We start from the raw sequence: 56162 nt of genomic DNA, 5'->3' as shown, positions 1-56162 counted from the left end.
GCAGTGAGGCGCCGTCCGGCGCGACGAGCGACATGATGTCGCGCACGTGGTCCGGGAACCGCTCGACGTCGCTCGTGGTGCCGCTCTGGCGCAGCAGCTGCGTGATGACCGGGTCCGAGCCCGGCGCCCGACCGAGGCCGAGGTCGATGCGCCCTGGCGCGAGGGCCTCGAGCGCCGCGAACTGCTCGGCGACGACGAGCGGGGAGTGGTTCGGCAGCATGACGCCGCCCGACCCGAGCCGGATGCGCGACGTCCGCGCGGCGGCGGCCGCCGCGAGCACCGGGGGAGTGGTCGAGGCGACAGCCGGCATGTTGTGGTGCTCGGCGAACCAGTACCGGCGATAGCCGAGCCGATCCGCCGCATCCACGACGGAGAGGGATGCCGCGACCGCCTGCGCGCTCGTCTGCCCGGTGCGCACCGGAACGAGGTCGAGGACGGACAGGGCCGGGGCGGGGGTCGCAGTGCTCATCGCTGAAGGCAACCCGCGCCCCGGCATCCGCATTCCGGATCACCTATCCCGCTCGTTGAGCGAGCGAGGAACGAGCGAGACGAAACGCGCCGAGCGCGGTCAGAACTCAGGGCAGGCGGTTCGCCTTGGCGAGGTTGTCGCGCAGCTCGCCGGCGGTCTGCGCGACGACGTAGGCCGGGCGGTCGCGCTCGAGGCGCCATGACTCGCTCAGCGGGCCGGCGCTCACGGTGTCGAAACCCAGCGCGTCGTAGACGCCGGTGACGAACTCGATGGCATCGGCGTCGTCGCTCGCGGTGCCGAGGGCACGACGCTGCGGGTCGCCGGCGGCGAGCCCGCCGGCGTTGATGTCTGACGCGTACAGGTGGTTGAACGCCTTCACGACCTTCGAGGTCGGCAGGTGCTGCTGGAGGAGGCCCGAAGTCGTCGCCTCCCCGCGGTCGAGGGCGCCGATGTGGCCGTCGCGCTCGAAGTAGTAGTTGTTCGTGTCGAGCACGATCTTGCCGGCGAGCGGCTCGACCGGGACGTCCTTCAGCGCCTTCAGGGGCACCGTCACCACCGCTATGTCGGCGGCCCCGGCCGCGGCGGCGGCGGTCGCTGCGCTCACCTTCGGCCCCAGTTCGTCGACGAGCCCCGCGAGGCTCTCGGGTCCGCGTGAGTTCGAGATCACGACGTCGTAGCCGAGTCCCGAGAAAGCGCGGGCGAGCGCGCTGCCGATGTGTCCTGCACCGATGATTCCGATCGTGGTCATGTCGACACGCAACCTCGGGGCGCAGCATCCCATTCCAGATCCTTCACGGAAGGAGGATCAGGAAACGATTTCGCGATTCGGCCCGTCACCGCACGAGGCCGTGTGACGATGGCCGCATGGATTACACCCACCTCGGACGAACCGGCACCTCCGTCTCGCGGATCGTGCTCGGGACGATGAACTTCGGCGACCGCACCTCGGAGGAGGACTCGTTCGCCATCCTCGACCGCGCGCTGGAGCTCGGCATCAACTTCATCGACACCGCCAACGGCTACGGCGGCTCGGGTGGCCGTGGCGCCACCGAAGAGATCATCGGGCGCTGGTTCGCCGCCCGGCCCGGCGTCCGCGATGACGTCGTGCTGGCCACCAAGGTGCACTCGCCGATGGTCGATCCGACCGCCGACGGCGACGTGGTCAACGCGCGCGGCGCGTCCGCGTGGCAGGTGCGGCGCGAGGCGATCGGGTCGCTCAAGCGCCTGCAGACCGACCGCATCGACCTGTACCAGTTCCATCACATCGACCGGCACATCCCGTGGCAGGAGCTCTGGCAGTCGATGGAGGTGCTGGTCGCGAAGGGCGAGGTCGTCTACACCGGCAGCTCGAACTTCGCGGCGTGGAACATCGCGCAGGCGAACGAGATCGCGGCTCAGCGTCACTTCCTGGGGCTCGTGAGCGAGCAGTCGCTGTACAACCTCACGCAGCGCGCGATCGAGCTCGAGGTGATCCCGGCGGCGCAGAACTACGGCCTCGGCATCCTGCCCTGGTCGCCGCTCGCGGGCGGACTTCTCAGCGGAGGATCGACGGATGCTGCCGCCCGGTCCGGATCCGAGCGCATCACGTCGCAGCGTGAGCAGCGCCGCGACCAGATCGCCGCGTACGAGGGGTTCGCGAAGGAGCGCGGCTGGACGCCGTCGGCACTCGGCCTCGCGTGGCTTCTGCATCAGCCCGGTGTCACGGGTCCGATCATCGGTCCCCGCACGGTCGCCCAGCTCGAGTCGGCCGTCTCGGCTCTCGACATCCACCTGAGCGCCGAGGATCTCGCGGCCCTCGACGAGCTGTTCCCCGGTCCGGGCGGGCAGGCTCCGGAGGCTTACGCCTGGTGACGCCTCGAGCGGGTCGTGCGCTCAGGAGCGCGCGGCCCGCTTGACGTGCTCGTACGCCGCCAGCGCCGCCTTGCGGGTCTCGCCGAGATCGACGAGGGGCTCGGGCCCGTCGTCGCCCAGCGACTCGGGAGCCCACTCGCGCTGGTAGTGCCCGTCGGCGTCGAACTTCTTCGCCTGCAGCTCCGGGTTGAAGATCCGGAAGTACGGTGCGGCATCGGCGCCCGAGCCGGCGACCCACTGCCAGTTGAAGGGGTTGTTCGCCTCGTCGGCGTCGACGAGCGTGTCCCAGAACCACTCCTCACCGCGCCGCCAGTCGATCAGCAGGTTCTTGACGAGGAACGATGCGGCGACCATCCGCACCCGGTTGTGCATGTAGCCGGTCGCCCAGAGCTCCCTCATGCCCGCGTCGACGAGCGGGACGCCGGTGCGTCCCCGCTGCCACGCCGCGAGGTGCGTGGGCTTGAGCCGGGGCCACGGGAACGCGTCGAACTCGGGCCGCAGGTTCTTCGTCGCGAGCTCCGGGAAGTGGAAGAGCGTGTGCCACGCGAATTCGCGCCAGCCGAGCTCCGAGAGGAAGCGCCCGCCGTGCCCGGCCTCGACCGTCTCGTGCCACACGGTGTACGGGCTCACCTCGCCCCATCGAAGCCGGGGCGACAACAGCGACGTCGCGCCGGCCGCGGGCTCGTCCCGCGCCCGGTCGTACGTGGCGAGGTCGTCGTCGAGGAACTCGCGCAGTCGCCGTCGTGCCGCGGGCTCGCCCGGTTCCCACGTCTCGCGCAGCCCGGCCGCCCAGTCCGGGTGGCGGGGGAGCAGTCCCCAGTCGTCGAGGGAATCGGATGCTGCGCCCCCGCGCCCGCCGTCGACCTCGCGCGGCTCCGGCAGCGGTGCACGCGGCGACGGCAGTGCGAGGCAGGCGCGCCAGAACGGGGTGAACACCGAGAAGTGCGTTCCGGCGCCGGTCTTCACGGTCCAGGGTTCGAAGAGCAGCGAGCCGGCGAAGGAGGCGACCTCGACGCCCTCGTCGCGCAGCCCCGCCTTGAGCGCGGCGTCGACGTCCCGCTCGGGGCCGCCGTAGCGCCGGTTCCAGAAGACGGCGCCGGCCGAGGCATCCGTCACCAGTTCCCGCACGACGCGCTCGGCGGGGCCGCGGCGCAGGACGAGGGTCGCACCGCGCTCGCGCAGCCGCTCGCCGAGCGAGGCGAGCGAGTGGTGCAGCCACCACCGAGCGGCGCCGCCGAGCGGGCGGATTCCGGGAGACTCCTCGTCGAGCACGTAGAGCGCGATGATCGGCTCGCCGCGGTCGATCGCCGCACGCAGCGCGGGGTTGTCGGCGAGGCGGAGGTCATCGCGGAACCACACGATCGACGGTCGGGCCATGGCCCCATCCTGCCGGGGCGGAGGCGCCGGATCGGCGGTCTTGACAACCGCGAGGCGCGGTCAGAGGCCGTCGGTGGTGTGGCCCTTGGGGACCACGACGAGGAGTGCGGAGGCCTCCACCCGGGTCTTGACCGAGAGCGCCTCGCCGAACTCGTCGCCGTCGAGCTGGACCGGGCGCGCCTCGTGCGTCGCGAGCTCGATGCCGGCGCCGCGCGAGTAGACGACGGCGCTGTCCTTCGTGCGCAGCGACAGCACGCGGCGACCGGCGCGGAAGCGGCGCAGGAAGCTGTTGTCCCACGCGACGCGTCGCCAGACGAAGAGCCAGCCGAACAGTCCCTTGGGCTGGAAGATGACGATGTCGAGCGCGCCGTCGGCGATGGATGCCTCGGGGATGAGGTCGAGCCCGGCCGGGAGCTTGCCGCAGTTGGCGAACAGCACGCTCTGCACCTTGGACGAGTGCAGCCGGTGGCCAGGCAGCTCGTACACGACGCGGAAGGGCTTCGCTTTGGGCAGCGAGCGCGCCGCGCCGTCGACGTAGGCGACCCAGCCGACGGTCTTCTTCAGCTGCGGGTTCGTGTTGGCGATCATGGCGGCGTCGAGGCCGATGCCGCCCATCACGACGAAGGCGTGCTCGGCCGTCGTTCCGTCGGGTCGGGCGAGTTCGGTCCAGCCGACGTCCATGGCGAGCGTGTCGCCGTCGAAGACCGCCTGCACCATCGCGGCGGGCTCGGTGAGGGGGAGCTTGAGGTTGCGGGCCAGCAGGTTGCCCGTGCCGCTGGGAACGATCGCGAGCGGCACGCCGCTGCCGCTCATCGCCTCGGACACGGCGCGCACCGTGCCGTCGCCGCCGGCGACGAGCACCGCGTCCACGCCCTCCTCGAGGGCATGGCGCGTGACGTCGTCGCCGAGGTCGTCCACCGTGGTCTCGTAGAAGAGGGGCTCCGACCATCCGGCCTTCGCCGCGAGGCGCGTGACCGTGTCTCGCAGCGTGCCGGCGTCGACCTTGATCGGGTTGTACACCAGCGCCGCCTTCGGCGAGGGTCGCTCGCCGTCCTCCGAGATCGGGCGGGTGGCGCCGTCCGGGCCGACGCGACGCGCGTGGCCCCTCTCGTTGTGGGCCGTGTCGGGCTCGACGTCATCGGGCTGACGGATGACGTCGTCGGGCTCGGCGGCCTTTGCAGGGCTGGGCGCGGCGGGACCGGACGCGGGCGCGGCGGCGGAGGGCGCAGCATCCGATATCTTCTGCTGCACCTCGGCGAGGTCGAGCTCGGAGGTGCCGGGTCCGTCGGCGTAGATCTTGTCGGCGGGGTGGGGAGCGAGGTCGGCGGGGATCTCGCCGGTCCGCACGTCTTCTGCGGGGACGCCGTCGGCGGGGACGCCGTCGGCGGGAACCTCGTCGCCCGATCCGGATGCCGTCGCCATGAGGTACAGATTAGGACCCGAATCTCCCCGTGAGCGCATCCGACGTGGGCCCGGCCCCTCGGGTCTGCGCTTGCGGTCGCCGACTAAGCTTGCAGGGTGATCGATCCCGTGCTGCTTCGCGACAATCCCGAGCTGGTCAAGCGCTCGCAGGAAGCGCGGGGAGAGTCACCCGACACCGTCGACGCCGCAGTCGAGGCCGACCGGGCGCGACGCGCCGCGATCACCGCCTTCGAGGAGCTCCGTGCCGCTCAGAACGCGCACGGCAAGAAGGTGGCGCAGGCTCCCAAGGAGGAGAAGGCCGCGCTCGTCGCCGAGGCGAAGGACCTCAGCGAACGCGTGAAGCAGGCTCATCACGCGGTCGCCGCGGCGGAGGAGGCATCCGCCGAAGCCTTCGGAGCGCTCGAGAACATCGTCATCGAGGGTGTGCCGGCGGGCGGCGAAGACGACTTCGTCACGCTGCGCACGCACGGCGAGGTCCCGGCGTTCGGCTTCGAGCCGCGCGACCACCTCGAGCTGGGCGAGAAGCTCGGCGCGATCGACATGGAGCGCGGCACCAAGGTGTCGGGGAGCCGCTTCTACTTCCTCACCGGCATCGGCGCGCGGCTCGAGATCGCGCTCATGAACCTCGCGCTCGACCGGGCGCTGCAGGCCGGCTTCACGCCGATCATCCCGCCGACGCTGGTGCGTCCCGAGGTCATGCGCGGCACCGGCTTCCTCGGCAAGCACGCCGCCGAGGTCTACCACCTCGAAGACGACGACCTGTACCTCGTCGGCACGAGCGAGGTGCCGCTGGCCGGCTACCACATGGACGAGATCCTCGACCTGTCGCGCGGCGCGAAGCGCTACGCCGGGTGGTCGACCTGCTACCGCAGCGAGGCCGGCTCGTACGGCAAGGACACCCGCGGCATCATCCGCGTGCACCAGTTCAACAAGCTCGAGATGTTCGTCTACACGACGCCCGAGCAGGCGGAGGAGGAGCACCTGCGCCTCGTCGCGCTGCAGGAGGGCATGCTGCAGGATCTCGGCCTGTCGTACCGCGTGATCGACGTCGCCGCCGGCGACCTCGGCTCGAGCGCCGCCCGCAAGTACGACGTCGAGGCCTGGGTGCCCACGCAGAACGCGTACCGCGAGCTCACCTCGACGTCGAACTGCACGACCTATCAGGCGCGTCGGCTCGACATCCGCTACCGGCCCGAAGGCGGCAAGACGCAGCCCGTCGCGACGCTCAACGGCACGCTCGCCACCACCCGATGGATCGTCGCACTGCTCGAGACCCACCAGCGCGAGGACGGCTCCGTCACGGTGCCGGAGGTGCTGCGGCCCTTCCTCGGCGGGCTCGAGGTGATGGAGCCCATCGAGTGAGCGAAGCGCACCTGCCGAAGACCGGCTCCATCAAGGTCGTCGCGCCGAAGAAGGCCGCGAAGCTCGTCGAGCAGGTCGCGCGCGACACCGAGAACCCCGCCGTCGCCACCGAGCAGCTTCTCATCGCCCTCGACATCGACGGCACCGTCCTCCTCGAGGACGAATCGCTCAGCCCCGGCGTCGTCGACGCCGTCGAGCATGCGCACCGCGCCGGCCACGAGGTGATGGTCGCGACAGGGCGCAGCTGGGAGGGCACCCGCGGCATCGTGCGCGTGCTGGGCATCGCGCCCGAGTTCGTGGTGTGCTCCAACGGCGCCGTCGTGCTCAAGCGCGTCGAGGCCGACGAGCTGCGCTACGAGCGCTGGCACGTCGAGACGTTCGACCCGCGCGAGGTGCTCGAGCAGCTGCGGGTGCACCTGCCCGACGCCCGATACCTCGTCGAACTCGCCGACGGGCACCGTCTGTACACCGAGTACCTCGAGGACTGGAACCTCGTCCACGCGCGCCGCGTGCCGTTCGAGGAGCTGGGCGCTCAGCCGGTCTGCCGTGTGGTCGTCGTCTCTCCCGACAAGGGCGAGCAGGACTTCGTCGACCTCGTGAAGCGCATCGGCCTCAACCACGTCTCCTACGCGGTCGGCTGGACCGCCTGGCTCGACATCGCGCCGAAGGGCGTCGACAAGAGCACCGGACTCGAGCTGGTGCGCACCGAGCTCGGCATCGATCCCGCGCACGTCCTCGTCATGGGCGACGGTCGCAACGACGTCGGCATGTTCCGCTGGGCTCTCGACAACGGCGGCCGTGCGGTCGCGATGGCGCAGGGGCCCCAGGAAGTGCGCGACGCCGCGGGCGAGATCACCGACTCGGTGCACGAGGGCGGCGTGGCCGCCGTGCTCCGCCGCCTCTGACGCCGTCGGCTAGACTCGACGCTTGTTCGACGGATGCCTCCGCTTGCGGTCGCATCGGTCGGGAGGGTTGTCCGAGCGGCCGATGGACCTGGTCTTGAAAACCAGTGGGCAGCAATGTCCCGTGGGTTCGAATCCCACACCCTCCGCAGAGCGCCTCTGACGCGGCATCCCGCGGCGTCGAGGCTCAGCCGATCTTCGACAGCATCACGTTGCGGGAGCCCTCCGGGCTCGCGAAGAGCGCGCCGCAGTTCGCGTCGACCGTGACCTCGGTGTGGTTGGGTCCGGGCGAGTGCCGCAGCTCCAGCGGGCCCAGGTCACCGTCGGGAAGCTCGACCTCGTACGAGATCGTCCGCTTCTCGCCCATCTCGAGGAGAAGGGTGCGGCTGACCGCGGTGTTGTCGTGGTCGACGCCGGAACGGTCGCGGAAACGATTGCCCTGCCAGTTCGCGGAGTCCTGCCAGTCGCCCCGCTGAGGGTCGGTCCACAGGATCTCCGCGCCGGGAGGGGCGAAGAACAGCACGTCCAGCATCATCGTGCGCGGATCGATCCCGCGGAACTGGTTGCGCAGCCCCAGTGTGTACTCGCTCTTGATGTCCTCGCTCATGCGACTGTGCAGATCCATCGTGACCGTGATCGTGCGCTCCTCCACGTCGCAGCTCGCACGCTGCGTGTAGTCGAGCCAGTAGTTGAGCTTGCCGACGGTGTAGTCGTTGAAGTAGATGCCGAGCTGCGTGGCCTCCGTCGTGTCCTCCCGGAGGACTCCGTCCAGGCCGTACTCGTGCGCGAGCGACTGCAGCCCGTCATCCTCGAACCACGCGAACACGCGGCCCTCTGCGGCGCTTCGCACGAGCTGATCCCACATCGCGCCGATCTCCCAGCCTCCGCCGGTGAGCGCGTCGAACATGACGGACGTCACCTCGCTGAAGTACGCGTCCATCGCGGCGTTGTCGGTCCCGAACCGCTCGTACGGCTCGCTCATCAGCAAGGAGGCGGTGTTCTCGGAGCTCACCGTCTCGCCGGAGGCGAGGGTCAGCGGCCCCGTCGCCTCGAGCATGTGGGCCAGCACGATCGGGTCGATGGAGATCACCCCGTCGAACTCCTGCTTCCCGGTCAACTCGCGCGTCGCCTGGAACAGCTCCACGGCACGGGGGAAGTGCGGGGTCATCGTGAAGTTCGACGACCAGTTCGCCAGCTCGAAGGGGTACAGCGAGCGGGTTTGCGCCGGCAGCTTGATGAGCGACCCGTTGACAGTGTCGAAGCCCAGCGAGGGAAGTTCGCTGTACATCAGGTCCACGCCGTTCTCCTGGCCGAGCAGCTCCATCCGGCCGTTGTCGACCTTCAGCACCAGCCAATGGGCGGGCCCGCCGCCCGTCGCACGGATCTCCGCCGGCGTCTGGATCATCAGCTGGTACAGCATGGGCTCGTCCGCGCCCGCGGCATGCAGGATCGCCGGCAGGTGCTCCTGCACGATGTTCAGGGCCGGAACGGCCACAGCGATCAGCTCCACCATCCCGTCGAGGGGTTCGTACACGGCCGGGAGCACACCCGTCCGATCCATACCCGCAGCGATCGCCGATGCGTCCTCGAGGGACGAGATGATCGTCGGCAGAACCGGTCCGGCCCCGAGGAAGGGCCGCAGGTCGATCCCGAGGCTGTCCTCGCTGCGCTCATCCGTGCCGGCGGCGGCGATCATGGCGACCAGGGGCGGCAGCGACTGCGACGTGATCGTGTTCACCGCTTCTGCCACGGTGCGCACCGCGAGCACGTTGTTGCCCACCTGGGGGAGTTCCGCGGCGAGATCCCACAGGACGCCGTTCGCCGTGGCTCGCGCCCGTTCCGTCCGGATGACGACGTCGTCGCTCGCCTGCTGCAGCCCGGCGACGTCCATGGAGACGGCGGCGGCGGCGAGCACCGTCAGCTGCTCCTTCGCGGCTTCCATGTCTTCACGAACCTGCAGTACCTGCTGCACGAACGCCCCGACGGTGAACAGCCCGACGAGAAGCACCGTCGCGACCGGGCCCACCACCATGCACAGCAGGAGGTACCTGCGCCTGCGGCGGAGCTGCGCCTTCGTCTCCCGCGCGGCGTGGCGGGCAAGCGGGGTCGCTGCCGACCGTCTGCGGGCAGGACGACGCGTCGTGGCTGGATGCGGTGCCGGCGAGGGCCCAGAGGCGGTCACGGCCAGGATGCTACCGGGTGACGGTGACGGGAATCTGACGCGCGGGGGTCGGTCGTCGCCGCCGCGCGCGCCCTCAGCGCACCCACAGGGCGGTGTGGGAGGATACCCCGGTGCTTCGGCAGCGCTCTGACGTTGTGCGAGCGAATGATGGAACGACTGTGGAATTCTTGTCTGCGGTGACGTCGCGCGGGTTGCCCCATCGCGTCCTCCGCGGCGTGACGATCCTGATGGGGAGAGGAACCGAGTGAGCTCGACGCACAAGCCCACGAGGCGCGGCCGCCGCACGGTGGCCCGTCACGGTGAGCTGTCGTCTCCGAGCCCGTTCGGTTTCGTCCTGAAGCTCGTCGGCATCGTCGCCGCCGTTGTGCTGGTGTCGGGCGCCGGCGTCGCCGCGTACGCTGCGACCGACTTCACGACGAGCTTCACCGAAAGCGCAGTCGAGCTCGAGGGCCAGGGCTCGGTCCCGCCCGACATCGGTGCGATCGAGGGCGGCGTCGATGTTCTCCTCGTCGGCACCGACGAGTGCGAAGAGGAGTTCGCCTCCATCTTCGGCGACCGCTGCACGGGAGCGGACGCCGCGGGGCAGCTCAACGACGTCAACATGCTCGTGCACATCTCCGACAATCCGCGTCGCGTCACCGTGGTCTCGTTCCCGCGTGACCTCATGGTGCCGATCCCGTCGTGCACGCGCGAGGACGGCTCGACGACGTCGGGTACGAGCAAGACGCAGATCAACGAAGCGTGGGGATACGGCGGACTCTCCTGCGTCGCCAAGACGATCAAGGAACTCAGTGGCCAGAACATCCCGTTCGCCGCGAAGGTGAGCTTCGGCAACGTCATCAACATCACCGATTCGATCGGCGGCGTCGAGGTCTGCATCGGCAACGGCGGCATCAAGGACAGGTACACCGGCATCAACTGGCCGGCGGGTTCCCGCACGATCCAGGGCGTCGAGGCCCTGCAGTTCCTGCGCACCCGCCACGGTCTGCAGAACGGCAGCGATCTGGCGCGTATCAGCAACCAGCAGCAGTACATGTCGAGCCTCGCACGCAAGCTCGTGAGCGACGAGGTGCTGTCGAACCCGGCGACGCTGTACAAGCTCGCGGCGACGGCGGTCGACAACATCACGCCGAGCAAGTCGCTGACCAACCCGATGACGCTGGTGCAGATCGCGCTGGCCGTCAAGAACGTGCCGTTCGAAGACATCGTGTTCGTTCAGTACCCGGTGCTGACCGACCCCGCCGACGTCAACCGCGTCGTGCCCGACTACGACTCGGCCGAACAGCTGTGGGCGGCGCTCGCGGCGAACGAGCCGATCGAAGTCACGCACGACCAGGAACTCACCGGAGGAGTGATCGTGGCCGACCCGCAGCCGACCGAGGCGCCCGCCGACCCCGCACCCACGGCGACCGCCGACCCCTCGGCGACGCCCGCACCGAGCGAGACCGCCGTCGCTCTCCCGAACAACATCCCGGGCCAGAACGCCGCTCAGCAGACCTGCTCCGCCGGAAACGTCAGGTCCAACGGCTGATGGCATCGGACAAGCGGCCCTCGAGAGGGGGCCAGGTGCCCCTTGCGCGCCACGGAGTGCTGAAGTCGCGGCATCCGTTCATGACCCTCTTCGCGATGTTCGGAGTCGTCCTCGCCGTCTTCGGCGTGAGTGCGGCCGGCATCGCCGCGTACAACTTGTTCGACGCGACGCAGACGATCACCGCGAACGCCGTCGTGCTCGACGAGGAGGAGCCGCTGCCGCCGTCGCTGGGTGCGATCGAGGGCGGCGTGAACATCCTCATGGTCGGCACCGACTCGTGCGAGGGCGCGAACGCCTCGCTGTCGGGGGCGTGCCAGGCCAAGGCGACCGAGGGTGAGCGCAACGACGTCACGATGCTCGTGCACATCTCGGACGAGCCGCGCCGCGTCACCGTGGTGTCGTTCCCGCGCGACATGCTCGTGCCGATTCCGTCGTGCCCGAAGGAGGACGGCAGCGGCAGCTACTCGGCGATGTCGTCGCAGATGCTCAATGCCTCCTACCAGGAGGGCGGGCTCGCGTGCACGGTGCTCACGATCGAGTCCCTCATCGAGGATCAGATCGACTTCGCCGCGGCGATCCGCTGGACCGGTGTCATCAACATGTCCGACGCCATCGGCGGCGTCGACGTGTGTGTGGCCGGTGACATCAGCGATTCGCACACCGGACTGAAACTGACCGCAGGCACCCATACGCTGCAGGGCGTGCAGGCGCTGCAGTTCCTGCGGATCCGCCACGGCATCGGCGACGGGTCCGACCTCGGCCGCATCTCGAACCAGCAGCAGTTCATGTCGTCGATGGTGCGCAAGCTCCAGTCCGATTCGGTGCTCGCGAACCCGGCGACGCTGCTGAACCTCGCGACGACGGCGATCAGCCAGGTGCAGCAGGAGCAGCTCGTGCTGAGCTCCGGCCTCACGAACCCGACCCTCATGGTGCAGATCGCGATGGCCGTCAAGGACGTGCCCTACGAGGACATCGTCTTCGTGCAGTACCCGACGCGCTACGCCTCGGGCGACGGCGCCAGCCGTGTGATGCCGGTGAAGGATGCCGCGACGGTGCTCTTCGACGCGCTCAAGGCCAACCAGCCGCTGACGCTGACGGGCGACGCGAGCCAGGGCTACGGCGTCGAGGTCACCGGCGAGGCCGTCAAGCCCGAGGCGGCTCCGGCGCCTACCGCAACAGCGGAGGCTGCGGAGACGCCCGCGGCTGAGGCTCCGGCGACCGAGACTCCGGCGGCGGAGACGCGTGTCGAGCTCCCCTCGGACATCGCGGGCCAGACCGCGGCGCAGACCACCTGCACCGTTCCCGAGGACTGAGCCGCGGCTTCCGCTGCCCACGGCGCAGGCCTCTAGGCCGGGTGGCCCTGGCTGTCGGTGCGATCGCTCTGCGTCGAGAACTTCGAGATGAACACGACCCACCTGCCGTCGGGCTGCTGCGTCGCGACACCGCCGTCCTGCCAGATTCCGTTCTCGGGGAACCATTGCGACCCGGCGGGGTCGCCCTGGTTCTGATGGACGTTATGGATGCCTTGCACCGACGCCGGTGCCGCGCCCTCGGGGAACGGCTCGCCCCAGACGAGCGTGAGCGCACCGACGCGCAGCGTCGCCTCCAGCGCCTGCGACGCCTGGAGCTGGTCGCCGGAGCGCCACGGCCGGAGGAACGGCGCCCAGAAGGGCGAACGGTCGGCGGCCACGGCACCCCGTTCGCGGAACAGCCACTGCAGGAACCAGCGGATGCCGGCGACCCGCAGCTCGCGATGGCGGATGACGTCGAGCGCGCCCGAGGCGGGGGAGGAGAGGAGCTTCGTGAAGGCCGGCGCCGGCGGCGTCGGCCAGCCGAGCCTCGCGCCCGTGGTGCGGATCGTCTTCCACTGCACCCCTGCCGCGGAGTTCTTGCTGTCGACGTCGACCGCCACGCGGTAGTCTCGTGCCCCGCTGCGCAGCTTCAGGTTGACGTGCCACCACCGCCCGAACTCGTCCGGGTCGTCCCTCTCGTGCGACACGAGGGTTCCGCTGAGCACTCCGTACTGTGTGAACGGCATACCGGGATGAGCGCGCCGCAAGCACGGGTGATACCCGGCTGCTGATTCCACTCGTGCAAGAAGCGGTCCCGGTCTCGGTTATGATTACTGGGTGCATCCGCGCCCTCGCGGCAGGATGCCTGGAGACGTCGCATAGTCAGGCCTAGTGCACCACCCTGCTAAGGTGGAGTCCTCGCAAGGGGACCGAGGGTTCAAATCCCTCCGTCTCCGCACTACCTCTCCGCTCGAAACCGTTGATTTTCCGCGCTTTTCTTGGCTGCTCGAAGCTCTTTAGCAGGGGCCGTGCCCACATTCTGCCCACATCCGTTCCGCAGCGGGGGTTCCGCGACGATGCTGTGGCAGGCGGTACAGGCTGGTCAGTCGCTTGAGGTGGGGGGTGTCGTCTGGTCTGGGCGGGTGCCTCTGCGCGCATCGAGTTGCGCTGCCCGCGCCTGATCCAAAGCGGTCGACACAGCATCGAGGTCGTCGTCGAAGAGATCGGCGTATACGTCCAGGGTCATCGCGGCCGAGGCGTGACCCAGCATCCGCTGAATCGCTTTCACGTTCCCGCCGGACTGCACGGCGAGGGACGCCGCGGTATGGCGTAGGTCGTGGATGTGGAGTTGCGGCATGCCGATCGATTCTGCGGCGGTCTTGAACCACGACTTCGACGCCGCGCTGGTGCGCACGCGCCTCATGTAGGTCCCGGCTTTACTCGGAAACACCAGATCGTCGGGGCCGAGTCGTGCAACGCGCCCCGCCAGCTCATCCCGCAGGAAGCGGGGCATGGGCACGCTTCGTATCTTGTGAGACTTCGGGGTGCCGACGTAGATCTCGCCATTGACCTCGACGGCGCTAGTGACGACCCAGATCCGGGAACGAGCGAAGTCGATGTTCTGTGTACTGAGCCCCGATACTTCCGCCCACCGCATCCCGGTGTACGCGAGAGTTCGCACCAGGGTCGCATACTCCCCGCTCGCGCTGGCCAGATCCTCGACCTGCGCATGATTCAAGTAGACGTGCCGCGAGGTTGTCTTCTTCGGTAGGCCGATCTTTCCTCCACGGGCCGGATTGACGGCGATGCGGCGATCGTGGACTGCATCATCGAGAATCGACGCCAGCACGCCGTAGGTGCGGATTACGACCGAAGCGCCGAGGCCTTGGTTGAGCTCCGCGACCCATGATTTGACATCCGAGTGCGCGATGTCCGTGATCGCAATCCGCCCCCATCGCGGCTGTACACGCAGCCGCCATGCCGTCTCGATCGGCGAGTAGGCCGAAGGCTTGAGCGACGCCCGCTTCGAGACGAGCCACGGGATCGCGAGTTCGGCGACCGCCACGCGAGATCTGCTCGGATCCAGAAACGTGCCCTGAGCCTTGCTGACTTCGACACTCGCGAGAAATACCTCTGCGTCCCGCTTCGTCTTGAACCCGCGCTTGTCCGTCTGGGAGCCGTCGGGCCGGCGATATCGCACCCGGTAACGCCTGCCCTGCGTCGTCGCGTAGGGAGCGACACTACCCATGGGCTGGCCTGCCCACGTTTGAGGTGAGGCCCGTGAGCCAACCGGCGGCGCGGGCTTTCTGGATCCAGTCGGAGGCGGTGCGCTCGGGGATGTTGAGCTCGGCGGCGATGAGCTTCACCGGTGGCAGGTCCGCGAGAGCGGCTGTGCCGTAAAGGATCTCGATGACCTGCCACCGTTCGTCCTTGATGCCCCGTTTGACGACGGCTTCTGCCATCCAAGGCGGGATGATGCGGCCGTCGTTGCTGGTGAGGTCTGCGATGGTCGTCCAGCTGGCACCGGGACTGTCGTCGAGTTGCAGGGCGACACAGCGGGGGATGGCGGTCTGCACGATCGCTTGCGGTGCGGTGTGCTTGAGTCGGTCCTCGTTGAACTCGTCGGCGATCGCGCGGTTGATGATCGTGGTAATGACATACCGCCCACGCTGCGGTGCGTAATGCGCCTCGAGCGTGGTCTCCACACCGGCGTCATCGTCGACCGCGGTAGCGACGAACGCGGGCGCGATCCGCAGCGCCGACCCGACGGGCTGGGTGGCGCTCGCCGCCGACATCTTCGTGCCATCGAGAGTCTTCACATCGACCTTCACCTGATCAGTTTGTCTTACTTCTGCAGCGTTCCGCAGATACCTCTTGCGAAGTATACGGTTTAGGAGTGTACTACTGCTGAAGGGAATGAAAGTTCAGCAGAAGGAGTGAGAGATGGCGACAACGGCGCATCCGGCAGAGCCGGTGCTCAACAAGCTACTTCTGACCCCGAATGACGTCGTGGCGTTGATTCCGGGGCTGAAGCTGAAGCTGCTGGCGGAATGGCGGTACAAGAAGACCGGACCGCGGTACTACAAGGTCGGGCGGATCATCCTTTATCCCTTCGATGACCTCGAGGTGTGGTTCGAAGGGCTCGAGCGTGGCGGCGGTCCCGATGACTGACACCGACCCGCGCGGGGAGGCGGCGTCGGTGGTGATCGTCGCGGTCGCCAATCAGAAGGGCGGGGTCGGGAAGACCACCGTCGCGATGCAGGTCGGGGCGGAGTTGTCGCGCCGGCATCGGGTGCTGGTGGTGGATGTCGATCGTCAGCAGTCCACAGCGTGGTGGGCGGAGAACGCCCGGGACCGTCTGCCGTTCGACTTCGCCGGCAGCCAGCACCCGAACATGCTGAGTCGACTCCGCGACCTGCGCGCAGACTACGAGTTCGTCCTCGTCGACACCCCGGGCAGCCTGGAAGACACCGCCGTCCTGGAGACGGTCCTCGACGCCGCCGACTACGCCCTCGTGCCGGTCACCCCCGAGCCGCTCGCGGTCGACCCGACGCTCCGCACGCTCAGCCGGCTGATCGAACCACGCCATCTGCGTCACGGGGTGCTGCTGAACCGGATCGACCCGCGGGTGCCACGCCAGCTCGAGACATGGCAGCGGCTGCTGGACTCGGAACTGGGGGTTCCGCGGCTGGATTCGCATCTGCGGCAGTACAAGGTCCACGCTGATGCGCCGGTGATGGGGGAGCTGGTGACGAGCCTGCGCCGCAACCGCCGCACTGAGGGCACGATCGCGGACATCGCGTGCATCGCGCGGGAACTGGAACAGCTGCTGTCGCCGGCGCTGACGGGAGCGTGGTGACGATGGGCAGGGTCGATCTCGCCGGCAAGCTCAGCGACGCCCGCGCCCGCGTCGCCGCCGAAACCCCATTGAGCGAGCCTGCCGCGCCGATGTTCGCCCAGCTGGCGCGGAAGGACGCCCGCATCCGCGACGACCAGGTCACCGCGCTGGCGGCGCTGGCGGATGCGGTGATGCGCCGTCGACGGTTCAAGGCGGAGCGAATCACGGAGAACACGCTGATCCGGGTCGCGATCGATCTCCTCCTCGTCCACGCCGACCGGTTGCGGGGCTCCACCGAGGCCGAACTGCGGAAGTCCGTGACTTCCGCGGTTCCGCAGTCCGCCACTTCGGCAGTCCCGGACTCCGGACCTTCCGGAGCGACCGTGCGGGGTGTGGCGATGCTCGCGTCCAAGGCTGCTGCGGCAGGGCGCGTGAGCGGCGCCCGGCCACCCGAGGAGTTCGGAACTTCGGACGTTCGTGACTCCGGCAGTCCCGGATCTCGCGCCCTCACTGGATCGGCGGGTTCCGCATGAACGCCCGGTCGGGGCGCGCCGAGGCGGCGGGCGCGGAACGGGAGAGGGAGGCGCGCCGCGCATACCGGGAGGCCAACGCGGATCGGATCAGTGCGGGCAAGCGGGCGTGGCGGGAGCGCAATCAAGAGCACATCCGGGCGTATCGCGACGCGTACAACGCGGAACACCGCGAGGGGGTTCTTGCGAAGAAGCGGGAGCACGCGGCCCGCGACAGCGCCCGGAAGGCCGCCGAGCGGCGCCGGCAGGAATCGAAGCGGGCTTCGTCGAAGAAGTACTACGAGGCACACAAAACCGAGCACCGTGAATACTCCCGGCAGTGGCAGGCGCGCAAGCGTGCGGAGGACCCGGAGGGGTACCGGGCGATGCGCGCCAAGGCGCAACGCCGCTGGTGGGATACCCACAAGGACGAGTACAACGCGAAGCTCCGCGCCCAGCACCGGGAGAACCCGGAGCCGAAACGCGCCCAAGCTCGCGCGTACTATGCCGCGCACGCGGAGGAGGTGAAGGCGAAGAAGCGCGCCCACTACGCCGCGAACCGTGAAAAGGTGCTCGCCGGCAACCGGGCGTGGAAGGAACGCGAGAAACGTCGCATCGCCGCCGGGCTCCCGCCCCGCCGAATCCGCACCACCCCCGCCGCGGAGCGGCGCGCGAACGCGGTCGCGGCCGACGCGTTCTTCACCCGGCAGAGGACACCGGACGAGATCACCGCGCTGCGACGCAAGCCCTCGTCGGTCGACCTATTGCAGGGGACACCGCCGGAGCTGGTCGCGGCGTTCGAACGCGACAGCAAACGGACACGGATCGAGCACGCCCTCGCCACCGACGGCAGCTACGCCAGCCGTCAGCTGCTCGCCGAAGCACGACGCCAGCTCGCCGCACAGCAACGCGCGGCGCTCCGCGAGCAGCGAGACGCCGTCGAGAACGCCCGGCTGGACGCGATCGGCAAACAGGTCAACGACCGGCTGCGTCACCGAGAACGCCCGCGCCGGCGACATCACCTCGACCCCGACCCCGCCGCCCCACACCCGATGCTGAACCCCAACACCACGATGGGAATGAACCGATGACAACAACCTCGAACTGGGAGCCGATCATGATCGACCGCGCCCAAGCAGAAGCCGCCCGCTGGCGCATCGCCGTCAGCGCCTTCGAGTACTACCCCGAAAAGCACCTCGACGAACCCGGCTACACGATCGACGAAGACGTCACCTGGTGCATCGAACCGCTCACGGGCCTCCCTGATACGGAACTCGACGAGCTGCGCGCCAGCATTCGGACGCTCATCACGACCCAAACTGCGGACCGGCAGGCGTTCATCCGCCACCTCGCCACCCTCACCGCTCATCACCCCACGACCGACGGGCCGTGACCAGATCGGCCGCGCCCCGACAGGAAAGGAGAAACACCATGAACATCACCGATCACCTCGAACCATTCATCGCGGTCACCACGATCGCGTCCACCGCGGTCGTGCTGTTGCTCCTGGTGCTCGCGATCCAGCTGCTGCGCGGGCGCCTGCGTAATGCTACGGGCGTCCTCGCCATCGTCGCCGTGCTCGCGCTGGTGGGGTTCGCGGCCTCCGTCCCACTTGCGACCGCGTTTGTCGGGATGCCATCGCCCTGACTCGTCGCGTCCCACCTCTCGCGAGCGGATGGGTCGCGGCTCCAGCGCGAGCGCGGCACCGGGTCTTTCCTGGCCGGTCATCGTAGCTCCAGGCGCTCCGTGCCGCGCTTTCGCGGCATGAACTCGCCCCTCCGCTACCGCTCCGGTGCTGACGGTCCCGGCACTGCACACCCTCCGTTCGCACACGACGCCACTGCCAGGAAAAGCACCCAACAAGTCACGAAACGAGGTAACCGAAATGAACACGACAACGACGTCCCCGAACCCATCCCACTCCATCCCGGGGATCGTCAACACGATCGTCGCGTGGGATCACCTGGAAGAGACGGTCGACCGACTCGCCGACATCGTCGACGACCTCCTCGCCCGGCACGACGAACAGCTGATCTGCAGCCTGCAGTTCCCCGAAGCAGAGGCCCTCGCCGAAGTCCTCGACGCCGGCAGGCACACCCGCACCGCGGCACGCCTGATGCACCACTGGGCACTCACCGAACCCGATTGGGAAGACGACCTGGACCACGAAGCGATCATCCGTCGCTGGCTCACCGTCGACAACCACCGGGAGCTCGACATGCCGAGACCGTAGAACGGGGGCTACGGGGTGCGGGGGAGGTGGTCGAGCGCGCGCTGCACAGAGTTCGGGCTCACCCCGAGCACCCGCGCGATATGGGTCATCGGACGGTCGAGCCGGCGCAGCTCGAGCGCCATCGCCACCTTCTCCGGTGTCATCACCGTGGGCCGACCGGGCCGCTTCCCGGACGCGGCCGCCGACGCCATCCCCGAGCGGGTCCGCACACTCACCAACCGCCGCCGCAGAGCCTCCAACGCCGCGAACACCTCGGCCGGACCCGCACCCGACGGAGCATCGGTGCACAACGCCGGTTCCGACAGCGACCGGAACTGCACGCCGCGGTCGCTCAGGCCGGCGAGCGTGCTCAGGAAATGGGTCACCGCGTGCGACAACTGAGCCGAACTCGACACCACCAAAACATCTCCCGGCTCGAGGAACGCCAAGCACTCGCCCAGCCCCGGACGCTTCCGCGGATCCGTGGTCGCGTCGTCAGTGAACACCCGCACCGCGCCGGCCGCCGTCAGGTCCGCGGCGTCGGCCTCGGTTCCCGCGCCGGGCGTGAGCTCCCGGGTGTACCCAACCAGCCGGGTCACCGGGACGGTCCTTCCACCCCCGGGCCGCCGGGCACGATCAGCGGACCAGCGACGTCGACGGGGCGGGCGGACGACAGCGTCTGGCGCAGCGCGACCAGTCGGGCCACGGTCTTCTGCTCCATCGCGGTCGCGAACTTCCCATTCGCCGGCACCCGCAGCTCCGGGATCACCTCCCGCAACGACGTGTCATGCAAGTCCACCAGCAGCTCCGCGACCTCGTCCGGCAGTCCGCGCCGGGTCGCGGCGAAGTCGGTGGCGTGATGCAGCTCGCTCAACCATTGCGTCGCATCGAACCGGCCCAGCCGCTCCGATTGCGCTTCCACCAGGGCCGCGGTCGCCCCCTCAAAGCCTGCATCCTGCGAGCCGGTCGCGGCGAAGATCACACGCCCTTGGCGGCCGACCACGGTCAGCTCGTCCGCCCAGCCGGATTCCTCAACGGACGCGACCAGATTCCGGGTCGCCGCGAAGCCTTCGTCGTGGGTCGCGCGGGAGGTTGGCGTCGTACGGTGGCCCGCCTGGACATCGCCGAGGAATCCCGACAGGACTGACAGCAGACTCTCTGCCCGCCGGGAACCGACCACCACGACCCGGGTGCGGAAGCCCTCCGCCGCGAACCGCTGGGCCGTGCCAGCAGCCGCTGTCACGTTCCCGAACGTCCCCTCTAGCGCGAGCGACCGCCGGTGCTCTCGCGCGTACCGGATACACCCGGACACCCACCCCGCCACGGACTGCCCGACCTCGCTCAGCGACTCCGGGTCCGTTGCGGATTTCGGATCGAGGAACGCGGGATGGAACGCGCGCAGCTCCTCGCCATTCAGCACCGCGACGCCCAGCTGATCTTCACCCGCGAGGGATGCCGCGGCACGGGAGCGGCCGGCCCCTGGCTGTCCGGCCACGAGCACGAACGTCGGCCGGTCAGACTCGACGTCGTCAGGGAAGTACAGCGGCAGGATGTCGCGGCGCAGGACCTCGTCGCGCTCGCCCTGCTCCAGACGAGCCAGGCTCATGCGTCCGACACCGACAATTCACGAAGCCGACGATCGAGCCGCGCCGTCAGGGCGCTCACCGCGGCGCGGTCGTAGGCGTCGACGGTCAGCACGTCGCGGCGCAGGTTAGCCAGTTCATCTCGCTGCGATGCCGCATGCAGCAAGGCGAAGACCATCGTCGCGGTGTCGCGCATCCGGTCGTACGCGACGACATCGTTGACTCGCCATGGCGAGGTCGTTCCGGGCATCGACCCTCCTTGAGGGCCATCGTACCGATTGCCAAAAAGGTTGTGTCGCCTCTTTTGAAGACCCATCCCTTTCGACGTGCGGCGGTCAAGGAGTGGCGTTGTCGACGGGTCGCAGGTCGATTGGTCAGCCGCGGGCGGCTGGCAGTACTGTCCGCCCGCGTCCGCGGGCGTTGTTTGCCGTGAAGCCTGCGGCAGTCTACGGTCGGCGCCGCTGCGCGCAAGCAGCTGCGCTGCCGGCTCCTCCGAGACTTTCGGCACGCGGTCGCAAGCTCCCTTATTTCGCGCCGAAACTCTCTCCCCCGCCGCCCTCCGGGTTGCACTCCGCGTCGCGCTCCCTGACAGGCACTTCGTGCCTTCACTGGCAAACAACGACAGGGAAAAGGAGAAGGACATGACCATCAACACCACCCCCACCGGGACCGTCGAGCACATCGACCCCAAAACACTCATCGTCGAGACCAACGTGCGCACCACCGCACCCCTCGATCCCGGGTTCGTGGACAGCATCCGGCAGGTCGGGGTGCTCACCCCGGTGTTGGCGTGGCGGGACCAGGACGGGGGAGTGCACGTCCGTGCCGGGCAACGCCGCACCCTCGCCGCCCGCGAAGCCGGCATCGCCGCCGTCCCCGTCTACGTCGTCGACGCAGGGGATGACGACACGGCGCAGCGGATCGTGGAGCAACTGATCGAGAACGACCAGCGGGAAGCCCTCACCGACGCCGACCGCATCGAAGCATGGCGTGCCCTCGAGCTCGAAGGGTTGTCCGCTACCGCGATCGCCAAGCGCACTGGCACCAAGCGCGAGCGGGTCAAGACGGGCCTGGCCGTGGCCCAGAACGCCACCGCCACCGATGCGGTGAGCGAGGCAGGGTTGACGCTGGATCAGGCGGCTGTCCTGTTGGAGTTCGACGGGGACACCGACACCGTGACGGAACTGACGGAGGTCGCGGCCACGGATCCGGGGTACTTGCCGGTGGCGGTCGAGCGGGCCCGGCAGGACCGGGTTGCGCGGGAGGCGAAGGAGAAGGTCGAGCAGGAGGAAGCCGCCAAGGGACACCGGATCCTCGACGAACGCCCCAGCGACTACAACACCGCCCCGTACCGGGTGCGGATGCTCCGCACCGCCGACGACCAACCCGTCGACCCCGACACCATCCAAGGCAAGCCCGGCGTCGCGGTCTACGTCGCCACCTACTACGGGGGAGAGGCACGAGCCGAGTACTACCTCGACGACCCCGCCACGCTCGGGTACACGGTCCGCGAAGAGTCGGGCTACGGGACCGGCGGTGCGCCGTCGGGGCCGATGACCGACGAGCAGAAGGCGGAACGGAAGCAACTGATCGCGAACAACAAGGAATGGGACGCCGCCGAGACCGTGCGCCGCGAATAGCTCACCCAGTTCCTCGCCCGCAAGACCGCCCCGAAGGATGCCCAGACCGTGATCGCCGAAGCCCTCACCACCGCCCGGTGGAAGATCGCCGACGGCCTCACCCGAGGCTCCACCACAGCAAAGACGCTCCTCGGCATCGACACCGCCGACTACGGCGACCAGATCGCCGAGTACCTGACCGCGCACCCGCACCGTGCCGTGCACGTCACCCTCGCCGTGGTGCTCGGCGGGATCGAGCAGAACACCAACCGGAACACCTGGCGGGCACCCAGCCCGGACACCGCTTGGTACCTGCGCACCCTCCAGGGCTGGGGCTACGCGTTGTGCCCCGTCGAACGCATCGCCGCGATGCTCACCCACAACACCACCGAATAGCCGGCAATGGGTGGGCATCCCGGCCGGATGCCCACCCGCGTCCCGACTCCCAGCCCTACCCGAAGGAAGGAAATGTCATGAACACCGTGACCGTCTACACCACCGGACCCGGCTGCCAACGCTGCAAGCTCACCAAAGACATCCTGACCCGCAGAGGCGTGGCCTTCGTCGAGGTCGACATCCGGGAACAGCCCGCCGCCCGCGAGTACGTCGTCGACGAACTCGGCTACACCGAGGCTCCCGTGGTGGTCGTCGACGACCACGACCACTGGAGCGGGTTCCGCCCCGACCAGATCGACCGGATCGCCCGATCATGACCACGCTCATCGACCTTTGGCTTGAAGCCGCACACGAGGCGTATGCGCTGCGCGCGCAGCTCGCCTACCTCGAGGAAGCCTGGCTCCGCGCCGAAGCCGACGCCGACTACTGGTACTTCCAAGCCTGCAACACCCCGCGACCCTTCGACCCAGCTGTAGCCGTCGCCGGCGAGGAAGCAACAGCCCAACCGGGACCGAGTGTGCAGCTGCGGCACACCTCGCCGGCGCCGCAGTGATCCATCGACACCGCGACCGTCGATCAACAAACTGAGAGGACATACTCATGTCGAACATGGAAGACTTCACGGCCGCGATCGGGGGCCTCCCCATCCTGACCCTCGTGGCGATCTGGGACTGTCCGATAAACGGTGTGTGGAGTCCGGCGGTTTTCAATGAGCGGTCTTCTCGAACCGTCCGGCGAAGGTGATCGCGAACGCGTTGAGCGCGGGCTTCCACCTGATCATCCAGCGTGCCCGGCCGCCGCCGGTGGGGTCAAGCGACCGGGTCACGAGGTAGAGGCACTTCAGTGCGGCGGCCTCGTTGGGGAAGTGCCCCCGGGCGCGGACGGCGCGCCGGTAGCGGGCGTTGATCGACTCGATCGCGTTGGTCGTGCAGATCACCTTCCGGATCTCGATGTCGTACTCGAGGAACGGCACGAACTCCGCCCACGCGTTCTCCCACAGCTGCACGATCGCCGGATATCTCCCACCCCATTCCGCGGCGAACTCGACGAACCGGTCCTTCGCCGCCGCCTCTGACGGGGCGGTGTAGACGGGCCGCAGAGACCTCACGATCGCGTCGCGGTGCTGCCGGCCCGCGTATCGGAAGCTGTTGCGGATCAGGTGCACGACGCACTGCTGCACGACCGTCCGCTCCCAGGTGGTGTTGATCGCCTCCGGCAGCCCCTTCAGCCGGTCGCAGACCGCGATGAACACGTCCTCGACCCCGCGGTTCTTCAGCTCGGTGAACACCTGCAACCAGAACCGGGCGCCCTCCGCACCGTCGCCAGCCCAGATGCCGAGGATGTCGCGTTCCCCGTTCACCGTCACCCCCATCACGACATAGAACGGGGTGTTGCGGACCTGACCGTCCCGCACTTTCACCACGATCGCGTCGACGAAGATCACCGGGTAGATCGCGTCCAGGGGACGCGAGGACCACTCCGCGAGCTCGCTGGCGACCTTCTCGGTGATCCGGCTGACGGTGTCTTTGGAGACCTTCGCGCCATACACCTCGTCGAAGTGCGCGACGATCTCTCCGGTCGTCAGGCCGCGAGCGGTCAACGACAGCACGATCTGATCGATCCCGTCCAGCCGGCGCTTGCGCTTCGGGACGATCACCGGCTCGAACGACCCGTCCCGATCCCTCGGGACCTCGATCTCCACGGGACCGATCTCGGTGAGCACGGTCTTCACCCGTGTCCCGTTGCGCATGTTCGACCCTGCCGGCGTCCCGCCACGCTCGTGGCCGAGGTGCTCGGTCAGCTCCGCGTTCAGCGCCGTCTCGAGGACGCTCTTGGTGAGCTCGTTCAGCAGCCCGCCAGGGCCGACCAGGCTCACGCCCTGTTCCTTCGCTTGCGCGAGCAACCGCTCCGCAAGATCCTTCTGATCGATGATCTCCCCAGTCACGGGGTCAATCATCGCGTCGTCCAACAACTCGGTCGTGTCAGCCACGGCCATCTCCATTTCGGATCAGGCCGGACCCCACACACCGTTATTCAGACAGTCCCCTCGATCTCGCTGTTTTCCGTGATGATCGCGGTCGGGATCCTGATGCTCGCGTCGTACGGCGTCCCCGCAGCTTTCTCGAAGGAAGTGCTGCGCACGCGCACACGGCGCCCGCACGGGCACTGCAGCGACCGGGATCAGTGCTGAGCGATGGATCTACTTAGACGATTGGAACGGATGTCCGCGGCTGATGGGACGATGGGGCAATGGCAAGGACACTGAGCCCAGAGCAGACGCGCATCGTCGGCATCATCGCGCAAGCCGTCGCCGTCGCCGCCCTCCTCATCTCCGTCGCCGGCGCCGTCCGTACGTGGGGAACTTCAGGAGCTGTGGCCTGGTCGCTCGCGATCGTCGTCTGCGCGGTCGGCAGCTACGCCATCTTCGCCGTCAATCGAGAGCGGTCGCGGAAGCGGCGCTAGCCCGCTGCTACCGCCGATATCCGGCCGCGCATCAGTGCTGTCAGGGACCGCCACCGCGTACGTTGTCCTTCACGGACGCGACGGCGAACACGGCTGGCGGAACCTCTCGATCTGCACGCTGTTGACGAGTTGCCCGTGAGAGCCGTCTACTCGTACGAAGAGCGCTGGAGCGGGAGTGGTTCCGACGACGATGCCGCTGCGATCTTCGACTGGCTGGCGGGGCCAGTGTTGATGATGTGAACTGGCGGTCGGGACCGCCTGTTCAAATCCCAAATGCTTTGGTGGTTTTCGCCGGCGACCATAGGGTTGATGCGAGTGGAGCCTGCGATTCCGGGGGGAATCGTGTCACACAGGTGTCCCCAGACCGAGCCTGTCCCCAGCAGGCGCGTGGCGCGTACCAGGCGAAGCTCAGGTCGCTCGGACGCCGCAGCCGTTATCTGCGGCGTCCGAGCGACTGTTCGCGCTCGGGGGGATTGCGCGAGGGAAGTCAGTAGCCCCAGGCCCCAGAATTCCCCAGTGGGCACGCCGGCAGCGGATCCCCACAACCTGAGCCAACGCCCGGAACCACTCTATGGTGTCCCCCATTTGGGGGACAAGCACTTTCGGTGTGCTCTTGCTCAAGAGGGTCGGCTGGTTGAGCCACGCATGACCGGTTAGCGAGGCAAGCACCACCCCGAGGTCCGCCGGCGATCGACCTGGGCTGTTCTGCTGCATGCCGCCCTCGGTCAGCCTGCGGATCCGTAACCGGCACTGCGCGCCTGGCGCCCGACGTGGGCAGCGATGAACGCGACCTTGGACACGAGCAGGCGGCACGACTACGTTCGCTTAGTGCTCGCGCTGCCACCGGCGCGCGGCCGGGCCACGCAGACGATGGCGACGTGCGAGTTCATCCTCGTAGGCGGCCAGCCACACGACGGCGCGCTCGCGTCTGACATGGCCCTTCGCCGCGTCCCATACCGCCGGCGACAGCGCCAGAAGCAGCACGCCGACGAGAGCAACTATCAGGATTAGCCTGGCCCACCATGGCGAAGCGAGCGCTGGATCAGGCTGGACCGTGATGAGCGGCGCTGCAATGACGACGAAGATAGCCAGGACCAAGCTCGCAATACTGAGCTGCGTCGCGACGCTGTCGTCGGCACTCTGGGCACGCAGTTTCGCGAGAACGTTGACTTGAGTGGATCGACTAGCGAGGGCAAAGTCGTTCAATCGATCTGCTGTGACGTCCACGTCGTTGTGCATGTGCGCTTCAGCCTTTCTGCGTGCCACTGTTCGTCCTCTGCCGATGGTCCAGGAGAGGGAGCACACTATCGGTCGGTGCCGACATCGCTCGCAGCTTTATCTGCGAGTCAAAGGATCGGCCGAGCGCACACGATGCCTCACTGGGCACCGAACGGCGGTCCAGCCGATGCTGCCGAGCGAAGGGTCGCGCTCCCCCCTCGGCATAGAAGTGTGCTCTCACCGCCGGTCAGTTTGCGCCGCCGCGGGCGATCAGCTGGGACTTGGCGGCGGCAAACTCCTCATCGCTGAGGACGCCCGCGTCCCGAAGAGTGGCAAGCTTCCCAAGCTCATCAGCCAAGCTCGGTGTCGCCTGCACCGCTCTCGGCACGGCAGCGGGCCGCTTGGCGGCTGCGACTCTCGCGCGCAACTCCTGGATGTGCGGGGTGTACTGGATGTACTCGGCCTTCGACATGGGCAAGGTGTTGCTGAGCGTGTACGGGTCGTTGCTGTCCGCATTGCGCGACTTCGTCGTTCCTCGCCAGAAGTCCTTGTTCGCTGTCCCCTGGTAACTGGGCGTCAGGATCTCGAGGACGCCGGTCGTGAACCCAGAGTTGAACTCGATTCCGGTGACGTCGGTGAAGTAGAACGTCGTCGCTCTCTCGCCGCCCAGTGAGCCGGCCATGAAGCTCGTGATGGCGCCGGTCTTCACGATAACCAGCCGGTCCTCGAAAGCTGCGAGCACGCCGCACCCCATGACCCCACAACCAGCCACGGGACCTCGTCCCCGTGGCTGAGGCGGGCGATTGAGCGGTAGGACTTGCCACGTACCGGGCCTAGGACCGTCGTGTTCTCCCATCGGGCAGCCCGGGCCGCTTCTTCCGCGTCCGCCTGGGCTTCCGCTGCGGCTTGCACGGCTGCGCGCCGTTCCAGCTCCGCCAGCGCTTCAGCCGAAGGCGTGCACGCTGCGGCGCGGCGAATGGCAGCTAGAGCCGGCTCTCTGACTTTCGCGTCGACCGCCGACAGCTTGACAGTGTCATCGCCCGACGACGTGACGACGATGCTTGATCCCGCCAGGTCCACGCTGGTGATATCGCTGTTCAGTACCACCCGGCCGAACGTGCCGGCGCGGTAGGTGAAGACGCGCGCGTCGGTTACGACCACCTCGGTTGTGAGTGGCCGCGTGGAGTTGGCCGAAAACTGGAAGGTGATGCTCTCTCCCGGGAGGAGCCACCGCTCGGCCTCTCGGGCGCGCTTCTCCCTCTTGCCTGCCGACCAGCGGACGGGGTACTTCTCGGCGGGAGCGGTCTGACTTGTGGGCGTTAGCGGCTCGGGCTCTGGCTCCGGCTCTGAATCGGCTGGAACTGCAGCCGCCGGTTCTGCGGGAGCCGTCGTTTCGGGGACGGGGTGGATGTGCCCGGTCCAGGTCGCGCCGTCCCACCATCGTTGCTTGGCGATACCGTGCGGGTCCGGATACCATCCGGCGGGCGGCAGCGGTGGCGTGCTCATGCACCAACCGTAGTTATCCGACGGACAGTGGATCCGAATTGCAATGCAGCAACGGCCGTTCGCCGCCTAGGAAGCCGGCATGACTGCACGGCGCGCGGGGAGGCCGGATGGGCTCGTCCGCGCTCAATTCGTTGTCTGCGTGGTTCCCGATCCCCATGCGGGCGACGAACGGAAGCCGCACCGTCGCCGGGCATTCGCCGCAGTGGCGATGCTCGGCGCACGGACTCGGGCGCTGATTCGTCGATGCCAAGTCGGATGACGCAGGGAGAGCTGCGCGAATGGGTAACTTTGCCGGCGGCTCAGGCAGCGGTTGAGCCGACTTCGACCCATCCCGCCGGATGTTCGATCCGGGAGAGCGCGATTGGCGGTGTTCGCGTTAGTAGGGTTCGCAGGCGAGGCCGTCGCCGTCGCGGTCGAGGTCGTAGATGTCGCTGCCGACGACGCGTGCGATGCCGTTGAAGTAGGAGGGACCGTTGCCGCTGCCGCCGGCGCAGTCGACGTCACTGTCGATGGGGACGCACGCGTCGGCGTAGTTGGAGTCGCAGTTCCCTGCCGGCGCTGCGGGGGCCGGGGCGGGCGGGGGTGGTGGTGCGACGTAGGTGCCGTTCGCGATCACCTGGGTGACCGGCTGCGTGGTGACGACCTCCGAGATGAGTTCCCGGTTGACTTCCTGCCCATCGAGCAGGTGCACGCGGTAGGTCAGCGTCTTTTCGCCGTTCTGCCCGGGGGTTCGGACCTGCGCCTGCCCGGCTGCCAGAGCGCCGTCATCGACGCGGGTCTCGGTGAACGGGACCACCTCGGTGACGACCTCGTCTCGGGTACTCGCCACCGGCGTGGGTGTCGGAGTTGGGGTCGGGCGTGACCGGCTCGACTGGTCGGAGTCGTGGGCTTCGCTGGGCGAGGGTGCGGTGGCGAAGCGCGCGGCCTCGTTGCCGCTGCTACCGGTGTTGGGCAGTACCGCAGCGCTCACGCTGCCGGTGACCAGCAGCACCGCGGCGGCCGAGGCCGTTACCACGATTGCGGCTTTCCGGGAGTTGAGGCGCAACCAGGTTCGGCTGCCCTTCGCCAGAGCCACGATGCCGGTGATGAGGATCACCAACGCGATCACGGCCACAACGGGCGAGAGCAGGATGATGGGGATCAGCGCGACTGCGCCGATAAGGATCCACGCCCACACCGGCATCCGACGCGAGACGCGTCCCGTGGTCGGCGGGGTCGGCGGCAGCGGTTCGGACCAGGTGGTGCCGTTGCTGGTGACGTGAGGACCCCATGCGTTACCGTCCCACCAGCGTTGCCGGCTGGCGTTGATCGGATCGGGATACCACCCAGGCGGCTGCATCGACATTGAATCTCCCCAGAAATCCCTCCGACCCTAGCGACCAACGCGTCATCGCCATGACCGAATGTCGCCAATACGAGCCGGCATTGGGTAAAGCTGACGGGACCTTGAGGATTGACCTCGATGGCACCGCGATCCTGCGTCAGGAGGACGGGTTCGGGTGGGGTGTGGCTGGTACGGTCGGCGTCGTGACGCTGGAACTGGGGCCAGACGACAAGCGCATGCGGCTGCGGTATGCCGGCGCCTGCCAGCTGTGCGGGACCACGCTCGATGCGGGGACGGATGCCGTGTACGAGCGCGGCACCCGCACCGTGCGCTGCATCCAGTGCACCAGCACGACGGCGACCGTCGAGCCAGAGACTGGGACTGCGGGCGCCTCCGCTCGCCGCGAATATGAACGCCGCAAACAGAACAGGGAACAGCGGGTCCGCACCGCGCACCCCAAGCTCGGTGGGCTCATCCTGGCGCTCTCGGACGACCCGCAGAGCACCCAGGCGTGGGCGCTGGGTGCCATCGGCGAGGAACTCCTGGCGCAGCGCCTCACCGATCTGCCCGACACGTTCCGGGTGCTGCACGACCGTCGCATTCCTGGTACCCGCGCGAACATCGACCACATCGCCATCGGCCCCACGGGCGTGTGGGTGATCGACGCGAAACGCTACACAAACAAGCGCCCCGCGCTCCACGTCGAGGGTGGCCTCATCCGTCCCCGCACCGAACACCTCCGCGTCGGCGGGCGCGACGGCACCAAACTTATCGCAGGCGTCGAGACCCAGCTTGAGCGCGTCACCGCGGCTCTCGGGGACGAGCCCTCGCCGGTCTTCGGTGTGCTGTGCTTCCTCGAGGCGGACTGGCCGCTCATCGGCGGCTCCTTCACCGTCGACGGCATCCACGTGCTCTGGCCACGGCTCCTCATCAAACGGGTGACCGAAGCCGTGCCGCAGACCATTGATGTCGACACCCTCCACTCGCGTCTCGCGAAGGCATTCCCCGCCGCATGACCGTCCGCGGCACTAATCGAAGACGCGCCGTCCCGCCCTCCTCACTAATGGAGGCACGGTCGACGCGCAGGTCGGTCGATTCGCGACTGCTAGGTTCGATCGGTCCGGGGAGCGAGAAGACGTTGCGTATCGGCGCGCGGAGAAGGAACGGGGAGACCATGCGGGTTGGACAGGTGCTCGTGCCGGTCTGCGCGGTGCTCGCGTCAGCCCTCGTGCTGTCAGGCTGCGCAGCTCTGTCACCGGCAGTCGACCCGGTCGTGGCTGCGCCCACATCGGCATCCAACTCGCAATCGACGGGTGGCGCGCCCGCGTCGGAACAGATCACGTTCGTGTCGGTGGTCGATGGCGACACTATCGAGACCAGCGCCGGGACGGTCCGCATCATTGGCATCGACACGCCCGAACGCGGCGAGTGCGGCGACGATCAAGCCGCTGCCGCGATTGTCAGCCAGCTCGCTCCCGGCGACACGGTGACGCTGGAACTGCCCCGAGGAGAGAATGACCAGGACCAATACGGTCGGCTCATCCGCTACGTCACCACCGCGACGGGTGCCGACCTCGGACTTCTGCAACTCCAAGCCGGCCACGCGGTGGCGCGCTACGACTCAACTGATGGTTATCCGGCCCACCCTCGTGAGACGGACTACCGCGCTGCACAGCTGGCCACCCTCAGCCCAGACGGATCCGTGATCACCGTCGCGTGCAACTCGGCCTCGGCCGTCCCGCCCACGACCGCCGCCGACCGATGGTGGGAGCAGTACTCCTCCTGCACGAAGCTGAAGAAGAACACCGTCGGGCACCCGACCGGGCCCTTCAATCGCGACGACCCAACGCAGGCGGAGCCATACGACTGGTTCGCCAACCGTACCGGCAACGGCGGAGACGGAGATGGTGACGGACTCGCCTGCGAGTAGTCACGACGAGAGGAAGGGCGAAGGCGCTCCCGAGCCTCATACGGGCGACGCCCGTTCGCCGGGGCGCTGCGCCCGACCGTCACGGGCAGTCGTGAAACTGGGAGGGACTGACGTTCCGCCTCGCAGGCGCTAAATCGGATCGGCGTTCACCACTCCGTCGTTGGACACGTGTTCTGTCCAGCGCGTTCCATCCCACCATCGATGCTGGTGACGGCCGTGCGGATCAGCGGCCCACTGGGCGGGAACGGGGGGCGGAGGCGGTGGGGTGGTGGGAGGGGCTGCGGGTTGCGTCGCCGCCGCCGGCACGCCCGTCGTGCTCGTGCCCGATGATGGCTTGCCCTCGCGCGCCCTCGCAGCTTCGTTCGTCAGTTCTGCTTTGGCGCGGTCCATAGCGGCAATCGCTCGGTCCACGGTGGCTTTCGCCGCCACGTAAGGCTGCAACGCTGCAGCCTGCCGCGACGCCAGGCGCCGACCTTCCGCCGCACGTCCTCGTGCCATGGCGGCGCGCGTCTTGCTGCCGACAAACATGCCGACCGTCTGACCCGATGCGCGGTTCTTCAACTTGGCATCCTGGAACTGATCGCGGATTGACCGCTCGGCCTCGGTGAGCTCCCGTTTGTAGTCACGGAGATCCCGGATGCCGTTCGAGATGACGCGCTTGGCTTCGGCTAGATCCCCCGCGTCTGCAGCAAGCTGAGCCTCGGCCTCCGTGGCTGTGGCGATGTCCAGGACGCGCTTGTTCAGGTCGTTCTTCCCCACGGCCACATACTGGCAGAAGTCGCTCAGCGGTCCGCGATCTGACGCCCGCTGAGCTTGAAGTCGAAACCGAGCTCTCCCACCATCCCCAACCGGGCGGTGCTCGGTGAGCGGGCCACTTCGTGCAGAGCCAGGTCAGGATCTCATCTATCCGTGCCGAAGTCCCCTAGTTCACCGGTGACGTTGCTGCGGATGTACGGAGGCGTCGGTACCGCGTCCTCGGCCTCACGCGAGGGGGATGGAAGCATAGCTGCTTTCGAAGATCTTCACGTTGCCGTCGCTCGCCCACAGCTGCAGGCAGTAAAGCCGCCAGTACTTGGTCCACAGCGGGTCGTGCGGCGCGAGATACGCCACATTCAAGCCGAGGCCGGCGGCGTTCTCATGGGAGATCATCTGCCCGTGCGAGTGCCAGCGTTTGGTGTCGCTGAGCTGCTTCGCGATCTCGTCGGCCTGCTCCTCATCCTTGACCATGACCTGCTTGAGCAGGTCCTCCGCGATGGCGCGAGAGCGTTTGGTGATGCGCTCGAGCTTGCGGACGGTGGCCGGCTCCATCTTGCTGAGCATGAGCCGCGCGACAGGGTCCTCCGGATCCTTCTTGAGGTTGTCTGCGTGCGTCTGGAACGCGTCGATGTAGCTCTGCGCGGACAGCGTCGAGACGTGCCCGTTCGAGTCGGGCAGCTCCACCTGCGGGTCGATGGCGCCCAGCTCCGACGAGTCTGACATGACGATGGTGTCCGCGCCCAGAGCGATGAGGGTCGCCGCGCTCTTCGCGTAATCGGGAACGATGACCCGCACCGAGGCGGTCCCCGCTCGCTTGCGTATCAGGGTGATCAACTTCTCGGCCGCGTCGATGTCGCCACCGGGGGAGTGAAGAAGCAGGTCGATGGGGGTGCCGGGTGTCACGTTGTGAAGCAGGTCCACCATGGCGACCACGTCGGTGCGATGGATTTGCATCGGCGTTGGGGAGATGTAGCACAGCAGTGTCGTCCCGGTGAGGGCCTCGATCTCCCTCACCAGCGACTGCCGTGCGTACCGCGCCGCGTTCATGGCCTCGTACAGCGGGGTTTTCGTGGGGATTTTCGGCCCCGGCGTGGGCTGTGGCGTGAGCGTGGGCACGAATCGGAGTGCCTCCGCCGCGGCCGGGTCCGCACGTGCGTCGGGCGGCTCCGGAAGGGAGCGCTCAGTTGTCGGTGTCATCGGGGGTCCGCCTTTTCGATCCAGTGCACGCGCCCCTCGCGTACGACGTAGTGGCAGTGGCCGACGGGGCTGCGCTCGTCGACGCTCGGGTGAAGGGTGAGTGGTATGTCGTTGCTGGTGCGCCACCGTGGCGTGTGGCCGACGTCGAGATTCAGCATGACACGGTGCCCCCGCCGGCACGGGCAGTCGAAGATGAGCCACTTCGGGTGGTCCGATGACCCGACCACGATGGCGTGACGGTGCGGGATGGTTTCAGGGGTGTCTCCGACGGAGGGCGCGGTCAGGTCGGCTTTCCACCGCCGCCAGTAGCGGATGCGGGTCAGGAGATCCAATTCAACCCCAGGAACATGTCGTCGTCGTCGGTGCCCACCGAGTTGGTGTCGGGGTCGCAGTAGTGGTGCGGCCGCGGTGACTCGATGTTGCCGCGGACGGTGCGGTCGTGGATGTACAGGATGAGCTCGGTCGGGGACGGTGTCTCGCCGTATCCGACGAGGCGTTCCAGGAGTTCGCTGACCGCGGTGGCGGCGACAAGGGTCGTGAAGGAGACCACTGCCGGCTCGACTCCGGGCAGGGACGGCGCGTACCCTTCTTTCGCCAGTCGCTCCTGGTCCTCCGGGGTGCGGGTCTCGGCCTCGGCCAGGGCGAGGTCGACGCGGTCCCGGCAGATCAGGCAGGCGGCGCCGGGCTGCAGGGTTGTGACCCGGGCGAAGATGCCGGCGATGACGCCATCGGCCGCGGGGATCTGCACGCCGCAGTCGATGACGGGTGCGAGGTAGAAGTACGGCATCCGGGACAGCCGCAGCCGTCCCGCGTTGTCGTCGGTGCATCCGAAGATGACGTCCGCGCCGCGCAGTGCGCGTGCGATGTCTTCGGTGATGATGCTGCCGTGCAGTCGGACGGTGGTCACGCCGTCGGCGATGCGCTCCAGGTGGTCGCTGAGCACGTCGACCTTGGGGCGGCCGACGTCGGCGAGGGAGGACCCGTACACCCGGGTGGTGTTCGAGGCCGAGAGCGTGTCGGGGTCGATGAGGATGAACGAGCGCACGCCGAGCCGGGCGAGCTGTTCAGCGGTGGCCGAGCCGGTGCCCCCGCAGCCCACGATGCCGACGGTGAGCCTGCCGATGGTCTCCTGGATCTGGTTTCCGAACGCACGGATGCTGCGGTCGAACAGGTCGTAGTCCGAGGCATCGTCGGTGTCGTAGGCCGCACGGTAGGTCCACCGGGATCCGATGGCGGACAGTTGGTGGATAGGACCTTCGAAACCACCGGTGACGGCGCCGCTGAAGGTCAGCGCGTCGCCGCGGCGCCCGACAACCAGGTAGCCGTACACCCCGGTGTCGGTCTGGTCGGCGAACAGATCGGCAAGCTGGTCGTTGACGACCCGGTCGTGGCGGCTGGGCAGCGGGATCGCGCCGTCGCCCGGGTGGCTGTGGACCCAGATCGCCATCAGGCCGCGCTGACGCGCGACCTTCAGTGCATGCACGTACCCGTCCGACGTGACCTGCAGGGACATGTCGGTGCGAACCTCGTACGCGTTGTCCGGAACGGGGATGACCTCGGTTCCCAGAAGCAGAGTGCGGTCTGCGGAGAGTGCGACGGGCTTGGCCAGAAGCACCGCGGCGCTCTCCACGTCGCCGACCGCCATCGTCTTGAGCGCCTCATGCAGGTCGTCGGTCAGTCGCAGGGTGGTGGTCATGCTGCGGCCGCGTCCAGCTCGGTGCGCAGGAGCCGGATGTAGCTTTCCAGCCCGTCGATGCCCGACCGCCAGGTGGCGACGTCGAGGTGGCGTGACCACCGCTGCCAGCTGCGGCCGTCATATGTCTCGATGGATTCGGTGGCGGGGATTGTCGCGCCGGTCACAGGCCGCAGGTGCGGGATCGTCCACCACATGTCCGGCGGGGTGTCCGGGTAGCTGGGGGAGAGCCGGAACAGAATGTTCGCGGTGGTGGCGTTCAGCCCTGGCGGGAGCGGGAAGTCGAGCAGCTCGACGTTCAGCATTCCGTTCTCCTCGAACACCCGGTGCGGGATGCCGGAACGCGCCAGGAACTCCTGGTCCGCGGCGGGGAGCTTCACCGCTGGCTGCCGGGGTTGATGCGACCCGGTGCGGTGAAGAAGCGCATGCCGTCCTTGAGGCGGACGATGTCCTCATCCTGCACCTTCACGTCACGCTTGTCGGGCACGTCGCGCCACAGGTCGCGATCGGCGGCGACGTCGGGGCTAGGCACCGCACGCAGTTCCGTGCCGGTCATCTTCCGCGTGAACACCTCGTAGTCGGTGCGGTCGATGCGGATCGTGATCGGTTCGATCTCGGTGAAGAACCGCATGCCGTCGACGATGTCGATGGTGCTGGCGTCATCCAGGACCTCATCCTGGGCGTCTTCGATGTCGAGCCAGATGTCCTTGCCCGCGGGCACGGGAGGGTCGGTCAGTTGCCGCAGCTGCTCGACAGACGTGGGGCCGGCGGGAAGCTTGTACGGCTTCCCGTCGATGTGGATAGCGACCTTGGTTCCGCGGTTCTCGTGCTGGGTGCTCATGGTGTCCTCCTAGGGCGTCGGGTTGAGCAGGTGATACCAAGATACCACACCACCGCGATGTGTTGACACTTCGGGGACATTGGTGGCAGAATGCATGTATGTCGGGACAGAAAGCAATGACGATCCGCCTCTCGGCTGAACAAGCCGAACAACTGGAGACTGTGGCCAGCGTCGAGAACCAGCCGGTCTCAGATGTCATCAGGGCTGCGATTTCCAGTCACATCGCCACCGTCAGACAGAGCGAAGAGTTTCAAGCAGGATTGCGCGAGCGCATTGAGCGCGCACAAGGTTTGCTCCGCTGACAAGGCACGCATTGATCCACGGGTCCAGCGCTAAGCGCTGGACCCCATTCATAGGCGCGCAGGGCTTACTCGTGCGCAGAGTTAAGGAGGGCTCCCATGGCCAAGGGAGATGTGCACACGTCCTACGACGACGAGTCCCAGAAGTGGGTCAATCGTCGAGAGGGCAACACCCGCGCGTCCAGCACGCACGACACCGCTGCGGAAGCGTCCGAGCGCGGCCGTGAGCTGGCGCGGAACACGGACAGCGAGTGGCTCAAGCACCGCAAGGACAACGGTCAGATCCACGACCGCAACAGTTACGGTGAGGACCCGCACCCTCCCGCCGGCTGACCGTTAGTGGAAAGGCGGCGACGTGCTGCTTCCAAAAGCACTCGTCGTCAGAGCCTCGTGTCGGCGTTCACCCACGCGCTGCAAGGTTCTCCGGCAATGTTGAGGAAGTCGAGTTCGCGACGGCACAATCAGCCTTCTCGCCGACCGCAACGCGCATGACGATATGGCCGCAGGTCCGGGCGAACGGATGACGGTCCTGTTGCGTACAGACGTGGGTCAGCTCGCATCTTCGAGCGTAAGCCGCGCCTGGAGACCGGTGGCGCGCGCGATGGGTGTGCTGACGGCGGTTGTGATGGATTCGATGGATCCGATCACTCGGACGTGGTGTACGGCGCGGGTGACGGCAGTGTACAGCGTCTCGCGGGTTGCGAGGTTCGAGGTGGCCGTGGGGAGGATCAGGGTTACGCGTCCGAACTGGGAGCCCTGGGTGCGGTGTACGGTCATCGCGTACGCGGGCTGTATAGCGCCGAGACGGGCGAGCGGGACGGTGACGGGCTGGCCACCATGGTCGAACCATGCCTGTGTGGCGCCAGATCGGAGATCGGGTGGTGCGGCGACGATGCCGGTGTCGCCGTTGAAGAGGCCGATTTCGTAGTCGTTGGCGGTCACGAGGAGCGGCTCACCGAGATGGTAGGCGTCCAGGTTCGGAGAACGCGAGCCGGACGCGCCGGATGTCGCCCAACGTTTGGCGAGGGCGCCCCAGTGGTGCACGCCGCGCGGACCGCGGCGATGCGCGCACAGGAGCCGGTGACTCTCCAACGCGTGCAGTGCTGCGTGGTGGTCGCCGCGCATAGTCTCGGCACGAACGGCTGCGGCCCATGCTTCGATTTCGGCTTGGACGATGCCCAGCACTTCTCCGCTGGGAGGGGTGGTGTCGTCGAATTCCACAAACTGAATGCCAGTGTCGCTGGCGCGCAGGATGTCTAGGGTGTCGCCGATGTGCCCAGCACGGATTGCTGACGCCAGTGCGCTGATCGCGGAGGAAGCGTGGAATCGGTGGTTGGTGGTCAGTTGGGCGATACCGTCCCGAAGGCGGTGCGCCGGAGTGGGTTCCGCCGGAGTGGATCCGTGGCTGGGGCTGATCGCATCGAGCGCGCCAAGGAACGGGGCGGTGCGTGGCCCTGGAGCGGTGTCGCCGACGATGTCGGCAAGCACAGCACCGGCTTCCACCGACGCGAGCTGATCGGGATCGCCGACGAGAATGAGTCGTGTCGTTGGGCGTAAGGCGTCCAGGAGCCGGTCCATCATGGTCAACGACACCATGGAGGCTTCGTCGATCACGACGACGTCGAACGGAAGCCGGTCGGTGTGGTCATGCCGGAACCCGGAGTGGGGTCCGGTGCGCCAACCGAGCAGCCGGTGCAAGGTGGTGCTTTCGAGCCCGGAGAGGCGGGCCTGGTCCGCGCCAGGGAGTGTCGCCAGCGATCGGGCGACAGCTTCGCCGAGCCGGGCCGCCGCCTTCCCCGTGGGTGCAGCGAGCGCGATCCGCCACTGTGGGCGCTGTTCGCGAAGAAGGGCGAGCAGCCGGGAGACGGTCGTGGTCTTTCCGGTGCCGGGACCACCGGTGAGCGCAGAGACCCCGGGGAGGGCGCAGATCGCTGCGGCGAGGCGTTGGTCGGCATCGGCAGGATCAGGGAAGAGTCGGTCGAGGCCAGTGCGCAACTGTGCGAGGTCGAGGTCGTCGGGCAGCGTTCGAGTCCTCGCGAGTAGCTGATCGGCGACACGCTGTTCTTGGGCGTCATACTTGGCCAACCACAGCAGCGTCCCTCTCTGGCGTAACGGGCCTTCAGTCCCGCTCGTGAGAGCACTGGCCTCGCAGGCGGCCGCCCATGCGCCCGGTTCGGGCCAGGGGACGCCGGGACTATCCGACGTCTCCGCGTCCTCGCCCGCGGAGGTGGTCTGCGCGATCGAGGACAGGTCAATGACGACAGAGCCGTGACGAGTGGCGCGAACAGCGAGCGCGAGGGCGAGGATGACGTTGTCGTCGGTTTCATGGAGGAGAGTGGCGAGGCGGCACGCCACATGCACATCGGCCGGTGTGAGGATCCCGTGTTGGTTGAACGCGGCGAGCACGCCGGTTGCCCGTTGCGCGATGTCCGCGGTCGACGGTCGGGACGTCACTGGTCACCGCCCGCAAGCAGGTCGGAGAGCTCGGTGATCAGGCGTGCGGGTGGCTTCCACGTGAATACGCCTGGGGTGAAGCCGGCGTGGTCGAGCGGGTTCGTTGCGCTCATGCCGCGGAGGAACAGGTAGAGGACGCCGCCGAGGTGCCGGTCCGGATCGTAGCCGGGGCGCCGCCACCGCAGGTAGCGGTGCAGGGCGACGGAGTACAGCACGGCCTGTAGCGGGTAGTGGGCATCGATCATCGCCGTCTCCATGGCGGTGTGTCGGTAGTGCCAGGCGGTGAGCGGTTCGTCTCGGGGGGTGAGCCGGTTGGTCTTGTAGTCGATGACGACATACTGCTCGTCGGTGGCTGTGTCCGCACGTGTGCGCAGGAGCGCGTCGATCGATCCGGTCAAGTAGCCGCGCAGCGTGCGCGCCGCATCCTCGGTGGCGAGTTGGGCGAGCGTGTCGGCGTACCCGGCCATGACCCCATCGGGGACATGTTGACGCCACAGGTCGACCAGCCCGGCAAGGGTGGCGGCTGCGCTGTGGGGGATGTCACCTCCGGCGAGGGGGAGTTCGAATGCCACTTCCCGCATCAGGTCGTTTGCGTTGATCGCGGACCAGGAGCTGTCCAAGAGCGGATGCAGCGGCGTGTCCAGGGCGTGTTGAAGTGCGTCACTGAGCATGGGGGTGTGCCTGTAACCGGGGGATACGGACGTGATCAGTTCGGCGAGGTCACACTCTGGTTGGTATTGCTCGAGGACCCGGTGCACGAGGGTTCCGAATCCGCTTCCACTGGACAGTGTTTCCCACGGGGACGGGAACTGGTGCAGCTCGGCGTCGGGGTGCTCTGCCGGCACGGACAGGAGCGACGTGTCGGCGATGTCTTGCTCGTCGTTCTTGAGTGCCGCATCCAGATCGTCAGCGAAGGGTCTCTCGATGGCGTGTGCCTGGGCTGGATGGTGGGTGAGTGCCGTGTAGGACGTCCGACGCCATCCACGATCGACGGGACGGTCGAAGGACGCAAGACGAAGCTCCACCGCATCCGGGGCAGGCGCAACCCACTGGGGAGGCGCGCTCAGGGTCTGGGATGCGATCGTGCTGACGTGGAGTGCGCCGCGGCTGGTGGTAGCGCGGTCCTCAGCTCGAGCGAGGACATCGCGGTCACTAGGCATCGGCAGCGAGAAGGGTGCGACGCGTGTCGGGTCGGTGTGTAGCAGGATCCGGGTCAAAGGCCCGGATGAACTGTTTTGGGTGGGGGCCCACCACGCGATCACGAGGGCGGCAGCTCGCGTGAGGGTGACATACGCGAGTCGCATCTCCTCGTTCGCATCCTCCTCTTTGTTCGCTTGTACGTGCGCGGCGTTGTCGGGAGCAGAAGGCCCGCCGATGTCTCGCAACCGTTCGCCACCATCGTGGAAGCGCGGGTATATCTGGGGCCGCGGCCGGTGGTCCCAGAGCGAGGGAGCCAGCACAACGGGGAACTCCAGCCCCTTACTCATATGGGAGGTGAGGACTTGCACAGCGGCGGCGTCGCTTTCGAGGCGGCGGCTGCGTTCTATGGCGGCGTCAGCGTGGTCGCGTCGTCGTCGGCGCAGCCAGGACGCGAGCCCGGCCAGGCCGAGGGCATTGCGGGTCTGTTCCTCGTGCAGAACTTCTGCAAGGTGTCGAAGGTCTGTCAGGAGCCGCTCCCCGTCGGGCTGGCGGAGCAGGCGCTCCTGGACGTGCATGTCGGACTGGACACGTTCGAACAGGGCGCCGACACCGTTGTTGATGATGACGGGTACCCATTGCCGCAGGTGCACGGCGAGCGTGTCAACGTGCTCGAGCAAGGTGATTGCCGTCCATCCGACCAGCGCGCTGACCGCCAGACGTCGCACCCGGGCGGTGCTGTGGGGTTGTTCGAGTGCGTCCAGCAGGTACTGCCAGGTGGCGGCTGCGTCGGTGGTGAAGACGCTGGAACGTCCGGACACCACAGCGGGTATACCCGCACGACGGAGACGGCCACGGATCTGTTCCGCTTCGGCGTTGCTACGCACGATCACGGCGATATCGCCGGGAGTGACCTCTCGTACGATGCCGTCCCGTTGCCGCAGCGGGGCGCCGAGGACGTCAACGATCTGCCGGGCCACATCGTCACGGATCGTCGTCCTGGCGGCGTCGGTCTTGATGTCGCCGGAACCAGTCAGCGGGTGTCCGTCACGAGGAACGATCCGCAGCCGGACCGGCGCGCCGGTGTCGATCATGCGGCCTTCGACGGCTGCGGACACCTTGGGGACGGTGATAGCCAGGTCTCCCAGCGCGGCGCCCGCGAACAAGGCGGCCAGACCGTCCAGTACGCCCGGATCACTGCGGTAGTTCGCGGGCAGGGTAGCGATGGTGGTCGCGGCTCGACGAGCGTCGAGATATGCCTGGACATCCGCACCACGGAAACCGTAGATCGCCTGCTTCGGGTCACCCACGAGCACCAAGGCGCAGTGCCCGTGGAAGGCGGTGCGCAGGATGCGCCATTGCACAGGATCGGTGTCCTGGAACTCGTCGACCAGCACGATCGAATAGCGTGCCCGCAGGCGACTGACCGCGACATCCGCCGTGTGCGTGTCGTGCAGCGCAGAGTCGAGGCGGGTGACCATGTCGGTGTAGGTGAGTAGACGTCCGGCGCGTAACCGTCGGGCGACCTCCCCGCGTACCGCAGAGGCGATCCGCGCCCGGAGCTGCACGTCGGCTGGTCCGTTTTCATCGGGTTGGGGCACTAAGGCTGTGACCGCGTCACGAGTGACTTGCTGCGTCAGTTCGCGAAAGTCTCTCGGCGCGAGAGTTGCGTCCTGCGCACCAGGAAACCCCCACTTGCGTGCGTAGAGGTCGTCGGCAACGTCCGCGGCGATCGCAGAGGGGTCCTCGACCAGCAGTGCGTCGGTGTCGTGGTCCACGGCAGTCCCCAGCTCACGGAGCATCGCGTAGCAGAACCCATGCGTGGTCGTCACGGTCGCCCCGTCGAAATCGGTCAGTGCCTGCTCGAGCCGATCGCGCGCGACACCGATCGACGCATCACGGTCCTGGACGAGCCGGCTACGCACCCGATCTCGCAGTTCCCGAGAACTCGCTTCGCTGAACGACACGACCAACAGCTCGTCCATCCGAGCGTGCCCTTCGCTGATGTAGCGAGACACCAGGCGCGCGATGGTGTAGGTCTTTCCTGTTCCGGCGCTCGCCTCCAACACCGACGTCCCCGTGGGCAGCGGTCCTTCGACATCGAAGTGTGGGGGCGCGGTCATATGGTGTCTCGGGTTTCGTATCCCAGTAGTGGACCCCACAGGCGCCTGCTCAGCACGCCGAAGCGGTCGCCTTCCTCGTCCGTGGGCCAACCTTGAAAGTAGTCCTCGGCGCTGGCGGCTTCTCGCATCAGCACCTCGAACGGTGCAGCAGCGCCGAACAACAGCGTGTGAGCATCGTCGGACTGTTCCCCTGGCACCTTCCACGCGTCGTTCCACTGTCGTGCAGCTTCGGAGCGGGCAAGCTGCGGTGGTGTCCCGTTGAGGCGCCGCACGGCGTACGTCTCGGAACTGCGCGGGGAAACGGGAAGGGGTGCGCGCAAGCCGTCCCGGTACAGGGCCACATACTGGCGGATGAGCCGGCCAGCGACTTCGGCGCTGACAGGCCGCAGTGTGCTGCGGGCGCATAGCGTCCGATCGGGGTCGAGTCCGAGCGTTACGGCCCGCCAGGGCTCATTAGGCAGTGTCACGGTCAGGGCGAGGAGTCGCAGCCACGCACTCAACCGGTGCCGGGGACGGAGGGCTGCGTACCCGATCGAAGCGAGGCAGGTGCCGCGGACGTTGTTGACAGTGCCGAGCAGTCGGGTCCCGTCGCCTAGGTCGACCTCGATGTCGTATGACTCTGGTTCTTCGAGGAGCAGCGTGTCGGCAGCGCGGGCGATCGCCTGTGCACGGGGCCCGACGTCACTCAGTTCCCGGGTGCCGAGCGGACCAGGTGGGAGGGTGCCTCGGGCGAGCTCACGGTCGCGGATCCGGGCGATGTCATTCCCCGTGAGCAGCTCACGCAACACCCGATCCCCCAACGCCCACTGCTGTAGCGTGGTCAGCTCGAGCGGGAGAGAGTCTTCCAGTCCCTCATCGACCTCGGTGGTACTGATCTGCAGTCGTTGACGCAGAAACCCCCGTGCAGGATGGCACAGCAGGGCCATGAGGTCCTCCAACGACACATCGGCGAGCGTCAGTGTCGGCAATGGCGCATCTGTCAACAGGGGAGGGGCAGAACGGTCCTGCGTGGCCGAGATCGCACCGGCATGCGCGCGTGGATCGAAACTAAACGGGCGAGCGGTTGCCATGGCCCCAGTGATGAATGCACGCGCATCGAAGGGTTGTAGCGGATGGTGGGTGGTGACCGTTTCCCGCGCTGACCGTCCGTCGGCGCCAATCGCGGTGCGATCGAGGGCATCGAATAGCTCGCCAAGGGGAACAGCTGGGGGCACCGGGGCGCCGGTGCGTTGGTCGTACCCGGTGTAGATGACGATGAGCCGTTCGCTGGCTGCCCCGATTGCATCCAGGAACAGTTGGCGATCCTCGCTACGCGGGTCGCGGTCGCCGATCCACGGGTCGCGGGCGAGCAGATCATCTCCGTCGCGGACACTCTGACGAGGAAAGGCCCCGTCATCCAATCCCAGCAGAACCACTACACGATGGGGAACCGACCGCATCGGTACGAGCTCGCACACAGTGAGAGCGCCGGTACGGAACCCGGCCCGGGTCGGACGTCCCGCCAACGCCTCCCGCAGCGCCGGGCGGATCTCCTGCAACGTCAACACCAAACGTGAGGCCGCCCCGCCAGCGTTGTCGATGAGCACCTCCTGCAGCAGCTCGCGAAGTTGGAGAGCCTGCCACGGCGCGTCCGGGTCCGGCAACGTCAGGCCGGTTGTTACCTGGTGAAGAATGTCCGCCCACTCCGCCGCGGTGTGCGGTTGTGTGAGCAGGACCTGTGCGGCATCCAACCGGTCGAGCAACTCGGCGAACCGTCCCAGCAGGTCCAGGTCAGCGGAGTCGATATCGTCCGCGGGGAGCAGTTGCGCCACTGGGCGTGTGTCGTCACTGGCTGCATCGAATGCGGCGCCAAGCAGGAGCCTGTCCAGTCCGCTCTGCCAGGTGCCATCAGCGACCCTGGACAGCTGCCACTGACTCCTATCCGCATCGTTAAATCCCCACCGGACATTCGATGCGCGCGTCCACGCGCGCAGCTGCTCGCGCGTTTCGTCATCCCAGCGGAAGCGGCGGGCAACCGCAGGCAGCTCGGCGAACCCGAGCACCTCGTTGGCGGTATGACGTGCCGTGCCGAACTGGAGGAGCGCGTCCAGGACGGCCAGCACGGGATTGGACTGGTGCAGGGCACGATCGGCGATGTGCACTCGAATCTGCTCGGCCGGGTGGGGCTCGTGACCTGGGGATTGAGGCCCGAACACCGCTGATAGCAGCGGCGCGAAAGTCTCGATATCGGGGCACATGACCAGGAGATCTCGTGGCTCGAGAGTGGGATCATCCGCCAACAATCCGACGACGACTTCGCGGAGCACTTCCACCTGGCGGGTGCGACCGTGACAGGCATGCACCTGGACACTGCGATCTGCGGCAGCCAGAACGGTGAGTGATTGGGGAACCGTATCGCTCGCTAGGTCTTCCCGAACCATTCTCAGCAGGTCGGCGTTTCCGGTTCGCGCTGGTGAGGGGTGGTGGATCGACGTGTGGGCCGGCGCGTAGGTGCGCAGCAGCATCTGCAGTTCACGAACGTCACGGGACAGACTGCGCAGAAGCGGATTGGAGAGCGATGTGATGTCCTCGGATCGGCGCACCGCGACGGGAGAGCGGCAGACGGACTCCCACAGAGCAGGGGAACTGTGGTGCAGCCATAGGTGCACATCCCGGTGCTCTGCGAGGGCGTGGAGCATCTCGAGGTCGCGTCGGGTCACCCGGCTCGGGCCAAACACGCTCAGACGGCGAGGCAGCGCCGCCCGCTCGGGGTGGGCTCTCACATCTTCGACAAGCTGTGCTTGCAGGTCGACCGGAGAGGTGCCCCCGAGCTTGTCCACCACGCCGCGCCAAAGTCGGGGTTGCCACTGCTCAGCAGCGGCGATCGTGGAACCCTCGGACAGGACATACTCGCCGGCTGCCCACCGTTCAAGCATCTCCTGCCGGGAGTGGGAGTACGCGTCGAACAACCTAGCAACCCGAGTCGCGAAACCTAGCCGTCGATCCGGCACTTCTCGTTCGCCTGTGCCGTTCGGAAACAGGTACTGGCGTGGCAGTCGGCACCAGTTCTCATCGAGATTCTCGTCCAGAACGGCAAGGACCGACCAGGTCAGGCGTGGTGGTGCCCACTCCGCCAACCTTTGCCCAATAGTGGGCGAGCTCTCGGCGGCTACATCCTCAAGCAGTTGCCGAGGGGAGGGGAAGGCGACATTCGCGCATACCCCATCCTTGGGCGCAATGACGCCGACTCCGGAAGTCCCTAGATGCAGTGAAAGGCGTTGCGTCACCCAACGCTCCACCCCCTTCGCGGGTACCGCGACGATCTCGGGCGCAAAGGGATCTTCCAGGGGGTCGGCGAGTAACCGCGCGAGCTCCTCCGCGAGCACCATCCCGGTCTCTGCTCGATGGACGACAAACATGCCTCACCCCTTACCTGTGAGGGTAACGGGTGCTGAGCTGGCGTCTAACACTGGTCGCGACCGAACCGTCCGCACGCGCACAGCTGAGCAGAGGTGAGTGCGCCCGCGAGCCGGTCGTTGATCGAGGCGCCAACGATGGCGGCCGCGCCATCGGATCTGTGGCACCAGCGGCTACGGATAGCCGGGTCGATGAGGTGCACGATGAGGGCTTGGTTTGCGAACGCCAGGTCCAGATCCACGGACGCCGCCCGAGGACGAAGCCCGCGCTGACGAAGATCGCCCGAGCAACGAGCAACGAGCAACGAGCGAGGAGCAGCGAGGACGAGCGACGAACGACGAGCAGCGAGGACGAGCGACGAACGACGAGCCCCCAGGACGAGGAAGCGCGACCAAGAATAATCGGAATGCACGCAGGCACTTTCTGTGGAAGTAGTTTCGAGTTAAGCAGTTGAGGTCTACTCTGGTGGCATGCGGGGTGGCCTCGAGCGGTGGAAGCGGGGTGTCGAATCGCAGGGGGTTCGGCAGGCGATGTCGTACGCCCTGAAGGGATCCTGCGACTCCCACCTGCGATCGGCTGGGGTGGAGGCGCTCGCCGGTTACAGCGCCGATGGCTCGGCTGGTGTGACGCGGTTCACGGTCGCGGCCGGCGTGATCCGGACGGACCTGCTGGACGAGATGGCGCTGCGACGGTGGGTGGATGGCTGCGACCCGGTGACGGGGGAGCGACGGGGCCGCGATCTCCGTTCCGCCGACGCCGACCTGATTCTGGACGGCACGATCAACGCGCCGAAGTCCTACAGCATCGCCGCGCTCATCCACCCGGAGCTCGCGGCGGCATTCGAAGCGCTGCAGGACCGACTGCGGGACCGCATCATCACCACCTGGCAGGCGGAGCTCAATGCCCGTCGTGGCGCGGGCGGCCGCATCCGCGAAGCCCTGCACCGGGTCGAGGTCGTGGAGTTGCAGCACCGCCGTTCCCGGGCGCTGGACCCGCACATCCATCGGCACCTGTGGCTGAGTGTGAAGGTGCTGGGGCAGGACGGGCAGTGGTCCAACGTGGACTCCCGGGTGGCGATGAAGCTGCACACCGTCATCAACGCGGAGGGAGAGCTCGCGGCCCGCACCGACCCGGACTGGCTGCACGCGCTCGCCCGCCACGGCTACACCCTGAACGCCGACGGCGAGATCGCCGAGTTGGCGCACGTGGTGCGGCCGCTGTCACGGCGGTCGACACAGATCGAAGCGAACCGGGCGATGCTGCTCGCCGCGTGGCGGGCCGAGCATCCCGGACAGGATCCAAGCCCGGACCAGCTGCATCAGATCGACCGGCTGGCGTGGGCGAAGGCCCGCCCGAACAAGCCCGACACCATCGACGAGACCGTCTGGGAACACCTCATCACCGACGAACTCACCACCCTCGACTCCACCCTCCTGGAGCCACGAGCCGCGGTGCCGGTGCTGGCGGTCGCGTTGGACGATCTCGACCTCGGTCTGCTCGCGGCGCGTGCCGCCGTGGACGCGGATGCCCGCTCCACCGCCTGCGGGGGACGATTCAGCATGTTCGATCTGCGTGCCGGCGCGACCCGCGCGCTTGCCTCGTCGGGCGTCGTCGGCGCGCGTGAGGAGCTGCAGTCGGTGATCGATGAGGTGCTGTGCCGCGCCGTCGAGCTCACCGTCGACCTGCTCGCGGAGGAGGGAGAACGGCCCGCCCATGTGAAGGGTTACATGGCGAGCGCGACCGCCGCGTTGAAGGTCGAACTCGCCGCCCGACTGGACGCCCTCACGCACCCCGGTGCCCCGGCATCCGAGGACGAGGTACTCGCGAGGGCCGGCGAGGTGCTGCGGGAGGGGGTGGCACTGGAACGTCAGCAGGTGGCGGCGGCTGCGGCGATCGCGGGTACCGATCGGCTGGTGTCCGTCACGGGTCCTGCGGGTGCCGGCAAGACCACCATGCTGCGGGTCGCGAAGAGCGCACTGGCCCGCCGCGGACGGGCGATGGTGGTGGTGGCCCCGACGAAGAAGGCGGCCTCGGTCGCCGGCCGCGAGCTGGGTACAACGGCGTCGAGCCTGCACGCTCTCCTGGCCGATCACGGTTACCGGTGGGGGCGCGACGACGCCGGCGCCGAGGTGTGGACCCGGCTGGCTGCAGGCGACGCCGACCCCGCGACAGGGTACGTGTACGAGGGGCCGCGGCGGTTCCCGCTGACTGCGGGGGATCGGATCGTGGTGGATGAGGCGAGCATGGTCGACCTTCACACCGCGAACGCATTGACCACCGTGGCGGCCGATACCGGTGCGGGGATCGCGATGGTGGGCGATCCCCTGCAGGCCCGGCCTGTCGGACACTCCGGCGCGATGGCGGCGCTCACCCGCCGCGCGACTGCGGTCGTCGAGCTCACCGCGGTGCACCGGTTCCGCGACCCGGACTACGCCGCGGTAACACTGCGGATGCGGGAACCCGCGTCCAAGGAAGCCGCGCTCGCTGTCGCCGCCGAGCTGGATGTGCGCGGCCTGATCCATCGGGTGTCCGACCATGTTCAGGCGCGCGACGTGATGGTCGAGGCGTACTTTCGGTGGACGCGCAACCAGCACCGTGTCGCCGTGGTCACCGGCACCAACGAAGAAGCCGACGCGATCAACGAGGCCATCCAGCAGCGCCGCCTCGATGCCGGCGCGCTCACGCTGCAGCGGATCGCGGTCGGGCAGGGAGAGCAGCGACTGCTGGAGGGGGACGTGGTACAGACCCGCCGCAACGACCGCGCTGCCGACGTCGACAACCGGGCCGTCTGGACCATCCGCCACATCACCCCCGCCGGCCTGGAGTTGGTCAGCGCCTCCGACAGCGGCGATACCCGGACAGTCGCCCTCGACTATGCGGCCCGACACGTTCACCTGGCCTACGCGTCGACGGTGCACGGCATCCAGGGGGAGACCACCGACGCCGCTGTCGTCGGCCCTGGCGTGGACGCGTCCGGGCTCTACGTCGGGATGACCCGCGGCCGCGTCCACAATGAGGCGATCGCGATCGCCGGGACTGGCGCGGCGGCACGGGACCGGATCGCGGACAGCATGCTCCGCGGCCTCCCCGAGGTGAGCATCGACGACTCGCTCCGCGCCGCCCGCACTGAACTGGGCCGCGCCGCCCGCCCACCCGTGCCCGTCCCGTGGACCGACCACGCCCGACGACCCCTTGGCCACGTTCTCGACATCGACCGGGTACACGCCGAGTACCAGCGGCGAGAAGCGACGACCCGCAGTGAGATCGACGCGGCCACCGACTGGCTGCACGCCACGTGGCGCACGCTCCTCGACCTCGACGCACGGATCGCCGGCGACACGGCAACCGGACACGCCCGCCCGAACGGTGTGGACGGCGAGATCCACGCCATGCGGGAACGGCTCGCCGACGAGTACCAATCCCGCGCCCGCGACCACGCCGACCTCGTCCGAACGCATCGCGAGCACGCGCACCAGCTCGACTTCGCCGAGACCGAACGCCGCGTCCGGGCCATGCTGGACTCCGCGCAACACCGCGCCGAGGACGTCGCGCGCCACGCGCATGCAGCATCGCCCGCCTTGTCGACCCTTCCGACGGCGCCGTATCTGCGCCGCTGACAGCGGGGCTCGACCGCGCCGTCCTCAAGCGACGGCGCTCACCGCATTCGCCCACACCCAGCAGCGCAACTCCTTGTCGCCGACCGTGAACTGGATCCCGCAGGCCAGGTCGTTCCAGACCACCACCACGGCGTCGACGCGCATCGCGTGCGGCCCGAACCGCACCCACGCCTTCCACGCCTTCGGTTGCGGGTCCCGCGTCACCGGAAGGGTGTCTTCGCGGCGCTCCTCCGCCGTCAGCGACTGCAGCGGGTTCTCCTCGGCGATGCGCTGCAGGATGCGGTTGTCCATCTGCCGGTCGTAATACTCGGCGTACCGTTTGTTGGTCCCCATGTCCCCGGACATCCCCTCATCCGGCCGCATCTCGACTCTAGCAAGTATCGAATCTATGTTCTATTATCATGTGTCATGGTCGAGGTGACGGTAGAACACGAAGTGACTCTATGGATGGTCGACGACATCCCGGTGCGGATGTTCTACGCCGGCCGGCGATGGCGCGTCACCGACATCCCGACCCGGTTGCGGGACTCGATCTGGGCGACACCCGGCGAGCCCTCTCGTGGGTTGTATGGGTGGCGGTTCCAGGCGACGGATGAGGCCGGTGAGACGGTGGTGTTCGACGTCTACCGGGCCGAGACCGACTGGCACGTGCACCACTGCTACATCTAGCCCGCACCTCCAGCGTGCGGAAGCCGGGTCAGGCGGAGGGGATGCTGCCGATCACGACGATCCGGCACGAGTGGCAGGCGAAGCCGTGGCCGGCGTCGCGCAGCACGGCCGAGCACTCGGGACAGCGCGGCTGTTGCGCCTCGTCGAGGGGGTCGCTCATGGCGCCGACACTACGCCGGAGCGGCAGAGGCTGTCCGGATCCCGTGGAAATGTGACGACGCCCAGCCGGGACTGGGTGTTGCGTCGGGTGGGCAGAGTGGCGGGGCGAGAGTACAGTGACTCTCGCCCCGCTTGTCTGTTGGTTCAGGTCAGCGTGACAGTTCGGCGCCGGCGTACGAGGCCGGTGTCGCTATCGGCCCCGAAGCGTGTGCTGCGGGGCCGTTAGCTTTTGGGGAACGGTCGACGTTGACGTCGGCGAACTTCAGCGACGCGCCGACGTTGTCCGCGACGATGTCGCGGGTCTCCCGGGACTGTCCGGTCTCCTTGTCGACGTACGTGCCGAACCGGAGGTCACCGGCGACGATCACGCTGTCGCCTTTGCGGAGCGAGTCGGCGACGTGCCGGGCCTGCTGGTTGAACACGACGACCCGGTGGAACACGGTGCCGACGTCCTCCCACCTATTGGTGGTCTCGTTGAGACGCCGGTCGTTGATGGCGACGGTGAACCGGGCGTACTCGTTGCCTGATTCGGCGTTGCCGTGTTCCGGGTCACTGGTGAGGTTGCCCTCGATGGTGACGGGGATCCTGGTGGTCATCCTTCTTCCTTCCTGTCAGAGACACCGGGGTGTCTCGGTGGGCGTGGGCCTGGGTGGTCCACGCGTTCCATTCCTGCTCATCGGTGATCCCGTCCCATGAGCGGGGTTTGAGGGGGTCGTGTCCGCGGGCGCAGCCGCCGGAGTATGCCTTCGCGATGCGGGGGAGGGCGAGGCTGAGTCGTTCGTGCCAGCCGATGGGGCCGAAGCCGGCGTCGGTGGTGTCGAACGCGACGGTGTGCGCGGTGTGCAGCGCGGAGAGTTCTTCGACGAGCTGCCCGTGCTTGTACCAGCAGGCCGGGACCACGGATTCGGAGATGCGGTAGCGGACGGTGAACCATTCCACCCAGTCCCGGAGCGCCGTCCAGGCGGCGGGGGCCTCGTGGTCGGGGAGGGTGCGCCAGTTGATGATGTGCGCGCCGAGCGGCTCCGATGACCCGTACCTCTGGTTGGGGTCGTGGCCGGCGATGTCGTTGCCGAGCGCGTCGTCGTAGTCCGGGGGAGGGGGCAGGTCGCTCATGCGGCGTCCCCGTGGTCGGGCTGCAGCTTCTGCCGCAGCCGGGCGAGCGCGAGGTGGGAGGCGGTGCGGCGGGTGCGGTTGCGGGAGAGGACGGCGTCGCGGTCGATGAGCCGGTGCAGCAGGTCGTGGCAGTACGGGTGCATCGGAACCAGGTCCTCGTGCCGCTCGAGCGCGCGGAACTCGCCGTCGTTCATCTTGACGCCGCGGTAGTCGAGGTGGTGCAGCTCCAACTGGGACCGGGTCGCGACCCTGCCGCAGCCCGCACAGGTGAGCGGCTGGCCCGTGGTCGAGTGTTGGGTGAACCAGCGGTCGCGGCGCGCGAACCAGGCCTTCGAGCGGAGGAACTCGTTGCGGTACAGGTTGAACAGTGCCGGGCGGCGACGGTTGCTCATTCCTCCCTCACCCCCTCCAGCGGTTCGGAAGTCCCGGACTCCGGGGGTTCGGACGTCCCAGTGTTCGGAGCTGCGGAAGGCCGGGAGCTCGGGACACGAGCGTTCGTGTCGAACACGGCCCGCTGCTCCTGCTCGGTCTCCCGCTTGGTGGTCTGGATGGTGTGCGCGTCACGGCGTTCGTCCCAGCCAGCCAGGTCCAGCAGCACACTGCGGCGGTTTCTGTACGCGAGCAGGCCGACGCTGGGTGGCAGCCGGCGGATCTCGTCGACCGACATCAGCGGTCGGCGTTCGTGGTGCTCGCTGGTGGAGTGCCCGGCCTCGCGGGTGGACCAGGAGCGCTGTTCGCGGCGGGTGTCGCGGGTTCCGAGCAGCGATTCGATGTCGCGCAGGTGGTCGACATGGCTGGCGCCACCGAGGAGGACCTTTGCGGTGGCGGCGGCCCAGATGGTGTCGGCTTCGGCGCGGGACCAGGACGTCTCTGCCTGGGAGAGGGCCTGCAGCACGATGAAGGTGCAGATCCCTCGGCCGCCACCGTCGGCCATGATCCGCGGCAGGTTCCCCCACCGGAACATGTTCGCGATCTCATCCAGAATCAGGCCCAGCGGGTGAGGGAGGCGGGAACCAGCCGAGGCGAGCGCGGTGGTTCGGGCGACCTCGACGATGTCGTCCAGGACGGCGCCCAGCCACCCGCCCATCGCCGACGCACCGGATGAGGACCCGATCAGGTAGAGGGTGTTCGCGGTGTCGAGGAACTCGCGCGGGTCGAACACCGCATCGCCCGGGCGGGGCATGAGCGCGTCGCGGATCTGCGGAACCGCGAGCGGCGCGACAGCGCCTTGCACGCCGAACCAGATGGAGGAGACGAGCTTCTCGTCCGCGGAGATGGTGGCGTCCAGACTGTCACCCCATCCGGCGGTGCCGTCCGTCTTCAGGATGTCGACCGCCGCACGGGTCTGCGCGGGGCTCGTGCCCCAGTCGTACAACTCGGCGATCGTCTTGCCGCCGACGGCCGCGGCGTGCAGCAGCCGCCCGAGGACGACCCCGGACGCTTGCGCCCATTCCTCGTTGGTGCGGGAAGCGCCCAAGGCGGTGCCGGTGATGATCGCGGCGCCGCGTTGCATCGCGATGAGGGGGTCTTCGCCGCCGGCGATCGGGGAGATACGGAGGGGGTGGCGGATGCCGGAGAGGCCTTGCGGGTCGAACACGTGGACCTGGCCGCGGGTCTGCCGCATCCGCATCGTCGCGGTCAGGTTGTCGTTCGTGGTCGACGTGGTGATCAGCGGACCGGACCAGTCCAGGATCGCCGAGATCAGCACCCGGTACCCCTTACCCGACCGAGGCGGTCCTTCGAGGGCGACGGAGTCCTCGATGGACACGTACACGTCCTGCCCTCGCGACCTCCCGACGCGCCATCCGACATCGGTGGCGGTGGGTTTCGGGATGTCGGGGCGGAGTTGGTGGGCGCGGCGGAGCACGGCCTTGGCGGAGAGGTGGTCGCGAACCTCAGAAGCTGTAGCGAAGCCGGGGCGGGTGCGCAGGTCGGTGATGAACGCCCGGTCCGACTCCCGATACCGCCGCACCGCCACCCACACCCACCACACCAGCCCCGCCACCAACGCGACCGCGACCCCATCGGCGACGCGGATCAGGGCGACGGGCATCTCGCAGCCCGCCGGTGTTGTGTAGGCGATGGTGTCGCCGGTGAGAGCAAGGACGAGTCCGGCGAACAGGTACGCGGGGACCGGGCGGACGCCGCAGGCCACGGCGGTGAGCGCTTCGGTGAAGAACCCGAACGCGAGGGCGAGCAGCACCCCAGCGGCGATGATCACCGCGACTGCTTTCCCGAGGATGCCCTGGTTCATGGGTCTGCCGGTTCAGAGGGCCTCGGCGGCGGAGGCGGCGACAGCCAGCCAGGCGTCCCGGGTGCGGGCCCGCAGATTGTCGAACCGCAGCGGCCCAGCCTTCAGCGCAGGATCGAACGGGATGATGTGCACGGCGCGGACATGCTCGGCAAACCCATCCGCGATCCGGCGGGCCTCAGCACTGCCGGAGGGTTCGGCCTGGGTAACGATGACCACCGCCCGGTCAGCGAGGGCGGCGGAACGTTCGTCGCGGCCACGGAGCGCGTCGAGCAGCAGCGCGGCGGACTCAGCGGACTCGGCGTTGGCGAGGGTGGGCAGGACGAGCTGGTAGGAGGAGTCGATCATCCGCAGCCATCGTTCGGCGGATTCGTCGTTGCCGGAATCGAAGATCACCAGCCGGTAGAACCGGGCCGCGACCTGCATCAGCAGGTCAAAATCCGCCGCCCCGATGCGCTGGTCGGTGGCGAGCAATTCCGGGTTGGAACGGAGCACGTCGTACCGGTCGGCGGGCTGGTGATGCACGAACCGGGCGATCTCCGACACCCCCGCCTCCGCAGCCAGCAGGTACCGGGCGACCGGGAGCAGGTCGCGGAGGGTGGTGTCGTACAGGCCTTGCTCGGTGCGCCAGCCGAGGGTGCCGCGGGTGTCGTTGTTGTCCCACGCCAGCACCGTCCCGCCACCCTCGCGGGCGTAGACGGCGGCGAGCATCGCCGTGGTCATCGTCTTGCCGACCCCGCCCTTGCCGTTGACGACAGCGAGGGTGCGGCATCCCGCCCACTGCCTCGACACCAGCGCCCGCTCCTCGCCCCGTCGCACCTCGGCGGCGGAGGGGCGGACGGTGATGCCGAGGCCGACGAGGATCCCGCGCCACCCGGTGACCGGGGGTGTGGTGTCGGTGGTGGGGGTGAGGAAGGTGGGGCGGGGGGACTCCGCAGCCGGCGCGGAACCTGCGAGGAGTGCGTCCGGCTGCGAAGCCTGTTCCCTCACCTCCTCTCCACGTGCTGTCGCGACTGTGTCGTCGAAGTCCTGGTACGGACCCAGATTCAGATCATGCTCATCTGCCCCGTCCTCGTCGCCGATCGCGGCTCCTGCCTTGGTGGGGATGAGGGTGAGGTCGCCGGCGGGGTCGACGAGCAGGTGGTGTCTGCCGCGGTCGCCGGAGGTCACGAGCTCCACCGGGGTGCCGGCGCGGCGGGCCTCGTCGCTGGCGCGGCGGATCACCGCGTGCCGGATGTCCTCATCGGCCGTAGCCGTGACGGATTCGGTGTGTCCGTCGGTGGTGATGAACGTCGCGTTCGGGCCGGTGACGGTCGCGTAGGTGCGGGGGTGGATGACGGTGGTCATGATCACAGCTCCTCGGTCAGGTCGCGGGTCTCGGCGGTCAGCCAGCCGTCCACGGTGCTGTCGGCGGGGTTGGCGGGTTGGGGCCAGTAGTCGTCGAGCGCGCCGGCGTCGATGACCCGGACGGTGGCGTCGTCCTGGTCGGCGGGGTTCACCGCGTCATCGGTGGCGAACAGTTCGTACTCCCACGGCGTGGAGGTGGCGAAGCAGTCCACCAGGTAGGAGTACTGGCCGACGTAGGCGAGGAACTCGCCCTTGCGCAGCTGCCTCGCCATCTCCACATGCGGGGCGGGCAGGCTGAGCCGGGTGCGAAGGGCGGTCTGTTCTTGGTGGTTGACGCGGAAGATGAACTTGTTCTCGATGTCCCCGACGATCGAGTACGCGAGGGAGCGTTCCAGGGAGCCGTCTTCGCCGACGGCGTCGAGGTCGCCCATCTTGTGCAGGATGACGATGTTGCTGATCCCGTAGTGCCGGGACAGTTTCAGCCACTGCTGGAACATCTGCAGCGACGCTAGCGAGGTCATGTCCCGCCACCCCTCCTCCCGCACCACATACCGGGTCCGCCGCGCCGCCCGATCCGAGATCACCGCCTGAATCCACGCCGTCGAACACACCTGGGTCAGCTGCGCGGCCAGGTCCCCGCGGGCGAACAGCTCGCTGGTGTCGGTGACGACGATGGGCGCGTCCTGGTCGAACTCGACCGTCGATTCGTCTTCGAAGAGCCCAGAGAGGTCGCCTTCCACGAATCGGCGGAGCACGAACCGTGGCTGGATCGCCCCCTCCGCGGCGCGGAAGGCGGCCTGGGTGTCGCCGGCGAGGTGGCCGAGCTCGTCGTAGACGCCGTGGAGGGTGGGGCGGTCGCCGGTGCGGGTGATGCACCGCTCGAGGGCGTCGAGGATGGCGGCGTGCTCGACCGCGGTAAGCCGGTTCCCCAGGGTCATCTCGATGAGCGCGATGAGGGTACCGATGCGGCGCTGCTTCACCATCTGCTCGTGCTGCTCATCCGACGCCCCCGTACGCCGCGGGCCACGGTCCAGCGGGTTGAGGCGGGTGCCGGTGCCGCCGCCGAGCCGGATAACCCGCCCGCCCGGGATCGCCTCCGCGACAGTCACCCATTCGCCTTTTGGGTCGGAGGGGACGACGACTTGGTGTCCGAACGCGATTGACCGAGTCACGAGGGTCTTCACGGTCGCGGACTTCCCGCCCCGGTACGCGCCGAGGACCAGAATGTTCGTGGAGAAGGTGCCGCGCTCCGTGGAGTCGACGTATGCCTCCCACGGGGAGAAATGCCAGAGCGCGTCGGCGTTCAGATCCACCCCGAGGATGGGACCGCGGTGGCCGAGGCCACTGTCCGCGACGAACGGGTAGATCCCGGCGATGTGCTGCGAGGTCGCCTGATGCGCCGGGATCCAGGCCTTCGCCAGATTCCAGTACCCGCCCTGCGTGATCCCCGGCCCGAACGGGCCCGGCACCGCCGGCTCCGGCAGCGACCGGTCCCGTCGCGACGACCCGGCCGGCGTCGCTTCTGTGCGGGCTTGGGTGATCTGCTTCTGCAGGTCACGCTTCTCGCGGCGGGTGAGGCCGGTGGGGGTGAAGGTGGCGGCGTGGCGGGTCATCACTTCATCCCCAGCCCGACCGGGATCGCGTTCACCATCAGCGCTTCGGCCTGCTGGCAGTACAGGATCTGCGCCTCCATGCCCGCCCGCGACAGCGCGTTGCGCATCCCGGCGATGGCCTGGTCGAGGCGTTCCTCGTCGGGGGCGGTGACGGTGAGGTAGGCGCCGTACTGGAACTCGCCGTGCCCGTTCGCGATCTCCTGCTCCTGCTGCTCCAGCGCCTTCCAGTCCGCTGCATCCGCCGCCGACCCGTCCGCGCCCCGCTTCGCCCGCAGCTTCTCGTTGCCACGCCACACCTTCTTCTCATCCCGGATCCGCTTCAACGCCTTACTGACGGGGACGGGGGTGAGGACGATGGAGAAGATGTGGGTGATCGCTTCCCCGGTGTGGGGGTGGCGGGCGAACACCACCGGCGCGAGGAATCCGACGGGGGAGTCGGAGCGGGGCCATTCGTGCACCCACATCGTGGTGTGCACCGCGGAGTCGGTGACCACGATCCCGTTGCGGCCCT

General features: G+C 68.0%; 57 protein-coding genes and 2 tRNA genes (1 of these 59 running past the window's edge). 25 read left to right on the top strand and 34 right to left on the bottom strand.

The window, feature by feature from the left end; genetic code table 11:
• Positions 1-469, bottom strand: the 5' end (the start) of a protein-coding gene (locus AC3A46_RS08630) for an LLM class flavin-dependent oxidoreductase (protein ID WP_487664788.1). It extends 596 nt beyond the left edge of the window; the window shows 469 of its 1065 coding nt (coding positions 1-469); it begins with the start codon at positions 467-469; the stop codon falls past the left edge of the window.
• A gap of 106 nt (positions 470-575) precedes the next feature.
• On the bottom strand, positions 576-1217 hold the full coding sequence (locus AC3A46_RS08625) for an NADPH-dependent F420 reductase (protein WP_487664787.1): 642 nt from the start codon (positions 1215-1217) through the stop codon (positions 576-578).
• 116 nt (positions 1218-1333) lie between these two features.
• On the opposite strand from AC3A46_RS08625, the gene AC3A46_RS08620 reads away from it, so the two are divergent.
• Complete coding sequence (locus AC3A46_RS08620; RefSeq protein WP_487664786.1) at positions 1334-2320, top strand: aldo/keto reductase; 987 nt, start codon at positions 1334-1336, stop codon at positions 2318-2320.
• A gap of 21 nt (positions 2321-2341) precedes the next feature.
• On the opposite strand, the gene AC3A46_RS08615 is transcribed toward AC3A46_RS08620, so the two are convergent.
• Together AC3A46_RS08615 and AC3A46_RS08610 are read right to left on the bottom strand one after the other, a co-directional pair.
• Positions 2342-3697 (bottom strand): cryptochrome/photolyase family protein, encoded by a 1356-nt coding sequence (locus AC3A46_RS08615; protein ID WP_487664785.1) that lies wholly within the window; start codon positions 3695-3697, stop codon positions 2342-2344.
• 60 nt (positions 3698-3757) lie between these two features.
• Positions 3758-5119, bottom strand: coding sequence for a diacylglycerol/lipid kinase family protein (locus tag AC3A46_RS08610; protein WP_487664784.1), 1362 nt, complete (start codon positions 5117-5119; stop codon positions 3758-3760).
• 96 nt (positions 5120-5215) lie between these two features.
• Here AC3A46_RS08610 and serS point away from each other — a divergent pair, with 96 nt between their 5' ends.
• The 3 genes from serS to AC3A46_RS08595 all read left to right on the top strand — a co-directional run bounded on the left by serS (position 5216) and on the right by AC3A46_RS08595 (position 7532).
• A complete protein-coding gene (gene serS, locus AC3A46_RS08605; RefSeq protein ID WP_487664783.1) occupies positions 5216-6481 on the top strand; it encodes a serine--tRNA ligase in 1266 nt (421 codons plus the stop codon).
• Complete coding sequence (locus AC3A46_RS08600) at positions 6478-7386, top strand: HAD family hydrolase (RefSeq protein ID WP_487664782.1); 909 nt, start codon at positions 6478-6480, stop codon at positions 7384-7386. Before serS ends, AC3A46_RS08600 begins: the two co-directional genes overlap by 4 nt.
• A gap of 61 nt (positions 7387-7447) precedes the next feature.
• Positions 7448-7532, top strand: a tRNA-Ser gene (locus AC3A46_RS08595).
• Positions 7533-7570: 38 nt separating this feature from the next.
• Here AC3A46_RS08595 and AC3A46_RS08590 read toward each other — a convergent pair.
• Positions 7571-9565, bottom strand: a complete 1995-nt coding sequence (locus tag AC3A46_RS08590) for a DUF4012 domain-containing protein (protein WP_487664781.1) — start codon at positions 9563-9565, stop codon at positions 7571-7573.
• Positions 9566-9809: 244 nt separating this feature from the next.
• On the opposite strand from AC3A46_RS08590, the gene AC3A46_RS08585 reads away from it, so the two are divergent.
• Entirely contained in the window at positions 9810-11096 is a 1287-nt protein-coding gene (locus AC3A46_RS08585) for an LCP family protein (RefSeq protein ID WP_487664780.1), read from the top strand.
• A 35-nt stretch (positions 11097-11131) separates the two neighbouring features.
• A complete protein-coding gene (locus AC3A46_RS08580) occupies positions 11132-12409 on the top strand; it encodes an LCP family protein (protein ID WP_487664779.1) in 1278 nt (425 codons plus the stop codon).
• Positions 12410-12441: 32 nt separating this feature from the next.
• Here AC3A46_RS08580 and AC3A46_RS08575 read toward each other — a convergent pair whose 3' ends face one another.
• Positions 12442-13134 (bottom strand): DUF2278 family protein, encoded by a 693-nt coding sequence (locus tag AC3A46_RS08575; protein ID WP_487664778.1) that lies wholly within the window; start codon positions 13132-13134, stop codon positions 12442-12444.
• A gap of 121 nt (positions 13135-13255) precedes the next feature.
• On the opposite strand from AC3A46_RS08575, the gene AC3A46_RS08570 reads away from it, so the two are divergent.
• Positions 13256-13344 (top strand) — tRNA-Ser (locus AC3A46_RS08570).
• Positions 13345-13490: 146 nt separating this feature from the next.
• On the opposite strand, the gene AC3A46_RS08565 is transcribed toward AC3A46_RS08570, so the two are convergent.
• The gene (locus tag AC3A46_RS08565; RefSeq protein ID WP_487664777.1) at positions 13491-14453 is read right to left on the bottom strand and encodes a tyrosine-type recombinase/integrase; all 963 of its coding nucleotides are present in this window, start codon (positions 14451-14453) and stop codon (positions 13491-13493) included.
• Positions 14454-14628: 175 nt separating this feature from the next.
• Complete coding sequence (locus tag AC3A46_RS08560; protein WP_311293941.1) at positions 14629-15219, bottom strand: helix-turn-helix domain-containing protein; 591 nt, start codon at positions 15217-15219, stop codon at positions 14629-14631.
• A 112-nt stretch (positions 15220-15331) separates the two neighbouring features.
• Here AC3A46_RS08560 and AC3A46_RS08555 point away from each other — a divergent pair, with 112 nt between their 5' ends.
• The 7 genes from AC3A46_RS08555 to AC3A46_RS08525 all read left to right on the top strand — a co-directional run bounded on the left by AC3A46_RS08555 (position 15332) and on the right by AC3A46_RS08525 (position 18968).
• Entirely contained in the window at positions 15332-15559 is a 228-nt protein-coding gene (locus AC3A46_RS08555; protein WP_487664776.1) for a hypothetical protein, read from the top strand.
• Positions 15552-16247, top strand: coding sequence for an AAA family ATPase (locus tag AC3A46_RS08550; protein WP_487664775.1), 696 nt, complete (start codon positions 15552-15554; stop codon positions 16245-16247). The genes AC3A46_RS08555 and AC3A46_RS08550 overlap by 8 nt, the downstream gene beginning before the upstream one ends.
• A 2-nt stretch (positions 16248-16249) precedes the next feature.
• Complete coding sequence (locus AC3A46_RS08545; RefSeq protein WP_487664774.1) at positions 16250-16759, top strand: hypothetical protein; 510 nt, start codon at positions 16250-16252, stop codon at positions 16757-16759.
• On the top strand, positions 16756-17826 hold the full coding sequence (locus AC3A46_RS08540; RefSeq protein ID WP_487664773.1) for a hypothetical protein: 1071 nt from the start codon (positions 16756-16758) through the stop codon (positions 17824-17826). The genes AC3A46_RS08545 and AC3A46_RS08540 overlap by 4 nt, the downstream gene beginning before the upstream one ends.
• A gap of 26 nt (positions 17827-17852) precedes the next feature.
• A complete protein-coding gene (locus AC3A46_RS08535) occupies positions 17853-18128 on the top strand; it encodes a hypothetical protein (RefSeq protein WP_487664772.1) in 276 nt (91 codons plus the stop codon).
• Positions 18129-18166: 38 nt separating this feature from the next.
• On the top strand, positions 18167-18382 hold the full coding sequence (locus AC3A46_RS08530; RefSeq protein ID WP_487664771.1) for a hypothetical protein: 216 nt from the start codon (positions 18167-18169) through the stop codon (positions 18380-18382).
• A gap of 238 nt (positions 18383-18620) precedes the next feature.
• Complete coding sequence (locus AC3A46_RS08525; RefSeq protein WP_487664770.1) at positions 18621-18968, top strand: hypothetical protein; 348 nt, start codon at positions 18621-18623, stop codon at positions 18966-18968.
• Positions 18969-18976: 8 nt separating this feature from the next.
• Here the strand turns inward: AC3A46_RS08525 and AC3A46_RS08520 are convergent, their stop codons facing one another.
• Genes AC3A46_RS08520 through AC3A46_RS08510 form a run of 3 tightly spaced genes read right to left on the bottom strand, consistent with a single transcriptional unit; the run spans position 18977 to position 20780 of the window.
• On the bottom strand, positions 18977-19546 hold the full coding sequence (locus tag AC3A46_RS08520; protein ID WP_487664769.1) for a recombinase family protein: 570 nt from the start codon (positions 19544-19546) through the stop codon (positions 18977-18979).
• A complete protein-coding gene (locus AC3A46_RS08515) occupies positions 19543-20553 on the bottom strand; it encodes a zeta toxin family protein (RefSeq protein ID WP_487664768.1) in 1011 nt (336 codons plus the stop codon). Before AC3A46_RS08515 ends, AC3A46_RS08520 begins: the two co-directional genes overlap by 4 nt.
• On the bottom strand, positions 20550-20780 hold the full coding sequence (locus AC3A46_RS08510) for a hypothetical protein (protein ID WP_487664767.1): 231 nt from the start codon (positions 20778-20780) through the stop codon (positions 20550-20552). Before AC3A46_RS08510 ends, AC3A46_RS08515 begins: the two co-directional genes overlap by 4 nt.
• A 391-nt stretch (positions 20781-21171) precedes the next feature.
• Between AC3A46_RS08510 and AC3A46_RS08505 the strand changes: the two genes are divergently transcribed.
• The 4 genes from AC3A46_RS08505 (at position 21172) to AC3A46_RS08490 (ending at position 23098) form a co-directional block, all read left to right on the top strand.
• The gene (locus AC3A46_RS08505) at positions 21172-22170 is read left to right on the top strand and encodes a ParB/RepB/Spo0J family partition protein (RefSeq protein WP_487664766.1); all 999 of its coding nucleotides are present in this window, start codon (positions 21172-21174) and stop codon (positions 22168-22170) included.
• Between the two features lie 48 nt (positions 22171-22218).
• Entirely contained in the window at positions 22219-22545 is a 327-nt protein-coding gene (locus AC3A46_RS08500) for a hypothetical protein (protein ID WP_487664765.1), read from the top strand.
• A gap of 77 nt (positions 22546-22622) precedes the next feature.
• A complete protein-coding gene (locus AC3A46_RS08495; protein ID WP_487664764.1) occupies positions 22623-22862 on the top strand; it encodes a glutaredoxin domain-containing protein in 240 nt (79 codons plus the stop codon).
• Positions 22859-23098 carry a hypothetical protein gene (locus AC3A46_RS08490; RefSeq protein WP_487664763.1) on the top strand — a complete coding sequence of 80 codons (240 nt, stop codon included), beginning with the start codon at positions 22859-22861 and terminating at the stop codon, positions 23096-23098. Before AC3A46_RS08495 ends, AC3A46_RS08490 begins: the two co-directional genes overlap by 4 nt.
• Positions 23099-23251: 153 nt before the next feature.
• Here the strand turns inward: AC3A46_RS08490 and AC3A46_RS08485 are convergent, their stop codons facing one another.
• Positions 23252-24502: an IS256 family transposase gene (locus AC3A46_RS08485; protein ID WP_487664841.1), complete on the bottom strand. Its 1251-nt coding sequence runs from the start codon at positions 24500-24502 to the stop codon at positions 23252-23254.
• A 293-nt stretch (positions 24503-24795) separates the two neighbouring features.
• Here AC3A46_RS08485 and AC3A46_RS08480 point away from each other — a divergent pair, with 293 nt between their 5' ends.
• Positions 24796-25008 (top strand): hypothetical protein, encoded by a 213-nt coding sequence (locus AC3A46_RS08480; RefSeq protein WP_487664762.1) that lies wholly within the window; start codon positions 24796-24798, stop codon positions 25006-25008.
• A gap of 825 nt (positions 25009-25833) precedes the next feature.
• On the opposite strand, the gene AC3A46_RS08475 is transcribed toward AC3A46_RS08480, so the two are convergent.
• From AC3A46_RS08475 to AC3A46_RS08460, 4 genes are all read right to left on the bottom strand, one after another.
• The gene (locus tag AC3A46_RS08475; protein WP_487664761.1) at positions 25834-26247 is read right to left on the bottom strand and encodes a hypothetical protein; all 414 of its coding nucleotides are present in this window, start codon (positions 26245-26247) and stop codon (positions 25834-25836) included.
• A gap of 226 nt (positions 26248-26473) precedes the next feature.
• Positions 26474-26935: an SHOCT domain-containing protein gene (locus tag AC3A46_RS08470; RefSeq protein ID WP_487664760.1), complete on the bottom strand. Its 462-nt coding sequence runs from the start codon at positions 26933-26935 to the stop codon at positions 26474-26476.
• Entirely contained in the window at positions 26932-27732 is an 801-nt protein-coding gene (locus AC3A46_RS08465) for a DUF2510 domain-containing protein (protein WP_487664759.1), read from the bottom strand. The genes AC3A46_RS08470 and AC3A46_RS08465 overlap by 4 nt, the downstream gene beginning before the upstream one ends.
• A gap of 376 nt (positions 27733-28108) precedes the next feature.
• Positions 28109-29077: a G5 domain-containing protein gene (locus AC3A46_RS08460; RefSeq protein ID WP_487664758.1), complete on the bottom strand. Its 969-nt coding sequence runs from the start codon at positions 29075-29077 to the stop codon at positions 28109-28111.
• On the opposite strand from AC3A46_RS08460, the gene AC3A46_RS08455 reads away from it, so the two are divergent.
• Entirely contained in the window at positions 29077-30072 is a 996-nt protein-coding gene (locus AC3A46_RS08455) for a nuclease-related domain-containing protein (protein ID WP_487664757.1), read from the top strand. The two genes, AC3A46_RS08460 and AC3A46_RS08455, sit on opposite strands and share 1 nt — an antisense overlap.
• Before the next feature lie 158 nt (positions 30073-30230).
• A complete protein-coding gene (locus tag AC3A46_RS08450; protein ID WP_487664756.1) occupies positions 30231-30986 on the top strand; it encodes a thermonuclease family protein in 756 nt (251 codons plus the stop codon).
• Between the two features lie 129 nt (positions 30987-31115).
• Here AC3A46_RS08450 and AC3A46_RS08445 read toward each other — a convergent pair whose 3' ends face one another.
• From AC3A46_RS08445 to AC3A46_RS08420, 6 genes are all read right to left on the bottom strand, one after another.
• The gene (locus AC3A46_RS08445) at positions 31116-31745 is read right to left on the bottom strand and encodes a DUF2510 domain-containing protein (protein ID WP_487664755.1); all 630 of its coding nucleotides are present in this window, start codon (positions 31743-31745) and stop codon (positions 31116-31118) included.
• Positions 31746-31967: 222 nt separating this feature from the next.
• Positions 31968-32858: an SDH family Clp fold serine proteinase gene (locus tag AC3A46_RS08440; protein ID WP_487664754.1), complete on the bottom strand. Its 891-nt coding sequence runs from the start codon at positions 32856-32858 to the stop codon at positions 31968-31970.
• Positions 32859-32935: 77 nt separating this feature from the next.
• A complete protein-coding gene (locus AC3A46_RS08435) occupies positions 32936-33271 on the bottom strand; it encodes a ubiquitination-like system serine protease family protein (protein WP_487664753.1) in 336 nt (111 codons plus the stop codon).
• Positions 33259-34635 carry a ThiF family adenylyltransferase gene (locus tag AC3A46_RS08430; RefSeq protein ID WP_487664752.1) on the bottom strand — a complete coding sequence of 459 codons (1377 nt, stop codon included), beginning with the start codon at positions 34633-34635 and terminating at the stop codon, positions 33259-33261. Before AC3A46_RS08430 ends, AC3A46_RS08435 begins: the two co-directional genes overlap by 13 nt.
• A complete protein-coding gene (locus AC3A46_RS08425) occupies positions 34632-35012 on the bottom strand; it encodes an E2/UBC family protein (protein ID WP_487664751.1) in 381 nt (126 codons plus the stop codon). The genes AC3A46_RS08430 and AC3A46_RS08425 overlap by 4 nt, the downstream gene beginning before the upstream one ends.
• Positions 35009-35473, bottom strand: coding sequence for a multiubiquitin domain-containing protein (locus AC3A46_RS08420; RefSeq protein WP_487664750.1), 465 nt, complete (start codon positions 35471-35473; stop codon positions 35009-35011). Before AC3A46_RS08420 ends, AC3A46_RS08425 begins: the two co-directional genes overlap by 4 nt.
• Positions 35474-35571: 98 nt before the next feature.
• On the opposite strand from AC3A46_RS08420, the gene AC3A46_RS08415 reads away from it, so the two are divergent.
• Positions 35572-35775: a hypothetical protein gene (locus AC3A46_RS08415; RefSeq protein ID WP_487664749.1), complete on the top strand. Its 204-nt coding sequence runs from the start codon at positions 35572-35574 to the stop codon at positions 35773-35775.
• Positions 35776-35871: 96 nt separating this feature from the next.
• Positions 35872-36105: a DUF2188 domain-containing protein gene (locus AC3A46_RS08410; protein ID WP_487664748.1), complete on the top strand. Its 234-nt coding sequence runs from the start codon at positions 35872-35874 to the stop codon at positions 36103-36105.
• A gap of 216 nt (positions 36106-36321) precedes the next feature.
• Here the strand turns inward: AC3A46_RS08410 and recD are convergent, their stop codons facing one another.
• From recD to recC, 3 genes are read right to left on the bottom strand one after another with little or no spacing between them, the layout of a single operon-like run.
• Entirely contained in the window at positions 36322-38178 is a 1857-nt protein-coding gene (gene recD, locus AC3A46_RS08405; protein WP_487664747.1) for an exodeoxyribonuclease V subunit alpha, read from the bottom strand.
• 44 nt (positions 38179-38222) lie between these two features.
• A complete protein-coding gene (locus tag AC3A46_RS08400) occupies positions 38223-41486 on the bottom strand; it encodes a UvrD-helicase domain-containing protein (protein ID WP_487664746.1) in 3264 nt (1087 codons plus the stop codon).
• The gene (gene recC, locus AC3A46_RS08395) at positions 41483-44884 is read right to left on the bottom strand and encodes an exodeoxyribonuclease V subunit gamma (protein ID WP_487664745.1); all 3402 of its coding nucleotides are present in this window, start codon (positions 44882-44884) and stop codon (positions 41483-41485) included. The genes AC3A46_RS08400 and recC overlap by 4 nt, the downstream gene beginning before the upstream one ends.
• 468 nt (positions 44885-45352) lie before the next feature.
• Here recC and AC3A46_RS08390 point away from each other — a divergent pair, with 468 nt between their 5' ends.
• Positions 45353-48499, top strand: a complete 3147-nt coding sequence (locus AC3A46_RS08390; protein ID WP_487664744.1) for an AAA family ATPase — start codon at positions 45353-45355, stop codon at positions 48497-48499.
• A 24-nt stretch (positions 48500-48523) separates the two neighbouring features.
• Here AC3A46_RS08390 and AC3A46_RS08385 read toward each other — a convergent pair whose 3' ends face one another.
• Positions 48524-48832 (bottom strand): hypothetical protein, encoded by a 309-nt coding sequence (locus AC3A46_RS08385; protein ID WP_487664743.1) that lies wholly within the window; start codon positions 48830-48832, stop codon positions 48524-48526.
• Between the two features lie 114 nt (positions 48833-48946).
• On the opposite strand from AC3A46_RS08385, the gene AC3A46_RS08380 reads away from it, so the two are divergent.
• On the top strand, positions 48947-49168 hold the full coding sequence (locus tag AC3A46_RS08380; protein ID WP_487664742.1) for a hypothetical protein: 222 nt from the start codon (positions 48947-48949) through the stop codon (positions 49166-49168).
• Positions 49169-49196: 28 nt separating this feature from the next.
• Here AC3A46_RS08380 and AC3A46_RS08375 read toward each other — a convergent pair whose 3' ends face one another.
• From AC3A46_RS08375 to AC3A46_RS08340, 8 genes are all read right to left on the bottom strand, one after another.
• Positions 49197-49328, bottom strand: coding sequence for a hypothetical protein (locus AC3A46_RS08375; RefSeq protein WP_487664741.1), 132 nt, complete (start codon positions 49326-49328; stop codon positions 49197-49199).
• A gap of 148 nt (positions 49329-49476) precedes the next feature.
• On the bottom strand, positions 49477-49923 hold the full coding sequence (locus tag AC3A46_RS08370) for a single-stranded DNA-binding protein (RefSeq protein ID WP_487664740.1): 447 nt from the start codon (positions 49921-49923) through the stop codon (positions 49477-49479).
• Complete coding sequence (locus tag AC3A46_RS08365) at positions 49877-50440, bottom strand: hypothetical protein (RefSeq protein WP_487664739.1); 564 nt, start codon at positions 50438-50440, stop codon at positions 49877-49879. Before AC3A46_RS08365 ends, AC3A46_RS08370 begins: the two co-directional genes overlap by 47 nt.
• On the bottom strand, positions 50437-50832 hold the full coding sequence (locus tag AC3A46_RS08360; protein ID WP_487664738.1) for a hypothetical protein: 396 nt from the start codon (positions 50830-50832) through the stop codon (positions 50437-50439). The genes AC3A46_RS08365 and AC3A46_RS08360 overlap by 4 nt, the downstream gene beginning before the upstream one ends.
• Complete coding sequence (locus tag AC3A46_RS08355; RefSeq protein ID WP_487664737.1) at positions 50829-52661, bottom strand: type IV secretory system conjugative DNA transfer family protein; 1833 nt, start codon at positions 52659-52661, stop codon at positions 50829-50831. The genes AC3A46_RS08360 and AC3A46_RS08355 overlap by 4 nt, the downstream gene beginning before the upstream one ends.
• A gap of 45 nt (positions 52662-52706) precedes the next feature.
• Positions 52707-54038 (bottom strand): ParA family protein, encoded by a 1332-nt coding sequence (locus AC3A46_RS08350; RefSeq protein ID WP_487664736.1) that lies wholly within the window; start codon positions 54036-54038, stop codon positions 52707-52709.
• 2 nt (positions 54039-54040) lie between these two features.
• Positions 54041-55651: a hypothetical protein gene (locus AC3A46_RS08345; RefSeq protein ID WP_487664735.1), complete on the bottom strand. Its 1611-nt coding sequence runs from the start codon at positions 55649-55651 to the stop codon at positions 54041-54043.
• Positions 55651-56162, bottom strand: a 512-nt coding sequence (locus tag AC3A46_RS08340; protein ID WP_487664734.1) for an SCO6880 family protein, incomplete at its 5' end; no start/stop codon positions are given. The genes AC3A46_RS08345 and AC3A46_RS08340, both read right to left, overlap by 1 nt.

The sequence above is a fragment of the Microbacterium sp. Soil_C_42 genome, from assembly GCF_057656735.1.
This window is presented reverse-complemented; position numbering and strand designations above follow the sequence as displayed.

Coding starts and splice junctions, on each gene's coding strand:
- AC3A46_RS08625 (WP_487664787.1), bottom strand. CDS start 1,217: ATGACCACGATCGGAATCATCGGTGCAGGACACATCGGCAGCGCGCTC.
- AC3A46_RS08620 (WP_487664786.1), top strand. CDS start 1,334: ATGGATTACACCCACCTCGGACGAACCGGCACCTCCGTCTCGCGGATC.
- AC3A46_RS08615 (WP_487664785.1), bottom strand. CDS start 3,697: ATGGCCCGACCGTCGATCGTGTGGTTCCGCGATGACCTCCGCCTCGCC.
- AC3A46_RS08610 (WP_487664784.1), bottom strand. CDS start 5,119: ATGGCGACGGCATCCGGATCGGGCGACGAGGTTCCCGCCGACGGCGTC.
- AC3A46_RS08575 (WP_487664778.1), bottom strand. CDS start 13,134: ATGCCGTTCACACAGTACGGAGTGCTCAGCGGAACCCTCGTGTCGCAC.
- AC3A46_RS08555 (WP_487664776.1), top strand. CDS start 15,332: ATGGCGACAACGGCGCATCCGGCAGAGCCGGTGCTCAACAAGCTACTT.
- AC3A46_RS08550 (WP_487664775.1), top strand. CDS start 15,552: ATGACTGACACCGACCCGCGCGGGGAGGCGGCGTCGGTGGTGATCGTC.
- AC3A46_RS08545 (WP_487664774.1), top strand. CDS start 16,250: ATGGGCAGGGTCGATCTCGCCGGCAAGCTCAGCGACGCCCGCGCCCGC.
- AC3A46_RS08540 (WP_487664773.1), top strand. CDS start 16,756: ATGAACGCCCGGTCGGGGCGCGCCGAGGCGGCGGGCGCGGAACGGGAG.
- AC3A46_RS08535 (WP_487664772.1), top strand. CDS start 17,853: ATGATCGACCGCGCCCAAGCAGAAGCCGCCCGCTGGCGCATCGCCGTC.
- AC3A46_RS08530 (WP_487664771.1), top strand. CDS start 18,167: ATGAACATCACCGATCACCTCGAACCATTCATCGCGGTCACCACGATC.
- AC3A46_RS08525 (WP_487664770.1), top strand. CDS start 18,621: ATGAACACGACAACGACGTCCCCGAACCCATCCCACTCCATCCCGGGG.
- AC3A46_RS08515 (WP_487664768.1), bottom strand. CDS start 20,553: ATGAGCCTGGCTCGTCTGGAGCAGGGCGAGCGCGACGAGGTCCTGCGC.
- AC3A46_RS08510 (WP_487664767.1), bottom strand. CDS start 20,780: ATGCCCGGAACGACCTCGCCATGGCGAGTCAACGATGTCGTCGCGTAC.
- AC3A46_RS08505 (WP_487664766.1), top strand. CDS start 21,172: ATGACCATCAACACCACCCCCACCGGGACCGTCGAGCACATCGACCCC.
- AC3A46_RS08495 (WP_487664764.1), top strand. CDS start 22,623: ATGAACACCGTGACCGTCTACACCACCGGACCCGGCTGCCAACGCTGC.
- AC3A46_RS08490 (WP_487664763.1), top strand. CDS start 22,859: ATGACCACGCTCATCGACCTTTGGCTTGAAGCCGCACACGAGGCGTAT.
- AC3A46_RS08485 (WP_487664841.1), bottom strand. CDS start 24,502: ATGATTGACCCCGTGACTGGGGAGATCATCGATCAGAAGGATCTTGCG.
- AC3A46_RS08480 (WP_487664762.1), top strand. CDS start 24,796: ATGGCAAGGACACTGAGCCCAGAGCAGACGCGCATCGTCGGCATCATC.
- AC3A46_RS08475 (WP_487664761.1), bottom strand. CDS start 26,247: ATGCACAACGACGTGGACGTCACAGCAGATCGATTGAACGACTTTGCC.
- AC3A46_RS08465 (WP_487664759.1), bottom strand. CDS start 27,732: ATGAGCACGCCACCGCTGCCGCCCGCCGGATGGTATCCGGACCCGCAC.
- AC3A46_RS08460 (WP_487664758.1), bottom strand. CDS start 29,077: ATGTCGATGCAGCCGCCTGGGTGGTATCCCGATCCGATCAACGCCAGC.
- AC3A46_RS08450 (WP_487664756.1), top strand. CDS start 30,231: ATGCGGGTTGGACAGGTGCTCGTGCCGGTCTGCGCGGTGCTCGCGTCA.
- AC3A46_RS08430 (WP_487664752.1), bottom strand. CDS start 34,635: ATGACCACCACCCTGCGACTGACCGACGACCTGCATGAGGCGCTCAAG.
- AC3A46_RS08420 (WP_487664750.1), bottom strand. CDS start 35,473: ATGAGCACCCAGCACGAGAACCGCGGAACCAAGGTCGCTATCCACATC.
- AC3A46_RS08415 (WP_487664749.1), top strand. CDS start 35,572: ATGTCGGGACAGAAAGCAATGACGATCCGCCTCTCGGCTGAACAAGCC.
- AC3A46_RS08410 (WP_487664748.1), top strand. CDS start 35,872: ATGGCCAAGGGAGATGTGCACACGTCCTACGACGACGAGTCCCAGAAG.
- AC3A46_RS08400 (WP_487664746.1), bottom strand. CDS start 41,486: ATGACCGCGCCCCCACACTTCGATGTCGAAGGACCGCTGCCCACGGGG.
- recC (WP_487664745.1), bottom strand. CDS start 44,884: ATGTTTGTCGTCCATCGAGCAGAGACCGGGATGGTGCTCGCGGAGGAG.
- AC3A46_RS08390 (WP_487664744.1), top strand. CDS start 45,353: ATGCGGGGTGGCCTCGAGCGGTGGAAGCGGGGTGTCGAATCGCAGGGG.
- AC3A46_RS08385 (WP_487664743.1), bottom strand. CDS start 48,832: ATGGGGACCAACAAACGGTACGCCGAGTATTACGACCGGCAGATGGAC.
- AC3A46_RS08380 (WP_487664742.1), top strand. CDS start 48,947: ATGGTCGACGACATCCCGGTGCGGATGTTCTACGCCGGCCGGCGATGG.
- AC3A46_RS08375 (WP_487664741.1), bottom strand. CDS start 49,328: ATGAGCGACCCCCTCGACGAGGCGCAACAGCCGCGCTGTCCCGAGTGC.
- AC3A46_RS08370 (WP_487664740.1), bottom strand. CDS start 49,923: ATGACCACCAGGATCCCCGTCACCATCGAGGGCAACCTCACCAGTGAC.
- AC3A46_RS08365 (WP_487664739.1), bottom strand. CDS start 50,440: ATGAGCGACCTGCCCCCTCCCCCGGACTACGACGACGCGCTCGGCAAC.
- AC3A46_RS08360 (WP_487664738.1), bottom strand. CDS start 50,832: ATGAGCAACCGTCGCCGCCCGGCACTGTTCAACCTGTACCGCAACGAG.
- AC3A46_RS08350 (WP_487664736.1), bottom strand. CDS start 54,038: ATGACCACCGTCATCCACCCCCGCACCTACGCGACCGTCACCGGCCCG.
- AC3A46_RS08345 (WP_487664735.1), bottom strand. CDS start 55,651: ATGACCCGCCACGCCGCCACCTTCACCCCCACCGGCCTCACCCGCCGC.